Raw genomic sequence first — 57,671 nt, 5'->3', positions numbered from 1 at the left:
GGGCTGGAACACCTGGATGACGCCCTGGGCAAAGCAGAAGCCAAAAGCAGCGCGGAAGGCTATGTCAAAGACCCAAAAGACGGTGATGCAGACGGAGAAGGGGATGATGTCCTTAAAGGTCTGCGAGATGTTGGGCGGAACCTGCTCGGGCATCTTGACGGTGATGTTGCGCTTAATGAAGAACTTGTAGATGATGCCGGTCACAAACGCAGCGATAAAGGCGGTCAGCAGGCCTTTGGAACCAAGGTAGGTGGTGTTGAAGCCGCTGGCAGCGTCCGTGGCGATCGTGTCGCTCGAAAGGAGCAAGAAGCCGATGATGGCCGCGCACATGCACGAGATGAAGTTGATCTGGTTGTTCTTGGGCAGATCGCGGTTCTGAGCGTCGGCGAAGTGCTTGGCCGTGGTGGCGGCACAGGCGATGGCCAGGATGCCCATGGAGTAGTTGTAGCACTTCCATAGGGCGTTGTTGATGTCATCGGGCCAGTAGAAACCCCAGATATTGGGAACCGAGGCTACCAGGCAGAAGATGGACGAGAAGATGATGATGGGGATGACGGAGATAAAACCGTCGCGGATCGCCTTGAGGTACTTGTTGCGGGCGATCGCGTTGAAAAAGGGCTGGCCCTTTTCGATGATGGCGATGAGTTGCTCCATGCAATGCTCCTAAGAGTCGGTGGGTTAGCAACGATGGTAGCTTTTGGCGTTCAGTTGCCAAAATGTTGACGTTGCCATTTTGCGACACAAAAAAAGACGCGAACCGGTGGTTCCTGTGCCTGCGAACCGTCGATTCCCTATGCGTAAACGTTTGAGCCGCCCGGTGGCTCTGTGTTTGCGCAATGGCAACGTTAACATTTGGGCGTCAAAAGCCGTTTGGGGAAGCAAAAATGTCGGTGAACGGTAGGTTTTGGGTGGTGAGCGTATGGTGGGGGAGGCGTTGGATATACTTGAAGGCGTTAAAAATGACTGCGTAGGGTGCCACCAATGGCATCGTCTACATAGAAAGATCGACCTATGGCCGCTGTTAAAAAATCGGTTTCCGTTAAGGATGTGGCGCGTCTCGCGGGCGTCTCGGAGCAGACAGTCTCGCGTACGGTGCACGATTCGCCCAGTGTGCGCCCCGAGACCAAGGAGCGCGTGCGTGCCGCCATGCGCGAGCTGGGGTATCGCCCCAATTTTGCCGGTCGATCGTTGCGCCGCGGTAAGTTTAAGACCGTCGGCGTCGCCATGTTCAACATTACCGGCACCGGCAACCTCGACCGTATGGAGGGCTTTGCCGCCGCCGCCGACAAACACGGCTACGCCATCACCCTCACTAAAGTAGATGGACACCCCTATACCCTCGAGAGCGCATCGTCGCGTATGAGCGCACTGCCGGTGGACGGTATTGTCGTGATTATGAACCGCATGCCGGCGGACTTTGGCACTTTTGAGCCGCTGCCCGGCATGCAGACGGTGCTCGTTACGATGTTGGAGCACCCGCTCTGTTCAACGGTCGATAACGACCAGTTCGATTGTTCGCGCCAGGTGGTCGAGTACTTGCTGGGGCGGGGGCACAAAACCGTGCACTTTATCTCGTGTCCCGAGCGCTCGCTTTCGGGCATGCGGCGCGAGGAAGGCTGGCGCGAGACATTGCGTGCGCATGGCATTGAGCCCCCGCAGCTCGTGCGCGGCGATTGGACGGCACAGAGCGGGTATGCTGCCGGTCAGGCTCTGGCGGACGATCCGACCTGTACGGCCATTTATGCCTCCAACGATGCCATGGCATATGGCTGCATCCGTGGGCTCGAGTCGCGCGGGAAGCGCGTGCCCCAGGACGTGAGCGTGGTGGGTGTTGACGACAGCCTGGGCGATATCGTGCCCGACCGTCGCCTGACCACGGTGCGCTTTGACAACAAGCGCGTCGGCATGTGGGCGGTCGACAAGATTGCCGGCGCCGATGGGGGTGCGTCTGGCGTGGAGCACATGCTGATTCCCGGTGTGCTCGTAGAGGGCGATACGGTGCGCGATTTGCGTTAGGGTGCGGTCCTGTTTGGGTTGCCGCTAACTGTGTTCGATATTGTTTAAATTTGTTTAAAAACCGTTCACGGGCGAAAAGTGACCGTTCATAGCTCGAAATTACGTTTTGAGCTGTTCTATTTTGTTTGAATGTTATTGTTTCTGTCATATACAACGCAGCGCGTATGCCCGGACGCGATGCTCTCCATTGGTTCATATGTGAAAGGAACGCAACATGGCAACCAAAGAAGAAATCTCGATGGTTGGATTCGAGATTGTCGCATACGCAGGTGACGCCCAGACCGATCTGCTTGCAGCGCTCGATGCTGCTCGCGAGGGTGACTTTGAGAAGGCCGAGCAGCTGCACAAGGATGCCAGCGATGCGCTCATCGGTGCCCACGACACGCAGACCAAGCTGCTTTCGCAGGAGGCCGGCGGTGGCGAGATGGAGATGACCTTCATCATGGCTCACGCTCAGGACACTCTCATGACCACTATGATCCTGGAGAAGCAGGCCCGCTTTACCATCGATGCCTACAAGCGCATCGCTGAGCTCGAGGCCAAGCTCGCCTAACGAGCCCTCACAACCAAGTTCCCTTCCAAAAGCCCTGCCGCACCCGCGACAGGGCTTTTTCTGTCCTCCTCCAAGTTGCGGTGAAATAGGGACTGAATAGGGGCCGGCGGGCGCAAAACAATCCCTATTCCACCGCAACTCATCCCGAGATAGTCGTTGGACGTTCTTAAACGACTGGTCATTGGGGACAGTCTTGGTGCGCTCCGTTCGTCCTCCCGTTCGATTTTTGCTCGGTGGGTATACTTCCATCCGCAATACAGGCCGGAATGAGGAGGTATCCAAATGCCGGACAACGGATTGATTCAAAAGAAAGATGCGCACGAGATGGCTCATGGGCGTCCTGTCCAGATAACCGAGCACACGGCGGTAACCGAGCTGCAGCCCAGTCTGTCCGATGTCGTGTGCGCAAACAAAAAGCTGCAGATTGGCTTTATCGTTGCGCTCGTGGTCCTGGCGCTGCTGTCGGGCTTTGTAGCTCGTCCGCATTTCGCCGATACCAAAACTTGGGACTCCACCATCGAGGTCATCGACCAAAAGAAGGGTAACGTACTGGCGCTCACGACCTCGTGCGTGGCGCTATCTGCGGGCATTACCGCGCTACCTGGTGATACGGGAACGCCGGTTGCCGAACAGCTCGCGCAGCTTTCAGGCAACCTTGGTATCGTGCTTGCCGTGCTATACCTGGAGAAATATTTGCTCACGATTTTGTGGTCGGTTGGCTTGGGCATCTTAATCCCGTTTGCGTTGGTGCTCTTTGCGGTGTCGCTCGGCATTCACGGGCGCTGGAGCACGAGCGCTGTCCTGCGCCGTGTGGCGACACGCGTGCTGGTAGTTGCCGTGATCGGCATGGCGTTGGTGCCTGCAAGCGTTTGGGTGTCGCAGAAGGTCGATGAAACGTATCGCGTAAGTATTGAGCAAGCTGAGCAAAAGGCTGCGGACGCTGCGGACGCGGCCGACACCACGGACAAGTCAGCCGAGACCAGCTCAAAATCGAATAAGAAAAAATCCGAGGCCACAGAGTCCAAAAACGTGCTCGAGCAGTTGACTGATGGGGCCTCGAGCCTTGTTACGTCGGTGACCAGCGGTGCCAAGCAGATGACCGACGAGATCGTGCAGCAGGTGACCGACCTCATCGAAGGCGTCATCGTGATGATCGTGACTTCGTGCGTTATCCCGCTGCTGGTGCTCGTGGCGTTCCTGTGGCTGGGACACGTACTGCTAGGGATCGATATTTCCGGCCCGGCGAACTATTTGACGGGCCGCTTTCTGAGTGCTCCGTCCAAGCACGCCAAATAGGGTGGGCAGTCCGAGTAGCTAAAACAGCTGTATATACCGGGGAATACCGCCGAAGGGCGGCCGAGACACGTTCTTGGCCGCCCTTTTGTTTGTTGAACACGTGGTCGCTACGTCCGCGCCCGGCTCAAACGGTCAGCAATCATCCGTGAACGATATTTGTTCAAAAAAGAACAAAGATAAACAAATAGTTGTTGCAGTTACTGTTCGAATGTGTTCAAATAAACATGAACAGTGAAGAACCGCACATTCAGATGCCCGGACCTGAACGCGATTCAACACTTCCAAACAGAAACTACGCACCTGCGTATCTCTCAAGGAGGATGTCATGAGGGTTGTAATCGCTTCCGATGCCGACGGTATGTCGATGAAGGAGTCTATCAAGGAGATGCTCATCGCCGACGGTCACGAGGTCGTCGACTATTCCGAGACCCCTGCCGCGGACTTTGTCGATTCCGCGACCGCCGTTGCCAAGGACCTGCTGGAGCACAAGGATTCCCAGGGCTTCGCATTCGATAAGTACGGCGTCGGCTCCTATATGGCCGCCGTCAAGATCAAGGGCATGGTCGTCGCCAACATTTCCGACGAGCGTTCCGCTTACATGACCCGCGAGCACAACGGCTCGCGCATGGTCACCATGGGCCCGGGCGTTGTGGGCACCGAGGTCGCCAAGAAGATCGCCCGCGAGTTCCTGCGTGCACAGTACGCCGGCGGCCGTCACCAGATCCGTGTCGACATGCTCAACAAGATGGCCTAACGAGAGCCACCGAGAACTCGAACTTCTACCTCAACTTGTGAATTCAGACGAAAGGACGTTCTGATGAAGAAGACCATCGCAATCGGTTGCGACCATATCGTTACGGACGAGAAGATCTATCTGGCCGACCGCCTGGAGCAGGCTGGTTACAAGGTGCTCGACTGCGGCACCTACAGCCACACCCGTACGCACTATCCCATCTACGGTAAGGCCGTGGGCGAGGCTGTTGCCAGCGGCAAGGCCGACTTTGGCGTGGCCCTGTGCGGCACCGGCATCGGCATCACCAACGCCGTCAACAAGGTTCCCGGCGCCCGCTGCGCCCTGGTCCGCGACATGACCTCTGCCCTGTATGCCCGTCGCGAGCTCAACGCCAACATCGTGGGCTTTGGCGGCAAGATTACCGGCGAGTTCCTGATGGCCGATATCATGCTTGCCTTCCTGGGGGAGCCCTACGAGAAGACCCCCGAGCACGATGCCCTGATCGCCAAGATCGATGCCTGCAATAAGGCCGACGCCGAGGCTCAGGCTGACCCGCACTTCTTTGACGAGTTCCTCGAGAAGTGGGACCGCGGCGAATACCACGATTAGCGGGTATCCGGCGTAATTAACTAGTCCGTTGACGGCTCGCGTTTCTGTGATGGGGCGCGGGCCGGTTTGCTATCAGCCCCACTGACTTGGCGGGCTGTCGTAAGAAAGGGAAGGCTCCTATGGAGTTTGTTCTTGATAACGGCTCTGTCCGCATTGCGTTGAGCACGGCTGGCGGATCGTTCACTTCTATTGCGGCCAACGGCCGTGAGTACCTGTGGCAGGGCGACCCGGCGGTGTGGTCGGGCCAGGCACCCATTTGTTTCCCGATCTGCGGCGGCCTTCGCGACGGTCACGCAATGACCATGGGCGGCCGCGAGGTTAAGCTCGCCCGCCACGGCTTTGCGCGCAAACAGGAGTGGAAGCTCGAGGAGCAGAGCGACAACATGGTTGCGCTGAGCCTAAGCTCTGCCGACCATGCCGAGTTGCTCGAGCAGTACCCGTATCCGTTTAAGATCGTTGCTCGTTACATGATCGATTCGGAAAAGGTGGCCGTGTCGTACGAGGTGACCAATGAGGGCACCGAGGACATGCCGTTCTTTGTGGGCGGTCACCCTGGCTTTAAGTGCCCGCTTGACGAGGGCGAGTCCTATGACGACTACGAGCTCCGTTTTGAGCAGCGCGAGGCCGCCGAGCTCTGTACTGCCGTTCCCTCAACGGGCCTGATTGATGTTGAGCATCGCAGCAAGAACCCGATGGTTGGCCATGACCTGCCGCTGACCCACGAACTCTTTGACTTCGCGGAGACCATCTTTGACGTGCTCGAGAGCCGCGTGGTTACGCTGACCAAGAAGACCGAGGACAAGGGCGTGCGCCTGACGTTCCCCGATATGCCGTACCTGATTGTGTGGAGCAAGCCCGAGGGCGACTTTGTGGCCGTGGAACCGTGGGGCGGCCTCTCCACCTGTTCCGACGAGGACGATATTCTGGAGCACAAGCGCGGCTGCCTGGTGGTCAAGCCGGGGGAGACCGTTACCCGCGGCTTTGAGATCGAGATCCTTTAACGAGCTATCGTATGTTTGGGGCCGCGCGTGTCGTGCCCCGGAAACAGGAGTTCAATATGATTCTGACCGTTACCATGAACCCGTCGATTGATACGCGCTATCAGCTCGACAAGTTGATCATCGACGATGTTAACCGTGTGACGCCCGAAAAGACCGCTGGCGGCAAGGGCCTCAACGTGAGCCGCGTGCTGCTGCAGTTGGGCGACGATGTGCTCGCGACCGGTCTGCTCGGCGGCCATATGGGTGCCTATATGGCCGAGCTCATGGATGCCGATGGCGTCAAGAACGACTTTGTGCCCATTGCCGGTGAGACGCGCATTTGCCTGAATATTCTGCACGAGGGCAATCAGACCGAGCTGCTGGAGAGCGGCCCGCAGATCGCCCCGGCCGAGCTCGAGGCCTTTACGGCCAAGTTTGCCGAGCTTGCAGCGAAAGCGGACGTTGTGACGCTTTCGGGCTCGCTGCCGCGTGGTGTCGATGCCGGCTACTATGCCGAGCTCGTTAAGATCGCCGAAGAGGCGGGCGCCAAGGTGCTGCTCGACACCTCGGGTGCATCGCTGGAGGCCGCGCTGGAGTCCGACGCTAAGCCTGAGCTCGTAAAGCCCAACCTGACCGAGATTAACGGCCTGCTGGGTACGTCCTTTACGACCGATGATGTCGATGCCCTGCGCGAGGCGCTCGCCGCTGATGGCCGCTTTGCCGGTATTCCCTGGGTTGTCGTTTCGATGGGCGCTGCCGGTTCGGTGGGCTTCCATGAGGGTCGTGCGTTCCGCGCCAAGACGCCCGCGATTGCGGCCGTGAACGCGACGGGTTCCGGTGACTCGACCATCGCCGGCTTTGCGCATGCGATTGCTGCTGGTGCCGACGATGTCACGGTGCTCAAGACCGCCAATACCTGCGGCAAGCTTAACGCCATGGATCCCAAGACCGGCCACCTGGTCATGGATCGCTGGGACGAGGTCTACAACAGCGTTGAAGTAACGGAGCTTTAGGGTTACGCGGTTTTACCAAACGCCGTAACCAACCGACGCTGCGCGGGCCGCATTTGGACAATCTGACGTTCAACTTCAAGGGCGCGACCAGAAGGTCAGCGCCCTTTCGTTTCACGTCACCTTGTCTCAAATGCGGCCCGCTCGCTGCCGTTGCCAAGACATCGGCGTTGCCTTGCTTCGGGAATGTGGCAGATAGGGACGTTCCTTTTCTGCCGGCAGTTTGGGACACTCCTTACGGGACACCCCCTCCACAGCGCCTATGCCAGCTTGTCGATTTGCCCAATCTCCCAGAGCGGAATGTTGACGAGCGTGCCCTCGTCTCTATATGCCGCTAACGATGTTCTCACGCAGCGCTCGAGCTTGAACTTCTCGCAGGCAATCCTCAGGCTCTTTGCTTTGAGGTTCTCTGCCGCCTTGACCTCGAGCGGAAGCACGGTCCCCGCATGGTCGATGGCAAAGTCAGTCTCTGCATTGCCGGAGGAGGATGACCAATACGCGGGAGTTTTGCCTTGGAGCAAAAGCTCCTGTGCGACGTATTGCTCGGTCAGCGAGCCTTTGAACTCCGTAAAAACAGCGGGCCCGTTCAGAACAATGGCTGGCGAGAGGCCGGAGAGTGCTCCGAGGATGCCGGTGTCGTTGCAGAACAGCTTGAAGCCCGAGAGATCCTCGTAGCTTGTGAGCGGTGCTCTTAGGGCGGAAACACGTGGTACCTTATGAACGATTCCATAGTCCATGAGCCACTGGAGGCTTTCCTCAAAATCGCGTGCGCGCGCCCCGGGACGGAGCGCACCGTAGACGAACTTCTTGTTTTCCTTTGCGAGCTGGCCGGGAAGGGATTTCCAAACCAGCCTCATGCGCTCGACGATGCGGGCTGGCGCATGCTTGCCAAAATCGGATTCGTAAGCTTCGATGATTTGCTGCTGAAGCCTGCGGGCCTCGATGAAATCGTGGGAGGCGGCGAAAGCGGAGACAACTTCTGGCATGCCACCGACAACGAGGTATTCCTTGAGCAGGCGCTCGAGCTTTTCGGAAACGTTTGCCAGCAGGTCCATGTCTGCGGCAAGGATGGCATCTGCGAGCGGATCGCCATCGACGGCACGAACGAACTCGACAAACCCCATGGGGCGCATGGTAAGCTGGTCAATCTTGCCGACGGGGAACGACTCGTTTTCGCGTCGGAGCGCGAGCCCCATATAGGAGCCGGCTGCCACGATATGGTATTCCGGCGCCAGCTCGTTGAAGTATTTGAGCGAGGTGATGCCACGCGGTGCCTCTTGGATTTCGTCGAAGATGATGAGTGTGTCTGTCGGCGTTATGGTCTGGCCGCGCAGGAGCTCTATCTGGGAGATGATGCGTTTGGGGTCAAGGCTTCCGTCGAACAGCGAACGTGCGCCCGGTTCGAGCATAAAGTCAAAGCGGATGACGTTTTGATACTGCTGGCCTGCGAATTCGTTAAGAAGCCAGGTTTTTCCCGTCTGGCGGGCCCCCTTAAGCAGGAGGGGCTTGCGGTTTGCCCTAGATTTCCAAGCGATGAGTTCGTCCATTAGCTGTCGCTGCATACTGCCTCCTAACGATCATGGTTAGTATAAGACCGTTTTGGTCTTTCCATCGAAAAATGTGGGAGTAAACCACGTTGTTCCATCGAATAATGTGGGAGGTAACCACGTTTTTCCATCGAATAATGTGGGGTTTAGGTCGGCACTTGGGGCGCTCCTTCTCTGCCGGCAGTTTGGAACACTCCTTGTTTTGATGCAAATTAGCTACCCTTGCATCAGAAAACGGCGCCCGCCGGCGATGTTGCCGGCGGGCGCCGCGGTCGTGTAGGCGCTATTTGTTAAGTGCGTGCGTTCGAGCTCGCGTGCTACAGCGAGTCGATAAAGCGCTGCTGGGCGGCGCGGCCGGCTTCGTCCCACTTAAAGACGCCGGCGTTGTCGAGCACGTGGCCAAACACCACGCCGACCTCCTCGTGCAGGATATCGATGGCGTTGTCGGCCGTAAGCTCGTCGGCGCGGCGAGCAAAGACGTCCTCGGCCCACGCGGCATGGCTGCGGCAAAGGTCGTCGCCCTCGAGCGCGCCAGCAAGGTCGTAGCTGGCATCGGCCTTGGCCGCCAGCAAGTGCTCGCGGACAGCGCCGAGCTCGGGAACCAAGCGCGGCGGCAAAATGGCCAGGCCCATGACCTCGATCAGGCCGATGTTCTCCTTCTTAATGTGGTGGTACTCGGCATGCGGGTGGAATACGCCCAGCGGATGCTCGTCGGTCGTGATATTGCAGCGAAGCGCCAGGTAGGCCTCGTAGATCTCGCCGCCGGCATTGCCGCGGGAGTCGACGCGGCGGATGACGGGCGTCACGGTGTTGTGCGCTACGCCGTCGGCTGTGTGCGCGATGATGCCCACCGACTCATCGGTCCACTCGCGCCAGGCGAGGATAATCTTCTCGGCAGCGTCGAGCAGCTGGGCGCGGTCGTGCGAGCGCAGGCGCAGCACCGAAAGCGGCCACTGCAACACGGTACCGCTGACTTGGTCAAAGCCGGGCACGCTAAACTGCGAGACCTCGGTGGCATGCATCATGGGGAACTCGTGCGCGCCGCCCTGGAAGTGGTCGTGCGACAGAATCGAGCCGCCCACGATGGGCAGGTCGGCGTTGGAGCCAATAAAGTAGTGCGGGAACAGGTCGACAAAGTCGAGCAGGCAGGTCAGCCCCTTGCGGTCGACGTGCATCGGGCGATGCTCGGAGCTCATGGCAATGCAGTGCTCGTTAAAATACGCATACGGGCTGTATTGGAAGCCCCAGCGCTCGCCGTCGAGCTCAATGGGGATAACGCGCAGATTCTGGCGGGCGGGGTGAGCGCCGCCGTCGGCTGCGGCGGAGCGTCCGGGGTAGCCCTCGTTCTCGATGCAGAGCTGGCAGGCGGGATACTTCTCGCCCAAGTTCTTGGCTGCACCTGCCGCGGCGATATCGCGCGGGTCCTTCTCGGGTTTGGACAGGTTGATGGTGATTTCAAGATCGCCCCAGTTGGTGGGGGTGCTCCATTTGATGTTGCGCGCGATGGCGGCACGGCGCACGTAGCCGGCGTCGCAGCACAGGCCGTAGAACCAGTCGGTCGCGGCGCGGGGCTCGTTGACGCCCATACGTCCGTTGAACTCCTCGTTTACAACCGAAGGCCTCGGCATGAGCGCGCCCATGATGCGCATGGCGATGCGGTCGCGGCCCGACACCGTGTCCTCGGCGGCACCGTTGGCAACGGCAGCCTCGGCAAGCGCGGCAAGCGTGCCTTCAAGGTCAAAGTCGGGCAGGGTATCGGGGTGCAAGAGCGAGAGTTTTTCGACCTGGAGCGCCCAGGCCATGTCGAGTGCGGGGCCCGTGGCGCCGATGCACTCCAAAATGGTGTTGTATGCCCAGATGCGATCGTCCTGGCCGATCATCGATCGGTGGATAGCGTACTCGATCAGGTTCTGCGCGGCCTCGCGCACGTCAGTCATTACAGCCATGCCGCGTAAGCCCCCTTGTCAGAAATTGCGTAGTGGCGGGCAGAGCCCTCGCCCAGCCAGCCGTTCATCTTGGCAATGAAGGTGTCGACCAGATCGAGCGGCACGAAGGCCTGGATGGTACCGCCGAAGCCGCCGCCGTGGATACGGACGGCGCCGCGGCCGTCGAGCACATGCTCGGCCAGTGCCAGGGCATACATCGAGGGCTGCTCGGAGCCCAGCTTGGCAACGACATTCTGCAGGTACATGGCAGAGCTGGCGCCGGACTCGCGCGTCAGGACCAGGAACTGGTCGATGTCGCCGGCGTTCAGGGCAGCCCAGCGCTTGTCGACTAGGCCGTTTTCGTACCAGTAGTGAACGGCGCGCAGGCAGGCACGGTCGCCCAGCTTGGCGCGCAGCTCGGGGAGTTTGGCGTCAAAGTCCGCCACGTTTACCTCGCACAGACGCGCCTTGCCAAACTCGGCGGCGACGTCCTGCATCTCGCGCGGAACGGCGGCGTAGTCGTCGGTAGCTGCCACATGGTCGGCACCGACCTTAACGAGCACGAGCGCATAGCCGTGATCCTCAAAGTTGAGTTTGAGCTTCTGGGTCTTGGGCTGGGCCTGATCCTCAAAGTCCATGTAGGCGAGTCCGCCCAAGCAAACGGCGGCCTGGTCCATCAGACCGCAGGGCTTGCCGTAGTAGTTGTTCTCGGTGCGCTGGCTCATCTGGGCGAGCGTGACGGGCTCAATGGCGGGCGCGCCCCAGAGGGTTTCCATGGCACGACCGTACGCGGCTTCGACGGCGGCAGAGCTGGAAAGGCCGCCGCCCGAGGGGACGGAGCAGGTAAAGGCAAAGTCGAAGCCTTTGGGCTCAACGCCAAGGGCTGCGACCTCGTGGGCCATACCGCGCACGAGGCTTGCGGACGTGCCCTTCTCGGACTCCTGAACGTCTAGCGTGTCGAGCGCGATTTCAAACGTGGGATAGCCCTCGTCGGCTACGCGAACCTTGTTGGAATCGGTTGCCACGGCGATGCCGTCGACGGCGACATCGAGCGAGCCGGCGATAACGTGGCCACCCTCGTGGTCGGTGTGGTTGCCGCTGATCTCGGAACGGCCGGGCGCGTGCACGTAGAGCACCTGGCGGTCGCCGATGGGGCCAAACTCCTCCTCGAACAGCTTGGTGAGCGTGGCGAATGTCTTTTCGTCGGGGGTGGTCATGGGAGTCCTTTCCTTGGCGCGCACGGGTGGGTTTTGCGTCGTTATGAGTACGTTAACAACTTGAAGCGGCATGAACCAAGTGTTCACAATACCGCACGCTACGGGCTATGTTAACGTACTCATAACACATCGCTTGTCACTTTTTGAGAATCTGGTAATCGGTAGAAATTCAGCCGTGAACGGTACTGCCGTATGGACTTATAAAGCAGAAGAGATGCAGATAGAAAAAGTAGAGTACGTTAACATGCGTCCGACGATAGCGGGCCTCGGCGCGGGATGTATTTCTGCCCGGGCCGGCATTCACGCTATTCAGATCTCGCAAGGGTGAAGGTGATCCTGTGGCAAGGCGCCCGTCCAACGATACCAGTTCGCGTCCGGTCTCCATGGCCGACGTCGCCCGCGCTGCCGGCGTTTCGCAGCAGACGGTCTCGCGCGTTGCCAACGGCTTGCCCAATGTGAACGAGCAGACGCGCCAGCGCGTACAGGCCGCGATGCAAGAGCTCGGCTTTCGTCCGAGTTATGCCGGTCGCTCGCTGCGCGACGGCCGTTACCATTCGGTCGGCCTGTGCGTCAACGATGTGACCAAGTTCGGCAACCTCTCAATGATCGACGGCATCGCCAGCGCTGCTCGTGAGCATAATTGTGCCATCACGCTGGTCGAGATGTCCAAGACCGAGGAGTTTTCGCTTGCCGAGGCCACGCGTCGTATGGCCGCATTGCCGGTGGACGGCATCATCATCGGTATGAGTCGCATGGCGCCCGATTTTGAGACGTTTGATCCACTGCCGGGCATTGGCACGGTCATCGTTACCATGTACGCGCACCCGCGGGTGACCACGGTCGATTCCGACCATTACGGCTGCTCGCTATTGCTTATGGATCACCTGTTTGAGCTAGGGCACGAGCAGATTCGCTATATTGGCGGCCCGTCATTCTCGGTCGACGAGCAATTTCGTCGCGCCGGTTGGCAGGATGCACTCGAGCGTAAACACATCGAGCCGGCAGAGCCGCTCGAGGGCGACTGGTCTGCCAACAGCGGCTACGAGGCCGGCAGGTACCTGGCCGAGCACGATCGCACCATGACGGCGATTTACGCGGCAAACGACCAGATGGCAAATGGCGCGATTGCAGCGCTGCGCGATAGCGGTCTGCGCGTGCCCGAGGACGTGAGCGTGGTGGGCGTCGACGATTCGCTCGATGATTTTGTGGCACACAACGAGCTCACGACCGTGCGATTCGATCTACATCAGCGCGGACGCGAGGTGTTTGAGCATGCGGTTCCCGAGGCGGGTACGGCGGGCAAAACCGTTGCCATCCGTATTCCCGGCCAGCTCATCGTTCGACATAGTACGGCGGCACCGCGCGCATAGTTTTCGCAGGTCAACGGTGATATGTTGAACATCAATAACAATCGGTAAGGATGTCGGTAGATAGCTGTTGGGATGTAGCCGAGTGCTATGATAGACGGGCTCTTTTGTCTATCTAGGAGGCTTTGCCTGATGGAGATCACCAAGGATATCCGCTACATTGGCGTCGACGATCACGACATTGACCTGTTCGAGGGCCAGTACGACGTGTCCGAGAACGGTATGGCATATAACAGCTACGTTATCTTGGGCGACAAGATCGCTGTCGCCGATTCGGTCGACGCCGGCTTTGTCGACGAGTGGCTCGGCAACCTCGAGGCCGTGCTTGATGGCCGTACGCCCGACTACCTGGTTGTCCATCATATGGAGCCCGATCACTCCGCCGGTATCGCCGCCTTTATGGAGCGCTACCCCCAGGCGCAGATTGTGGCCAGCATGGGCGCTTTCCGCATGATGGTCAACTACTTTGGCACCGACTTCCCCGAGCGCAAGATGGTCGTCAAAGATGGCGACGTGCTCGACCTGGGCGGCCACAGCTTGACGTTTGTCGGCGCCCCCAACGTGCACTGGCCCGAGGTGCTCTTCTCCTATGAGGCCACCGACAAGGTGCTCTTTAGTGCCGACGGTTTTGGCAAGTTCGGTGCTAACGACATCGAGGATCCCGAGGGCTGGGCTTGCGAAGCGCGCCGCTACTACTTTGGCATCGTCGGTAAGTTCGGCAAGTTCGTGCAGGCCGTGCTCAAGAAGGCCGCCGATCTGGATATCCAGATCATCTGCCCGCTCCATGGTCCTGTGCTGACCGAGAACCTGGGCTACTACCTCGACACTTACAACACCTGGTCGAGCTACCAGCCCGAGGACGAGGGCATCACGATCGCCTATGCGAGTGTGTATGGCCATCTGAAGGCTGCCGTTGAGGAGCTCGCATCTGCGCTCGAGGCCCGCGGCCAGAAGGTCTCCGTCTTTGACCTGGCTCGCGACGATATGGCCGAGGCCGTTGAGGACGCGTTCCGCTATGACCGTCTGGTGCTCGCTTCCATTACCTATCAGGGCGAGATCTTCCCGTTCATGAGCACCTTTATCCATACGCTTGCCGGGCACGCCTATCAGAACCGAACGGTGGCACTCGTCGAGGCCGGCTCCTGGGCGCCCGCTGCTGCCAAAGTTATGACCAAGGAGCTCGAGGGCATGAAGGACATCACGCTGACGCAGAACAAGGTGACTGTCCTGGGTTCGCTCAACGACGCATCGCGCGCTCAGATCGAGGTTCTCGCCGACGAGCTTTCCAAGTAGCGATATTTTTCACTTTTGACGCTCAACCATCACAGCCACCACAAAGGGGACAGGCACCTTTGTGGTGGTTTTTGTTTAAGCGCCGGCGATGACGAGATTTGGGTGGTCGCTGTCGGTGGCCTCGGCGATTGAGGTGGCGACAGCATGATCGGGGTCACGGTCCATCACGATGGTGTCGACATCGGTCAGCTCGGCAAAACGGTACATGCCGCGTCCGTTGACCTTGCTGGCGTCCATGAGAGCGACGCTTTGACGGGCGGCACCGACCATAGCCGCTTTGGTCTCGGCCATCTGCGGAAAGTCGGTCGTAAAGCCGCAGCCGGGAACAAAAGCGCCAGGGCACATGACGGCAAGGTCGGCGTGGACCATTTGGAGCGCCTGCATGGTAAGTGGGCCGTACAGATAGCGATGACCTTTGCGCAGTGCCCCGCCCAGCATGACGACATCGACCGAGGGCATGCTCTCGTCGATATAATCGGCGATGGTAATGTCGGCCGTGATAACGGTGATGCCGTCGCGCTGATCGAGGAGCCGGACGAACTCGAGCGCCGTGGTGCCCGAGTCGACGAGCAGCGTATCGCCGTCATTGACGAGCTCGATGGCGCTTTGCGCGATGGCCTGCTTGGCGGCGACGTTGACATTGATGCGGCGATCCTGCGTGGAGACGGTCAGGCGCTTGTGAAGCGATACGGCACCACCATGTGTGCGGCGCAGCTTGCCTGCTTCGGCGAGCGCGTCCAGGTCGGCGCGGGCGGTGACGGAGGACACGCCAAAGGTTTGGGCGATTTCTGCTACCTGCACCGAGGCATTATGCTCGAGCATTTCCATAATGGCGGTACGGCGTTCGTCGGCAAAAGCACGGTTGGTAGCTTGGGCCATGTCTGCTCCATTCTCGGCTAAATTTGCAGGAATTGTGTTGACTCTATTTTCGTTCATTTTCTTTTTGAGTAAGAAAACACCTTTCGATTACTTATCTTTTCTATAAAAGAAAGACGCTGAACGCACAAAATTCAATATCGAACACGCCCACTCGGCTCCAATTCCTTCCGTTTACTTTTCAAAAACGACGGTATTGACCTGCATGGGCTCAATATCTCGCACGTGCAAAGCCGCTGAATTTCATACAATGAGCGCAGCAAAACGCAAGGTAAAACGCCTTGCGGACACGTACGCCCGATGTCCAGATGCGGGCGAGGGAGAGGAGCAAACGCTCATGGCACTTGTTACCACCGAAAAGATGCTCAAGGACGCTCAGGCCGGCCACTACGCCGTCGGCGCGTTCAACGTCGAGAACCTCGAGTTTGTTATGGCCGTTCTGGCCGCTGCCGAGGAGACCAAGTCCCCCGTCATCATGCAGACCACCCCGGGCACCATCAAGACCGCTGGTCTGGACTACTTCTACGGCATGGTCAAGGCTGCCGCCGAGCGCGCTTCCGTGCCCGTCGCTCTGCACCTCGATCACGGCGATGGCTATGACCGCTGCATGCAGGCTTTCCGCACGGGCTACACCTCTGTCATGATCGACGGTTCGCACGAGTCCTTCGAGGACAACATCGCCCTGACCAAGTCCGTCGCCGCCGCTGGCCGCGCCATGGGCGTGCCCGTCGAGGCTGAGCTCGGTAAGGTTGGCGGCAAGGAGGACGACGGTCCCGCGGTTGAGGGCGAGAGCCCCTACACCGATCCGGCCGAGGCCAAGGAGTTCGTCGAGCGTACCGGCTGCACCTCCCTCGCTATTGGCGTTGGCACCAGCCACGGTGTGTACACGAGCGATCCGCACATCGAGCAGTCCGTGGTCAAGGCCATTCGCGACGCCGTCGACGTGCCGCTGGTTCTGCACGGCACCTCCGGTGTGCCCGATGAGCAGGTTGCCGAGGCTGTGAAGAACGGCATCTGCAAGGTTAACTACGCCACCGAGCTGCGTCAGGCCTACACCAAGGGCTTCATGGCCTACATGGCCGAGAACCCTGCCTGCTTCGATCCCAAGAAGCCGGCCAAGGAGGGTATGCGTGAGATCACCGAGCTGGTTAAGATCCGCATGACCAACCTTAACTCTGTGGGCAAGGCAGAGTAACAGCAAGGGTACTCCGATCCCACCGGACGGCTTGGGCGGGTCCCCGTACTTAGTTTCCAAAACGTCCTCGCGCATGAAGGCCCCCGTTGCCTCGCTTCTACGAAGCGTTGGCGACGGGGGCCTTCGCGCTGCGGAATGATTTTGGAAACTAAGTACGGGGACCCGCCCAAGCCGTCCTGCTCGATTGCCCTTGTGGCGTTAGGGCAGAAATGGGTGGGGCGTTAGGGCTTCTTTGCTGATGGGGGATTGGTATGCCCGGGCTTGGTTGGGGAAGGTTTTGTCTAGGGATGCTTGGAGCTTTTCGAAGGATGCTCGCAGGTTGAGTTCCTGGTCGGTTGAGCGTTTGGTTTTTGTGGTGGGGGAGTCGAGGAGGCCGTTTCTCTGTGTCGGGGGGAAGGAGAAAAGGTCTGCATGTTTTAGGGATGGCTGCTGTGCTGCGTCATTGGAAGAATGCATGCTTATGCGGCCTCCTCGATGTCCACCAAAAGGTTGCGCACGGGGTATGCTGCTAGATCCCGTGCGTTGGCAGTATTATGCCGCGGCTGCTGCAAAGAAGCGCTAAAGAAAGGCTTAACCTGGTTTGGTGTTACGATGAAACCGCAGGTCAAAGCTATCGAGTAACACTCTTGAAAGGTTTTGGGCTTAAGGGCTTTCTAAGGTTTGTGGCGTGGATGTGGCTCGCCTGTGCGGGGCGTGTGGACGGCTCGTTCCTAGCGCTGCGGCTCTGCGGCCCGCACCTGCTCGATGACCTTTTCCATCGTGCCGTCGATGCGGTCTTTTTTGAGTTCGCATTCCCAGATGGTTATAGGCGTCCAGCCCATTTGAGTGAGTGCTGCCACGGCAGCGCGGTCGCGCTCGACGTTGCGACGGAACTTTGCCTCCCAAAACTCAACGTTGCGCTTGGGCTGGCTAGGGTTGCACTTGGGGCAGCGGTGCCAAAAGCAGCCGTTGACGAAGATGGCGATCTTGCGCCCGGGGAAGGCGATGTCGGGTTTGCCGGGAACCTTCCATTCCAAGCGATAGCCCGTAAGGCCCGCGGCGCGCAGGCGCTGTCGTACGAGCAGCTCGGGCTTGGTGTTTGCACGCTTGTTGCCCTTCATGGACTTTTTTATAGCGGCGCGACGGCGCACGAGTTCACGCTCGTCGGCGGAAAGGTCCGAGGTGTCGATGCCGTCCAACAGACCGGGCTTTGGACGCTTTTTGCTGCGGCGCTTAGGTGCGCGCTTGGGCTTGGTGGCGGGCTCGTCGGTCGCGGTGGCCTCGGCGTCGTTGGCAACGCCGTTGGCCTCAAGCCGGTCTTCCTTCAACTCAATTAGGGCATCAATGAGTCCCTTGTCGGCGGGCATCCACTCAACGGTGGCAAGCGAGGTGCGCGGAATCCAGCGGATATCGAGCTGGCGGTCGTGCTTCTGGGGCTCGCCAGACTCTTTAGCCAGCGAGCAGTAGTAGCACTCCATGGAGAGATGAAAATCGGGGTAGTCGTACTCAACGGTATAGAAATCGCGCAGATTGGTGACTTTTACCTGCAACTCTTCCATGAGCTCGCGGCGTACGGCGTCCTCGGGCGACTCGCCGCGCATGAGCTTGCCGCCCGGGAACTCCCAAAGTCCTCGCATGTCGCCGTAGCCGCGCTGCACGGCAAGCAGCTCGTCAGATCCATCCTTGCGAATGATCCCAGCGGCAACATGAATAGTCTTCAACAGGAGTCCTCTCTCAACATCAACACGTGACAGGCTAGCTACCCGTACCTTACACAACGGTAAGGCAAGCGTAAGCCATATCGATGGTAGCCGACTCGTCTTCTTGCGACTATGGATGCCGTAGACTAATCGCAAGAAAGGACTCGGTATGCAAACCACGCACATGGCGACCCCGGTACTGGAGGTCGCACATCTCGAAAAGGTATATGGAGCGCTGGGCAACGTGACCCGCGCGCTCAACGACGTCAGCTTTACCGTCAACCGCGGGGAATTCGTGGGCATCATGGGCGCTTCGGGCTCGGGCAAGTCGACGTTGCTCAACTGCGTCTCGACCATCGATAGCGCCACGAGCGGCACGATCCGCATTAACGGTCAGGACGTGACGCGCATGAAGCAGGCCAAGCTTTCGCAGTTCCGCCGCGAGGAGCTCGGCTTTATCTTCCAGGACTCCAACCTGCTCGATACGCTCACGGCACGCGAGAACATCGCCCTGCCGCTCACCATCGCCCGCACAAACTCGGCAGAGATCTCGACCCGCGTGCAGGATGTGGCAGCGCGCCTGTCCATCAGCCAGGTGCTCGACAAGTATCCCTACCAGATGTCCGGCGGTCAGCAGCAGCGCGTTGCCGCGGCTCGCGCGCTCGTCACCGACCCCACCATGATCATGGCCGACGAGCCCACCGGCGCCCTCGATTCCAAGAGCGCCCGCCTGCTGCTCGAGAGCCTGGAGTCCCTCAATCGCCGCCTGCGCGCCACCGTGCTCATGGTCACGCACGACAGCTTTGCCGCCAGCTACACGAGCCGTGTGCTGTTTATTCGCGACGGCAAGATCTTCACCGAGCTGCGCCGCGGCGACATCGACCGCCGAGAGTTCTTCGACCGCATTATGGAGGTCGTTGCCATGATGGGCGGTGAGGGCTCCGATGCTCTGTAAACTCGCTTGGGGCAACGTCCGCCGCGCCGGCCGCGACTACCTCGTCTACCTTTTGACGCTCACCCTGGGCGTCACGGTCTTCTATGCCTTTAACACCATCTCGATGCAGGTCGACATCGCCGGCATCGATGAAAAGGGCTTGGCACAGGTTATGGGCAGCATGCTCGGCGACCTGACGTACTTTTTGGCCGGTGTCATGGCCTTTTTGATGGTGTATGCCAATAACTTCATCATGAAACGCCGCAAGAAGGAGTTTGGCCTGTACCAGGTGCTCGGCATGGGGCGCGGGCGCGTCGCCACGATCATGGCGCTCGAGACGGTGATTGTCTCGGTCGTGGCCTTTGTCGCCGGCATTGTGCTGGGCGTGGGACTCTCCCAGCTCATGACGTTCTTTACGGCCTCGCTCTTTAAGACACAGATCGCCAATTTCCACTTCTTATTCTCGGTGCATGCGTTCAGCCTGACCCTTGCCTGCATGCTCGTGATGTTTGTGCTCACGCTACTGCTGAACCTTCGCGCCGTGCGTCGTACCAAACTCATCGAGCTTATGGGTGCCGAGCGTCGCAACGAGAGCATCAAGACACGCAACCCCTGGATCGCGATTGCCATTTTTGCCGTGGGCGTGGTGCTTGTGGGCGTGGCCTATTACCGTCTGCTACGTGATGGGTTCCCGCTAACCGCGACGGACAGCAAGCTGCAAGAGGCCATGAACCAGTTTGGTATTACGACCGCTATGGTTACCGTGGGCACTTTTGCCCTGTTCTGGGGACTCTCGGGCATGCTCATTAAGCTGCTGCAGAGCCTGCGCGGCGTGTATTGGCGCGGCCTCAACATGTTTACCGTGCGCCAGCTTGCGGCCAAGGTCAACACGGTGTGCTTTTCGATGGGTGTCATCGCGATGCTCCTGTTTTTGGCCATCACCTCGGTGACGTGCGGTATGTCGATTGCCAATGTGATGAACGAGAATCTGGAGCGCTATAATCCGGCCGACATGTCGCAGACGTATGTCTATTACACGCCCGATACGCTCGACTTCTACAAAGAGTCTTTCAATCCGTCTGAGGCCGATCGAATGGTGCTGGCCGATAGTACGGTCGATTTGTACTCCGCATGGCACGGCGATCGTATCGATCACGATAACGTTGCAGACGGTATTAAGGGCAAGTCGGCGGACAACAACGACGAGACCGGCAAGAAGGTCAATATCGCCGATGTTGCCGGTGAGCATGTGCAGATCGATTCGTATCTGAGTTACCCGCTTGGCGGCTCGGATCCTTCGGTGACCCCAAGTGAGATGTGCAAGATCATGGGCGAAAAGCTTCCCAAGGCGTTCGGGGGTAGCAATGCCGATACGATGGGTCTGTTTGTGACGCCGGCGAGCCAGTACAACAAACTGCGTCAGATGATGGGCGAGGAGCCGGTGCACATCGGTCACGACCAGTATCTGCTCACGTGTGATATGGGCGGCGAGCTGGTCGACCTGTACACCAAGTATATGGCTGGCGGCCATGCCCTTACCTTGGGCGGGCATACGCTCAAGCCCGCAACCGATAAGTCGGACGAAGATGCGGCGGCCATCGCCAACTCGGCGATGGGCAGTAATCCGGGTACCGTCGTCGTTGCCGACGAGCTGTTGTCCCAACTTAATCTGCAGCCGTATTCCAGTAGCCTGCTCGTTAACTACAAACAGGGGATGGATACGACCGAGGCAGACGAGAGTATTAAATACACTGTGCTCGACAATCTGCTCGTTGACGGCAAGGAGCCGGGGTCGTGGGGAACCTTCATCACACGCTCCGAGATGTACGCGCAAGCAGCGCAAATGAACGGTCTTATTAGCTACCTAGCCATCTACATCGGCTTTGTATTGGTCGTTGCATGCGCGGCGATTCTGTCGATCCAGCAACTCTCCAACGTGGCCGACGGCAGCCGCAGCTATCGTGTGCTGGCACAGATCGGCTGTGAGGACCGCCAGATTCGTCATTCGGTGATGGCGCAGCAAGCGGTATTCTTCCTGTTCCCGCTGGCAGTGGGCCTGGCGCACTCCTTTGTGGCACTTAAGGTGATCATCGAGCTGGTGAGCATTTTCGGAAATATGAGCATCGGCGGCACCGTGGGCCTCACCTGTGCAATCTTCCTGGCGGCCTACGGCGGCTACTTCCTGGTGACCTACCTCATGAGCACCGGCATGGTGCGAGCCGCCATAGCCACCCGCTACAGCGAGTAACTTGTCCAACCCAGAACCACCACAAAGGTGCCTGTCCCCTTTGTGGTGGTTTTTCTGCATAACTTCAAGTGCCAGCTCTGGCAACGACGCAGGTAGAAAAACATCAGCGAAAACCCGCCAGAGCGAGCAAGGTGCCTTGAAGCGAGGCGGCATTGACCTTCTGGTCATGCCGCCGAAGCTGAAAGGCAGATTGCCGCTCTGGCGGGCTTGCAGCGTCGAGCCGTTACGGCGTTTGGTAAAACGCCGTAACTCTAAATCCGCTCCGCGATCTCGTGGATGAGGTAGTCGGTCTTTTCCCAGCCCAGGCACGGATCGGTGATCGACTTGCCAAAGACGCCGCCGTCGACCGGCTGGTTGCCGTCCTCCAGGTAGGACTCGATCATAAAGCCCTTGACCAGCTTGGAGATGGACTCGTTGCGGCGGCAGCTGTCGAGCACCTCCTTGCAAATGCGATACTGCTCAAGCGGGCGCTTACCCGAGTTGTCGTGGTTGCAGTCGATGACCGCTGCCGGATTGGCATAGCCGGCGTGCTCGGTGTAGCGTTCGGCCAGGCGCTCCAGGTGCTCGTAGTGGTAGTTGGGGTAGGTGCGACCGTCGAGACCGATGTAGCCACGCATAACGGCGTGCGCGAGCGGATTGCCGTCGCACTCGACCTCCCAGTTGCGGAAGATGAAGCTCTGGTGCGCCTGCGCGGCGTAAATGGAGTTGAGCATAACGGTGGTAGAGCCGGCAGTGGGATTCTTCATGCCGACGGGTACCGAAATGCCGCTCGACACCAGGCGATGCTCCTGGTTCTCGACCGAGCGCGCACCCACGGCAACATAGCTCAGCAGATCAACGAGGTATTGGTAGTTGGACGGATAGAGCATCTCGTCGGCGGTGAAGAAGCCCGTTTCCTCAATAACGCGCAGGTGCATATGGCGGATGGCCTTGACGCCCTCGAGCAGGTCGTCGGGAGCCTCGGGGTTGGGGTTGTGCAGCAGGCCCTTGTAGCCGGTGCCCTTGGTGCGCGGCTTATTGGTGTAGACGCGCGGAATGATGATGAGCTTGTCCTTGACCTCCTCGGCGGTCTTGGCCAGTCGGTTCATGTACTCGAGGACCGAATCCTCGCGGTCGGCAGAGCACGGGCCGATGATGAGCACCTTGCGTGCGTCCTCGCCGGTAAAGACTTTGGCGACCTCGGCGTCAAATGCCTGCTTTTTGGCGGTAAGCTCGGCAGAAAGCGGCATTTCCTCGCGGATCTCCATGGGGATCGGCAGCCTGCGTTTGAATTCCATGGCCATAGGGGCCTCCTCAATCTAAAGAAAGAGCAATAAGCGTATTGTCGAGTGTTCGGCATTATCCGCTGTCGCACGCTAAAGTGCAAGCCCTTGTTACCCCGAAACCTGCCAAAAAGGGACAGGTTTATTTTGGCAGGTTTTATCTGGGTAAACGTCGGCGGATGTCGGGAGGGAGTGGCACCGCGCGCGACCCTAAGGCTGTTGTCGGTTCCCCAGGAAACACCCTGTGGGCAAAAAATGCCAAATATGAGTACGGTTGCTAACCTAGTATCATATCGGTCTAGCAAGATAATAGACAAAGTGAAAAATATGTTCATTAACGTTGGCACGCAGAAGCCCGCTAACGGGCGTTTTGATTAATTTGAAGGCGTATAGAGGCCGCAAGGAGGTCGTTTGAGGCTGTTTTGGCTGATACTAAAAAAGTAACAGTACTCATATTTGCCCTTTTTTGCCCACGGGGCCTCGAAGGGGCTGTCAATCAGGTCCCAGGGGAGGCGGCTCAAGGGCCGCAGAACAAAAACGGGGGCGCAGGTTGTCCTGCGCCCCCGTTCTCGGGCGTTATTCGTTCCCTGCGGCAGAATTTACGCCGCTTCGTCGAACTGCGAGTTGTACAGGTCGGCGTAGAAGCCGCCCTGGGCGAGCAACTCGTCGTGCGTGCCCTTCTCGACGATGTCGCCGTCGCGAATTACCAAGATCACGTCGGCGTTGCGGATCGTGGACAGGCGGTGCGCGATAACAAAGCTGGTACGGCCCTGCATCAGCGCATCCATGGCACGCTGAATAAGCTCCTCGGTACGGGTATCGACGTTGGAGGTCGCCTCGTCCAGAATCAGCGCCGGGCGGTCGGCCAAAATGGCACGGGCGATGGTCACGAGCTGGCGCTGACCCTGCGACAGGTTAGTGCCCTCCTCGTTGATCATAAAGTCGTAGCCGCCGGCGAGCGTATGGATAAAGTGGTCGCAGCGTGCGGCACGTGCAGCGGCTTCGACCTCGGCATCGCTCGCATCGGGGCGTCCGTAGCGGATGTTTTCGCGGATGGTGCCGTTAAACAGCCAGGTATCCTGCAGCACCATGGCAAACTCGCCGCGCAGCGCCGCGCGGTCCCAGTCGCGCACGTCGACGCCCTCGACACGCAGCGAACCGTCGTCCACATCGTAGAAGCGCTGCAGCAGCTTAATGAGCGTGGTCTTGCCGGCGCCGGTGGGGCCGACGATGGCGATGGTCTGGCCGGGCTGCGCCTCGCAGCTAAAGTCGTGGATGATGGTCTTGTCGGGCGTGTAGCCAAACTTGACATGGTCAAACTCCACGTGGCCGGGGCGCTTCTCGGGAATCTGCGCGTCGGCCTTCTGCTCCTCCTCGGGCGCGGCCAGGAACTCAAACACACGCTCGGTGGCAGCTGCCATCGACTGCATCGTGTTGCTCACGTTGCCCAGCTGCTGCACGGGTTGCGTAAAGTTGCGAACGTACTGGATAAAGCTTTGAATGTCGCCGGGCGTGGCATTGCCGGTCAGCGCGAGCTGCGCGCCCACCACGACGACGCCCACGTAGCCCATGTTGCCCACCAAGCTCATAAGCGGCATCATCAGGCCCGACAGGAACTGCGAACGCCAGCCACTAATAAACAGGCGGTCGTTTTGACGGTCGAACTCCTCGATTGAGGCCTCGGCGCGGTCGAACACCTGAATGACGTTTTGACCGGCAAAGTCCTCCTCGATAATGCCGTTGACGGCGCCCAGGACCTGCTGCTGCTCGCGGAAGTACGGCTGCGAGAAGTGAATCATCACCATCAAGATAATTGCGGCTGCCGGCAGCGTGAGCACGGTGACGCCGGTGAGCGGCAGGCTGATCGACAGCATCATGACGAGCACGCCGATAATCTGCGTCACCGACGTGATGAGCTGCGTCACGCTCTGGTTGAGCGACTGACCCAGCGTATCGACGTCGTTGGTGATGCGGCTGAGCACGTCGCCCTTGCTGTGGCCGTTGAAGTAGCTCATCGGCACGACGGCAATCTTGGCGGCAATCTCCTTGCGCATGCGGTAGCAGATCTTTTGCGTGACACCGGTCATGAGCCAGCCCTGGATCAGGCTGCAGGCAGAGCTCGCCAGATACAGGCAGAGCAAAAAGCCGAGCGTCTTGGCGATCCAGTTAAAGTCGACATCGCCGGTGCCGTTGACCTTGGCAACCAGGCCCTCGAACAGCTTGGTCGTAACCTGGCCGAGTACCTTGGGTCCCACAATGTTAAAGATGACCGAGCATACGGCAAAGGCGACGGCGACAAACACGGCAACCTTGTGCTGGCCGATATAGCCGAGCAGCTGCCTCATGGTGCCCTTAAAGTCCTTGGCCTTTTCGCCGCGACGCATGCCGCCCATGCGGCCCATGGGTCCACGCTGACGGGTGGGCTTGGGAATTTGGGTCTTGGTCTCGTCTGCCATTAGCGCTCGCCTCCTTCCATGACGGCTGCAATCTCTTCTTGGGTAAGTCCCAGCTCCTTGGCGGAAAGCTGCGACTGTGCGATTTCCAGGTACGCCGGGCAGCTGCGCAGCAGCTCCTCGTGCGTACCGGTGCCCACCACGTGGCCGTCGTCGAGCACGATGATTTGGTCGGCGTGCATGATGGTCGCGATGCGCTGGGCCACGACCACGAGCGCGGCGTCGGTGACATTTTTGGCGAGCTCCTCGCGCAGGCGCGCGTCGGTCTTGTAGTCAAGCGCGCTAAACGAGTCATCGAACACCACGACCTCGGGCTTCTTGGCCAGGGCGCGGGCGATGGCCAGACGCTGGCGCTGACCGCCCGAAACATTGGAGCCACCCTGGCTGATGGGGGAGTCGTAACCGCCCTCGCGCTCGGCGATAAAGTCCTCGGCTTGGGCGATGCGCGCGGCCTGGCGCATGTCATCATCGCTTACCATGTCGCCGGCAAACTTGAGGTTGCTCTCGACGGTACCCGAGAATAGGCGCCCCTGCTGCGGGATGTAACCAATGCGGCGGCGCAGCTCGGAAAGGGTCATGTCGCGCACATCGATGCCGTCGAGCGAAATGCTGCCGCCCGTGACGTCGTACAGGCGCGGAATCAGCTGCACGAGCGTGGACTTGCCCGAGCCCGTGGAGCCAATGATGCCGAGCATCTGACCGGCATGCGTGGTGAAGTTCACGCCGCTGATGACGTCGGCGCGGGCATCGGGATACTGGAAGCTTACGTCGCGGAAAGTGAGCTCACCGCGCGGCGCGCTGGCGGCAGGCAGTTTGGGCGAGGCGGGGTCGTTGATGCTGGTGGGGCAGGTGATGACCTCTTCCACGCGCTCGGCCGCGACCTCGGCACGGGGCAGGATGACCGAAACCATGGTGAGGATCATAAACGCCATAACGATCTGCATGGTGTAGGAGATAAACGCCATCATGTTGCCGACCTGCATCACGCCGTCGGACACGCCCTGCGCGCCAAACCAGACGATAAGCACGGTGATGCAGTTCATGACGAGCATCATGAGCGGCATCATAAAGCTCATGGCGCGGTTGGTGTAGAGCTGCGTGGTCATCAGGTCGAGCGACGCCTTGTCAAAACGCTCGAGCTCATGCTCCTCGCGGTTGAACGAGCGGATGGGCATAAGGCCGTCGAGTAGCTCGCGGGCGGTAAGGTTCACGCGGTCCACGAAGCTCTGCATCTTCTTGAACTTGGGCATGGTGAGGCCCATGAGCACGCCGACGACGGCCGAGACCGCGATGATGGCCACGGCGATGGTCCACTCCAGGCCGGTGTGGTTGGCCAGGACGCGCATGACGGCGACGATGCCCATGACGGGAGCCATCAGGCACATGCGGATAAACAGGGTTGCGGCCATCTGGATCTGCTGAATATCGTTGGTGCAGCGGGTGATGAGCGAGGCCTGGCTAAACTTGCCCACCTCGGCCGGCGAGAAGTGCATAACCTTGTTGAAGGTCTCGCGGCGCAGGTCGCGGGCGATGGAGCAGGCGGTGCGCGACGCCACGGCACCGGTCAGAATGGTGGCGACGAGCGACACCAGGCACAGCCCAAACATCGTGGTCGCCATGTGGCTCAGGTAGGCGTTCTGCACGTCGGCGGGGTCGATGCCCTGTGCCTTGTACTCGTCCTGTACATAGCTCACGGCGCGCTGGGTGACGATGGAGCCCGACATGGAGCCCATTTTGTCCGCCATTTGGTTGGCGCCCTCGACGAGCTTGCCCTGATCGATAAGACCGCCTTCAACGCCTAGGCGCAGGCTCTTCATGGTGATCTTGCCGCCGTCGGCGTCGATCTGCTTTTGCATGCTCTGCGCGGCTGCGGCCTTCTGCTGCATCTCGGCGAGCTGCTCGGGCGTCATCGCCGCCATCTGCTCGGGGGTGGGCATGGCCTGAGCGGCGCCGCCATCGCTTGCCTCGGTGGATGCGCCGGTCATGTCGCCCATGGAGTCGGCGTCGATGCCCTGGTTGAACGAAAGGACGACGGTCTCGGGCAGGCTCATGATGTCGGCAATCTTGCCGCCGTCGGCGCGCTCCTCCTCGGTGCCCTTGTACGTTCGAATGCCGTTATTGTCCGCCTTACTAAACACGGCCTCCACAGCCTTGGCGTCCTTGGCGCTCATAAAGAGTTCGAGGTCGTCGAGCGATTCGGCGCGGATGGTGTCGGGTACGGGCGAGGCGATACCGCCTTGCTGTACGCCCACGTCGACGATGTCGCTCATATAGGTAGGCAGCGCCAGATCGGCGTTGCAGCTGATTACGATAAGCACGATAGCTGCGAACAGTGCCAGGACATGCTTTTTAAAGAGCTTGAGAATCCTCACTCGGCATCTCTCCTTTCTTGATTGCGGTCGATAATTTCGTTGGCACGTCTAAGAAGGCGCACCATCTCTTGGGTATCTGTTTCGCCGAGCTGCTCGAGGAAAGCCGCAGTGCGGTCCTCGAATTCCCGGCGTTTGATTTCGAGATCCTGGAATCCCTTGTCGGTCACTATGACGTGTACGCGACGACGGTCAGTCTTTGAGTGCTCGCGCTCGACCCAGCCCTTGGCCTCGAGGGCGCGTAAGATATTGGCGATGCGGGCGCTCGAGACCCAGGCGCGATCAGCGAGTTCGCTCGGCGTGAGCGAACCGCCGGCGAGTATGAGGGCGCGCATGACGGCCATCTCGCCGCCGAGGGCTTTGTCCGCAAAACGCGAAATGCGCTGATGCATGCTGCCGAACTCGGTAAGGAGCTGACGCCCAAGTTCACGGAAATCGGTATCTTCCACCGAAAACCCCTAACACTAGAAACTATTTTCGGTGAAAGATGATACCCTTGCACGCGCACCCTATGCGGTAGATTTTGGGACATGCCTAGAAAACTACCTTTAGGCGACCTCCGTACATCGTCGGTGCCAGCAAAGTTAGGGGCAGATCGTTAGGCATGTCCTAAAGCCTACTCAGAGGTACTTTACCCTGCTAAAGCTGGCATAACAGCTAGAGTGAACGTCGTACAAAGGCAAGGAAAAAAACTAAACAAATCGGTGAACGGTAGTTGTTTGCGCTCGCATTTCCTGCGAGTTTGTAAAAAACGCTCTTATGATATAAAAAAAGAAACATATAACAGCCCAGATGGAGAGGGTGGCTATGTTATCCTTCTCAGACGGGTGAAATCTTGGGTTTTGGGTTGTAGTTCCAAGGTGGACAAACGTTTTTCCTGCACCAACGTGTGGTGAAGAACGGAAGAAGCCGGTAGTGCAAGCCGAACATTCAAGAATTCAATAAGCAGCGGTGTGAGAGAGCGCCGCATTACACGTAACTAGGAGCGTGGTTACACAATGCAGGAGGCATGGGAAGGCTTCAAGGAAGGTATCTGGACGGGAGAGGTTGACGTCCGAGACTTCATCCAGAAGAACTACACCCCCTACGAGGGCGATGAGTCGTTCCTCGTAGGTCCGACCGAGCGTACCAAGGAGCTGTGGGGCGAGGTTCTCGACCTGCTGCTTAAGGAGCGCGAGCAGGGTGGTGTCCTCGATATGGACACCAAGACCGTCACGGGTATCGTGAGCCACCCCGCTGGCTACATCGATAATGCCCATCGCGACAAGGAGACCATTGTTGGCCTCCAGACCGACAAGCCGCTCAAGCGCGCGCTGCACGTCAACGGTGGTATCCGCATCGCTTGCCAGGCTGCCAGCCAGCACGGCTACAAGGTCGACGAGAACGTTGTCGAGCGCTACACCTTCGAGCGCAAGACCCACAACGCTGGCGTCTTCGATGTTTACACCCCCGAGATGCGTGCTTGCCGCTCGGCTCACATCATCACCGGTCTGCCCGATGGCTATGGCCGCGGCCGCATCATCGGCGACTACCGTCGTGTTGCCCTGTACGGCGTCGACTACCTGATCAAGGACAAGGAGGCCCAGAAGGCTTCCACTCCGACGGTCATGACCGCCGACAACATCCGCGATCGCGAGGAGCTGCAGGAGCAGATCCGCGCCCTCGGCGAGCTCAAGATGATGGCCGAGACCTATGGTTTCGATATTTCCAACCCTGCTACCAACACGCAGGAGGCCATCCAGTGGATGTACTTCGCCTACCTTGCTGCCGTCAAGGAGCAGAACGGCGCCGCTATGTCCATCGGCCGTACCTCTACGTTCATCGACATCTATGCTGAGCGCGACCTTGCCAACGGTACCTTCACCGAGGAGCAGATCCAGGAGTTCGTGGATCACTTCATCATGAAGCTCCGCATGGTCAAGTTTGCCCGTACCCCCGAGTACCAGGCCCTGTTCACCGGCGACCCGCAGTGGGTCACCGAGTCCATCGGCGGCATGGGTGTTGACGGCCGTACGCTCGTTACCAAGATGAGCTACCGCTACCTGCACACGCTCGAGAACATGGGCACCAGCCCCGAGCCCAACATGACCGTTCTGTGGTCGACCCGTCTGCCCGAGAACTTCAAGAAGTTCTGCGCCAAGACTTCTGTCGCCAGCTCCTCGATCCAGTACGAGAACGACGACCTCATGCGCGTTTACCACGGCGACGACTATGGCATTGCCTGCTGCGTGTCCTCCATGCGCATTGGCAAGGAGATGCAGTTCTTCGGCGCCCGCGCCAACCTGGCCAAGTGCCTGCTGTACGCACTCAACGGCGGTGTTGACGAGGTCTCCAAGAAGCAGGTCGGCCCCAAGTATCGCGCCGTCGAGGGCGATACGCTCGATTACGACGACGTTGTGGCCAAGTACAACGACATGATGAAGTGGCTCGCTGGCGTGTACGTCAACTCGCTGAACATCATTCACTACATGCACGACAAGTATTGCTACGAGCGCATCCAGATGGCTCTGCACGACAAGCACGTGCACCGCTGGTTCGCTACGGGCATCGCTGGCCTTTCCGTCGTGGCTGACTCCCTGTCCGCCATCAAGTACGCTAAGGTCCACCCCGTCCGTGATGAGAACGGCATCATCGTCGACTTCGAGACCGAGGGCGAGTTCCCCAAGTACGGTAATGACGACGACCGCGTCGACCAGATCGCTCACGACGTTGTGCACCAGTTCATGGAGTACATCCGCATGAACGACACCTACCGCAATTCCGTGCCCACGACCTCGGTTCTGACCATTACCTCCAACGTCGTGTACGGTAAGAAGACCGGCTCCACGCCCGACGGCCGCAAGGCTGGCCAGCCGTTCGCCCCGGGTGCTAACCCCATGCACAAGCGCGATAGCCACGGCGCCATCGCTTCGCTGTCTTCGGTTTCCAAGCTCCCGTTCCGCGATGCTCAGGACGGCATCTCCAACACCTTCTCCATCATCCCGGGTGCGCTCGGCAAGGAGGACCAGGTGTTCTTTGGCGATATCGACCTTGATCAGCTGGGCGAGTAACTATTGTTAGTGCTATACTAACAATAACGATTACTGATTAGCGCGCCGGTTTCGGCCGGCGCCTATCGATCGAAGGAGACACATTATGAAGGTTTCTGAAGTTTCCGAGACTCAGGCCGATAACCTGGTCCACATGCTCGACGCTTACGCCGAGAAGGGTGGCCACCACCTGAACATCAACGTCTTCAACCGTGAGACGCTGCTTGACGCTCAGGCTCACCCCGAGAAGTACCCGCAGCTGACCATCCGCGTTTCCGGCTATGCCGTGAACTTCCACACGCTCACCAAGGAGCAGCAGGACGAGGTCATTTCGCGTACCTTCCACGACAAGTTCTAAAGGGGTTTAACTCCCGCAGGATCGCCGGGCCGCTTTGGGTTACTTTCCAAAACGTCCTCGGACATGCAAAGGGCTCCGCTGCGCGCTTCGCGCGGCGGAGCCCTTTGCATCCTGCGGAAATGTTTTGGAAAGTAACCCAAAGCGGCCCGGCGGGGGTCCTGTGTAGTCACCCTTTAGGCGGAACTCTCCTAATTATTTGGATGAGTCGTTTACTTACTTGTGCTGTTACCGTCTTCCCGCTGTTGTTGGGGTATGCTTTGTTCGTATGTAAACGTTTGACATGTTGATGGGGGAGGGTGCTATGGCTCGCGAGGGCGCTCGTTCTAAGGATTCTGCTAAGCCTGGCATCAAGGAAGTTGCAGCGGTGGCGGGGGTTTCGCCTACTACGGTATCTCGCGTGCTTAATAATCGCGGCTATATTAGCCAAGAGACCCGCGATAAGGTCCATGCCGCGATGGAGCGCATCAACTATACGCCCAACGATATCGCCCGTGCCATGCTCAACGGTCGCCTGAATCTTATCGGTATGATCGTTCCCTTTGTGAGCAGCCCGTTCCATGCTCAGGTTGTGCAGGCGGTCGAGCGCACGTTAGCGGAAAACGGCTTTAAGATGTTGCTGTGCAACAGCGCCAATCGACCCGATCTTGAGCGTTCCTATATTGACATGCTCCGCCGCAATATGGTCGACGGTGTCATCGTCAACTCCCTCAATATCGGTGCCGAGGCATATGCCGAGATGGGCTTGAGCCTGGTTGGCATCGACTGCGATCTCGGCGAGGGCTCTGTCCAGATTGCAAGTGACAGCTATGGCATCGGCGAGCTCGCCACGCGCCGTCTGATTGATGACGGCTGCAGGCGTATCCTGTGCCTGCGCAGCAATAGCCGCATGCGCATGCCTGCCAATAAGCGTACCGATGCCTACCTCGATGTTGTTGAGCAGGCCGGTTTGTCCGCGCTTGTCCGTGAGGTTGAGTTCGTTAAGCCCGACGACGAAAAGGGCGCGGTCGTTGCGAAGATCCTCGATGAGAACCCCGATATTGACGGCATCTTTGCGGGAGACGATACGATGGCGGCCATCTGTCTCAACGTGATGAAGCAGCGCGGCTTGAGCGCTCCAGACGATATTAAGGTCGTGGGCGCGGATGGTGCCCGCCGAACTATGACGTTTATGCCTGACTTAACAACCGTACGTCAAGATATCGATCGCATCGGAGAGCTCGCGGCGCAATCCATCATCGCTCTTATTAACGGCGATAATCCCGAATCGAATATCAAGCTCCCCGTTGAACTCATTGAGGGCAAAACCGCGTAGTTCATCCCGTGCCAAAAGAATTCCTCAAACGCCTCTGATGACCGTTCACCGGCATATGTCAACCGTTTGCCGACGACTGGAACTGCGAAAAGACGTATTGGTGTGAAAACGTTTGACATATGAAAACGATTGACATATCTTGCCATTGTACCGAGTTAGTATGTCGTGGAAAGGAAGTCTCGGATGCACAAGGTGTATTACCAGCCTGAGGGAATTTGGGTAGGCGACATCATGCCGTACGGCGAGGACGGCACGTTCTATCTCTATCATCAGCGTGACACGCGTAACCCCGAACCTTTCGGAGAGCCGTTTGGCTGGGCACTCGCTACGACCAAGGATTTCGTCAACTACAAGGACTTTGGCGAGAGCCTTGAGCGTGGCGGCGACGAGGAAGTCGACCAGTACATTTATGCCGGCACGGTGTTTAAGGTGGGCGACAAGTACCATGCGCTCTACACTGGTTGCAATCGCGATAAGGTCCGCGCACGTTTGATGAAGCAGGTTCTTCTTCACGCAACGAGCGACGACGCCGTCAAGTGGGAGAAGAACATCGCCGAGACGCTGCTTCCGCCCCAGGAGGGTTACGATGACCGCAACTGGCGCGATCCCTTTGTGCTTTGGGATGAGGAGAACGAAGAGTACATGCTCATCCTCGGCACGCGTGTGGGCGAGGACAAGCGTCTGATGACCGGCCGCCTGGTCAAGTTCACCTCCAAGGATCTGACCAACTGGGAGTTCCAGGGCGACTGGTGGAACCCGGGCCTGTACACCATGTTTGAGATGCCTGATCTCTTTAAGATGGGCGACTGGTGGTACCTCGTCTTTTCCGAGTACAGCGACGGCAACAAGACCCGTTACCGCATGTCCAAGTCCATCAACGGTCCTTGGATTACCCCCGCTGACGACTCCTTCGACGGCCGCGCGTACTACGCCGCTCGCACCGCATTCGATGGCGAGCGTCGCGTTCTCTTTGGTTGGGTTCCTACGCGTGACGAGGGCGGCGACCCCAGCTCTTACCTATGGGGTGGCACCTTTATGCCCCTCGAGATCGTTCAGCGTGCCGACGGAACGCTCGGCACCAAGCTTCCCGACAGCATGCTTGGCGCCTTTGGCGAGGCTAAGGCAGTCGAGGCCTTTGAGCTTTCGTGCGAGTCGGGCAAGGTCGAGCAGGTGCTCGCCGCGGATGCCGGTTCTACCTATATGCTCGACGCCGACATCGAGCTCGCCGGTGACGCTGCCGGCTTCTCGGTGAAGCTTGCCGAGGACGCCGAGTCCGGTCTTGCCTATGAGTTCCGCGCCAACCTGCGTGAGGGCAAACTCGAGTTTACGGCGGCCCCCCAGTATCCGTGGTTCCAGGTCAACAACATGGGCCTCGAGCGTCCGTTGTTCTTTAAGGGCGAGGGCACTCACCATGTGCGTCTGGTCGTCGACGACGACATCGCGACCATCTTTGTCGATGATGTTGCGCTCAACGCTCGCTTCTGCAACAAGCAGGGCCAGGGTGTGGCGCTTACCGTCACCGACGGTGCGCTCAAGTGCGCAAACGCAACGATCGCGTCTCTGTGGCGGCAACGAACCGTTTTATGATTTAGAAAAGGAATGGAGAGAATCATGGACTACAAGGCAGTGTCCCAGCAAGTCGTCGACAACGTCGGCGGACTGGAGAACATCGAGGGCGCCACGCATTGCGTGACCCGTCTGCGTCTGGTGCTCAAGGATACGAGCAAATACAACAAGGCCGAGCTCGAGAACATCGATGGCGTCAAGGGCGTGCTGTACAACAGCGGCCAGCTCATGATCATCTTCGGTACCGGTACCGTCAACAAGGTTTACGATGAGTTTATGGCTCTGACGGGCGTTAAGGAGATCAGTGCTTCCGAGGTCAAGGGCGCCGAGGCGGACAAGAAGGGCAAGTTCTTCTCGGTCCTCAAGGTATTCTCGGATATCTTTATCCCCATCATTCCTGCCTTCGTCGGCGCTGCAATCATCATCGGCCTTAAGTCGCTGATCGTTGCCAACGGCCTCTTTGGCATGGAAGGCAGCCTCGCCGATCACAGCGAGTTCCTCAAGAACCTCGCAAGCTTCTTTGCCATTATCGCCACCACGTTCGACTACCTGCCTGTCCTGGTTATGTACAGCGCGGTCAAGCGTTTTGGCGGTAACCCGATCCTGGGCATCCTCGTCGGTATCGTCATGGTTCACCCGAGCCTTATGAACCGCAACACGTTCGTTATGGACCCGACGGGTGCTGAGTACTGGAACTTTGGTCCGCTATCCATTCCCATGGTTGCTTTCCAGGGCGGCGTGTTCCCTGCAATCCTGACTGCCTGGTTTATGGCCAAGGTCGAAAAGATTGCCCAGAAGTACATCCCCGAGGTCGTTTCGTTCGTCTTTGTCCCGACCGTTACCCTGATTCTTGCTAACGTCGCCCTGTTCACCGTGTTCGGCCCGCTCGGCAACCTGATCGGCGACGTCCTCGGCGGCGTAATCGATATCCTGTACAACAGGATGGGCGTCTTTGGTGCCTTTGTCTTCGCCGCGTTCCTGCAGCCGCTTGTCGTTACCGGTACGCATCAGTTCATCCAGGGTATCGAGGCAAACCTCGTCGCCACGACTGGCTTCAACTACATCCAGGCCATCTGGTCGGTTTCCATTATCGCCCAGGGCGGCGGCGCCATCGGCATGTACCTCATTCATAAGAAGCATTCCAAAGAGCGCAACATCTGCATGTCGTCCTTTATCCCGACGCTGGTCGGAATCTCCGAGCCCGCTATCTTCGCTGCAAACATGCGCTACTCGATCATCCCGTTCATCTGCGCTTGCATCGGTGCAGGCTGCGGCGGTGCCTTCGTGAAGCTCTTTGAGGTGCGCGCCATCGGTCAGGGTCTGACCGGCGTGCTTGGCCTGCTCATCGTCACGCCCGAGACGCTCATGTGGTATGTGGCTGGCAATCTCATCGCCTTTATCGTGCCGATCGTCTTGATCTTTGCCTACAACAAGGCAAAGGGCGTGCCGACCACTGATGAAGAGGGCGCTGGCGCTGGCTTCGATGTCAGCTTCTAGTTGAGCCGTTCAGCGTAATCTGAGGATAAGTCCATTTGAGGAAGGGCGTTCGGCTCGTGTGAGTCGAGCGTCCTTTCCCATAGACGAGAAGGTCAATGGCGATGTTTAATCAAAAAAACAAGGTGATGCGTGCGGACTATGAGCAGTGGCGAGCTGGACAGGATGAGACGGCGGCTCGCATCGCGTCCGACCCCGATAGGCTTTTGTTCCATGTGGAGCCTGAGCTTGGCTGGCTCAACGACCCCAACGGTTTGGTTCAGATTGGTGATACGTATCACATCTATCATCAATACGATCCGTTCGATGCTGCGCATGGCGGTCCAGTGCTTTGGAACCATCTGACGACAAAGGATTTTGTGACGTACGAGAATCGCGGCCCCGTGTTGTTCCCCGATTCCGATTTGGATTCGAGTGGAGCGTATTCTGGTTCTGCCTTTGTACGTGATGGCAAGATTCACTACTTCTATACCGGCAACGTTAAGCATTTTGACCGCGATGATTACGACTACGTGTTGACGGGCCGTGAGCAAAACCAGATTCATATGGTTGCCGAGAATCCCGACGAATTGGGCGAGAAGCGCATAGCTGTTGGGCCGGTCGATTACCCCGACGATATCGGTACGCACGTGCGCGACCCCAAGATCCTTGAACACGACGGTATCTACTACATGGTTCTGGGCGCTCGTACGAAAGACGATCGCGGGTGCGTGCTTGTCTATACCTCGCGCAATCTTGAGGACTGGAGCTATGCGACGCGCATTGAGTTGGACGAGAAGTTTGGCTTTATGTGGGAGTGCCCCGATCTGTTTGAGCTCGATGGCGAGCTTATTCTCGTTTGCTGTCCGCAGGGTGTGCCTGCCGATGGTTGGCATTACCGCAATCCGCATCAGTGCGTGTGGTTCTCCATCGAGGCCGATTGGGAGGCGCCGAGCTTTAAAATCGTCGGGCAGGGCATGCCCCCGATGGTCGATGCCGGTTTTGATTTCTATGCTCCGCAGTCCTTTGAGGATACTGCAGGCCGGCGTTTGATGATCGGATGGTCGGGTTGCCCCGACGCGACGGCAGAAAACCCGACGGTGGCGCGCGGGTGGCAGTGCGCGTTGACGGTGCCGCGAGAGCTGAGCATACGCGATGGTAAGCTCTGCCAGCGGCCGGCGCACGAGATTGAGAGGATGCGCGGTGACTGCGTTCGCGCGATAGGCGGTGAAACCGTTGAGGAGCCGGGCCGCCTGTTTGATCTTGTGGTTTCCTGCGAGGGCGCCAAGATGGTCGAGCTCGAAATCCGCAAGGGTGTCTTTGTGCGCTATGCAGACGGGATGCTTACCCTCGACATGGGTGACGAAGGCTATGGGCGCGACCAGAGGTCGATTGAGCTCAGCGAGCTTCGCGACCTGCGCGTGCTTTCGGACACTACGATGGTCGAGATTTTTGCAAATGGCGGCGAGGCGGCACTTACGAGCCGTACCTATTCGCCGGCGGTTCCGGCGATGGAGCTGCACGCCGAGGGCGCGGCATCGATGAATTTCTACCGCCTCGCGCATTAACCGTGTGTGGAGCACGATTGGACTTGCTGGGCGGAATGTGTCGCAGTTGCCGCAGCGAACTACCGTTTATCGCGTATAGCGACCGTTTGCGGAGTAAGTAACACTTAGTAATAAACCGTGTAGAATCTCAGATTAGCACGGAGTTTTTCCAGGGAGACGCTGTCCTTTGTTGTGTGCAAGGGGCGGCGTCTCTTTGGCGCTCTGCCGCCGTTGTGCAACAGTGCGGCGGCGCGTGCCATGTGTTGAAAAGCCAATGTTGAGATGGGTCGTGATGATAATGGGAAAGTACGTAATCGTGGTTGAGTCTGGTTCGGATGTGACGTCGGAGCTCTGCGAACGCTACGGTATCGTGCGCGTACCTATGCATGTCACGATTGGTGACGAGACCGTCGAGGACGGCTCGATCGATCCGCTCGAGATTTATTCGCGCTGCAACGAGTTTGGCGTGATGCCCAAGACCAGCGGCTGCGCGCCGGCAGATTTTGCGCACGTGTACGATCGCATCCATGCCGAGCAGCCCGATGCGACTATTCTGCACCTTGCGTATTCCGAGGCCACGACCTGCTCACACCAGTCTTCTAAGATTGCCGCCAAGGGTCGCGACTACGTCTACTCCATGGACACGCGTTTTGTCTCGGTGGGCCAGTCGCTTGTTGCCGTCGAGACCGCCAAATACATCGAGGCTCACCCCGATGCCACCGTCGACGAAATCTTTGCATTTACGAATTCCGTCATGGACCGTGTGCTGCTGGGCTTTGTTCCTACCGACCTAGCCTTCCTTAAGGCGGGCGGTCGTCTATCCAACGTGGCATTCCTCGGTGCCCATCTGCTCAAGATTAAGCCCTGCATTGAGGTAACGGGCGGCAAGTTCGTGGCAACCAAGAAGTTCCGCGGCTCTATGCTCAAGTGCGCCCGCGCCTTTATTGACCACATGGTTGCGAAGGGCGAGATTGACTACTCGCATATTGGCCTGGCGTATTCGGTAGGCCTTTCCCAGGAGCTGCGCGACGACATGGAAGTCTATGCGCACGACCTGGGCTTTAAGGACGTTACCTGGACTCAGGTCGGCGGTGTCATCTCGAGCCATTGCGGCCCGACCGCCTTCGGTGCGGTGCTCACGCTTAAGGCGTAAGGTCTGGCGTCTATCGATTTCTATTGCCTCAGCGGCGGGCGGGTTGCGATAACCTTCCCGCCGCTCTTGCGTAGGGCCAAATAGGACAACCCAATTGACCGCTAAACCGTTTCGCCATCATGCGTATGGGCTAGAATGATTCTGGCATTTATGTAGCTAAAACCAATGAGAGGCAAGGTAGCGGGAATGGCTGAGATGACGCTCGAGGGTGTGGACGCTCGTCCCGAGGACTCTGCGTTTGCCCTGGGCCGCGTACATTCGATTGAGACGATGGGAACGGTCGATGGACCCGGCATCCGCTTTGTGGTGTTTGTTCAGGGCTGCCCCATGCGCTGTGCGTATTGCCACAACCCCGATACCTGGTCGGTTAGCGGCGGCACCATGGTGACCGTCGAGCACCTGATGGACGAGTTCCAGAGCAACCATGAGTTTTACCGCAGCGGCGGTATTACGGTGTCCGGCGGCGAGCCGCTCTTGCAGCCCGCGTTTTTAGCCGACCTGTTCCGTGCAATGCACAACAACCCCGATGGCCGCGTGCATACCTGCCTCGACAGCTGCGGCTATGCGTTTGACCCCAACCATCCCGAGAAGTTCGATACTGTTCTCAACGAGACCGACATGGTGCTGCTCGACATCAAGCATGCCGATCCCGTTGAGCATAAAAAGCTGACCGGTTGCGATCCCGCACGCATTCTGGCGTTTGGTGATGAGCTTGCCCGTCGCAAGATTAAGGTCGTTATCCGCCACGTGGTGGTGCCCGGCATTACCGATACGGTTGAGGAGTGCGAGGCGCTCGGCCGCCTCATCGCTCCATGGCACAACGTGGTGGGCCTGGAAATGCTGCCGTATCACACGATGGGTGTCGTCAAGTACGAGCAATTGGGCATTCCCTATAAGCTCGAGGGCGTTCCACAGATGGATACCGCGCGCATGCCCGAGCTGCGCAACGCCGTCATGACGGGCATGAAAAAGCGTCGCGCGGAACTCAAAAACGCTATCGGCTAGCGAGCCATTTTCGCTCCCCAAAGGCACTCATTGGGGACAGACTTAAATGAGTGCCCCTGGGCACCAAGTTGATTGCCAAAGAGCTCCGTCAAGTTGCGGTGGAATAGTTCTTGTTTTTCGGCTTATGCCGCCCAAATAGGAACTATTCCACCGCAACTGCGTTTTGGGCGGAGATGCGCAACAGAATCGCGCCATTTGGATAAATACGCTTGTGGTTTCTTTAAAGACGCCTTAAACGCCGCTGAATATCTTTGGAAAGAAATGCCTGCTCGGTATTATGCTGCTCGTATATGAACGGTAGCAGTCAGGAGACCACGTGCGAAATAACGCATCGCGGGACGAGTATATGCCGCAGCATAGCAGCAGATATGAGACGAAGGGCGATTTTCGCGTGGCCTTGCCGACGCTCGCGTCCGCGTGACGAAGATTGCCGCCATTGGGATGCTAACGTTGGCGATTATTATCCTCGGAATTACCGCCAAAACCTACGCGTCGGAGCGAATGGCACACTCAGATGCGTCAACGGTACAGACGCAAAACGAGAAGGTTTCAAAGTCCAAAGCGTCGGCAGATCTCAAGACGAGACTTTCGAAGGCGGACTTCAACGATATCCCTTCGGGTGATACCGTTCAGGCCTTCTCGTTGGTGGATAACAAGACTCCTACCTTGGAGGATGAGAGCCTTGCCTTGCTCCAGGATGCCCTGAGTCGGGCGCAGGAGCTAGGCGATGTGGGCGTGGTGTTCTACGACCTGTCAAGCGGCAAGGGCGTGACGTATAACCCCGATGTCGAGGTTTACGGCGCGAGTAGCTACAAGGCGCTCTATGCGTTGTACATCTGCGAATCTCTGGTCGAGACGGGTCAGGTTTCACTCGATGATTCCCTTGGCACCTATGGTGGCTACAACATGGGTTGGCAGACGGTGCGCGACCTGATCGATGCCGCGGTCGTTAATTCGGACAACGATTCGTTTATTGCGTTACGCGCGGCGTTTGACAGTGTCGGTTACGAGGATTGGATTGCCAGTCTTGGCATCGATTACGATACCGCACTCGATCCGATGAGTGATTTTCCCACCTATTGCCCGCGCACCTCGGCCAAATTGTGGCGCGAGATGAGCGAGTATTTGAGCCGTGATACCGAGACGTCGCAATGGCTATCGGATCTTCTGGCCTCTACGACTCGATCGTTTATTCGTAATGGCATTGCGGACGACCAAGCCTTGGTACGCAACAAGGCAGGCTGGATTAGCGAGGATGGTTGCTATTCGACATGCGATGCGTGCCTCATCGATGTCGATGGCGACACCTACATTATGAGTATCATGACATCGATGCCATGGAGCGATCGCTCGAGCGAGCTGGTGGCTGCGATTGCTAAGACATTCTTTGATACCCGAGCTGCGCTGGCCTAACGTGTTCGTTTGACGAGGTCAAACAAAATGCTGGTACCATACCGTGGTTGAGAATTTCGTATAGGTTTGGGGAATGGCATGGCTACCATCGCGATTATCGGTGCGCTCGAAAAAGAGATCATGCAGATTAAGGAAGAGTTGAGCAACGTTTGCATGGTACAGGAGGCGGGCTTGAACGTTGTGACCGGCGGGCTCGACGGCCTGTCGATTGTCGCCACGACGGCGGGTATGGGCACGGTAAACGCTGCCGCCGCAACACAGCACCTCATTAGCAAGTATGCTCCACAGGCAGTTGTGTTTTCTGGTATCGCAGGTGGCCTGAATCCCAAGCTCCATATCGACGATGTCGTCATTGGCAAATGCCTGCGCTATCTAGATACCGATACCGCGCTTATCGCCGAGTCTGCACCGGGGCTCGAGGAGTTTGTCTCGACGCCTGCGCTGGTCGATATTGCCGCCGATGTGCTTTCTGAGCGTGGCTTTGTTGATGCTTCGACAAATGCGACCGCTTCGAACGAGGGCGCAAAGCAGTTCCTGGTCGGCACGATTGCCACGGGTAACCGCTTTGTGACGGGCGCCGCTATGCGCAATGATGCCATCGAGGCGACGCATGCCGATTGTGTCGGCATGGAGGGCGCGGCAATTGCCCATGTCGCAACCAAAAATGGTGTCGATTGCCTGGTGCTGCGTGCTATCAGCGATAATTGTGACGAGGCGTATGATGCGATTTGCGACCGCGAGTTCGATCTGTTCGAGTATGCTCGTACCGCGAGTGGCATTACGCTCGATATCGTTCGCCGTATCGCTGCTACCTATTAGCGCGCTCTTTTGTAAGAACCTACGACCAAGGAGTGTCCATGGCCGATTCCATTAACTACCAGCTTGCCAAGTTCGTTGCCAGCTATGGCAAGGTTTCGCAGATTCCCGAGTCCACCTGCCCCGAGGTGAGCTTCGTCGGCCGCTCCAACGTGGGCAAGTCGTCGATCATGAACAAGCTTTTTGGCCGCAAGAATCTCGTCAAGGTTTCGAGCACGCCGGGCAAGACGAGCAACATCAACTTCTTTGAGGCCGATGACGTGCACTTCGTTGACCTGCCGGGCTATGGTTTCGCCCGTCGTTCCAAGGCCGAGCGTGACCGTTGGGCAGAACTTATCGGCGACTTCTTCGACTCGGAGCGCAGCTTTAACCTGGTCGTGTCGCTGGTGGATATTCGTCACGACCCGAGCAAACTCGACCATGACATGATCGACTACCTGCAGGGCAACGAGTTCAACTTTATTGTCTGCCTCACCAAGGCAGACAAACTCAGCCGCACCCAGCAGGCCCGCCAGGCAGCAGCCATCAAAAAGCAGCTCAACGTCCCGGCCGAGAACGTGATCATCACAAGCTCCCAGACCGGTACCGGCATCGATGAACTCAAGCGCCGCATCGCCGAGGCTTGCCTCTAATAAGGGCTCTTGGCAGGCAATAGTTTGCATCTATCTATATCACCCCAGTGATAGTTATTGCTACACTATCACTGGGGTGATATTTTTGTTTGGAGGTCGATATGGAGCTTTGGCACGGGTCGGAGGTTGTTGTCGAGCATCCGTCGTTGGATAAATGCAGACAATTCAATGACTATGGGTGTGGGTTTTATTGCACGCCACATGAGGAAATGGCAATGGAGTGGGCATGTCGGACCGAGTCCGATGGTATCGCGAATCGATATGAGCTCGATATTGATGGTCTCGCGGTCTTGGATTTGGAGTCCGGGGAGTTTTCAATCCTCAATTGGCTTGCGATTTTGGCTAACAATAGGGAGTTCAATGTTTCGACACCGCTAGCGCGCGAAGGACTTCGTTATCTGCTGGATAACTGCCTGATTGATATTTCTCCCTATGACGTTATTCGAGGCTATCGCGCCGACGATTCCTATTTCTCGTTTGCAAGACAGTTTGTCAACGGCATGATTTCGCTCAGGCAATTGCAGCGCATTATGTTTTTGGGGGATTTGGGCATTCAATATGCGCTTATGAGTGAGCGTGCGTTCTCAGCAATCAGATTCTGCGAATGGAAGCAGGCGTTGGGATCTGAGTATTATCCCAAGCGCTTTAAGCGAGAGCAGAACGCGCGGCGCAAGTACTTGGAAACTGTGAATGGATTCGACTCTGAGGGTGTCTACATTAGGGATTTAATGGCAGGGAGGGTTGATTTAAATGATCCAAGAGTTAACGGATTGTGGGCCGAGTAGAACATACCCCGTCTACTATCTCGAGGATGCAATGAACAATCTCGGCGACTGCTTTGACTATGCCGTTAACGATTATGGAGCAGAAGGATCGGAAGTTGCTGAACTCTTTTGCCTGAGCGGCGTAGCTCGCGAGTTCGAACGCGGCAACGCATGGGTAGTGTCGGGAAAATCGGGCGTTGAGCTGTTCGCGCTTATCGCCGAAAGGTCGGGCTATCAATCAAGGCCGATGCCAAATCGAACCTACCGATTCGAAAAGACACCGGAATATTGGGCAGGCTGGATATTGGCATATCTTCAGTGGCGCCTAGGAGAGTCTTTCGAAGATTTGCTGCATGTCGTTCCATTTGATGTGCTACGCAGTCTGTACTACCCCTGGCACGAAGCCTCGGAGGAACGTGTGGCTCGCCTCGTCTGCGATATGGCGAAGAAAGCGTCCAGGCAAACAAAACTTGCGTTAGCAAGAAAGAAGCTTAAGAAAACCCAACAAGACCTGGCATACGAATCAGGCGTATCGCTCCGCTCAATCCAAATGTACGAACAGCGCCAGAGAAACATCAACGAAGCCTCGGTAACAACCGTAAGAGCTATAGCAAAAGCCCTCCACTGTAACATCGAAGACCTCCTAGAACCAGTCTTCGAATACAAAGAAACAAGCGCCGCCTAAAGGGGATTCTGGCCACTGATTGCTCAACTTGTGGTTCACCAAGGGCAATTTGAGCAGCGAAGCCGGCTGTCTCGTTGGAGCGTGCAGGCCTTGTTGATATTTAAATCCGCTTTTATATTGAAATGCCCCGCCAAGCTAAAGTGCTCGGCGGGGCAATTTTCGATTGACGATGCTGCCAGGGGTTGAGTTTTAATATATCGCGAGTAAGAGGCGTCTGAATTTAGTAATCAAAGAAAATTATTCAATTCGAGCGCTTAGCCAGTACTCTCCATTCGAAGCTACGATTGCATACGTAATTCCATTTTTGACAGTTGGCGTATCTACGCAGGCAGCACCAACTTCCTTGGCGTCTGAAAACGAAAGTGTTGGATCGATTGCTTGTATAGTTGCCAATGCTGTCGCCGCGGCATAGTCGGAGTTTTCGAAGTACATGACTATGTTTTTGAAGCAGTTTTCGGATCCAAGATAGCTGAGTAGCACCGGGTTACTCGAGTCCGAAAAGAAGCCTCCAATACCGGCAATCTTTGAACCGTTTTTGATCTGAAGTTCGAGCCCCATGCCGCTATCGTCTAGTTCGTAATCCGCATTCATGCTGCTGCAATTGGGGATATCGGAGAATTCCTCGTTAAGTCGATCAATAAAGCCTTTTGGGGAAATTGAAAACTTTCCGTCGCCAAGAAAAGATGTGATTTCCTTCTCGTTGCGGGTGTCAACGACCTCTCCGCATTTTTCGCATTCTCGTATTTCCTTTGAGGTGGCGTCCACGTAGTCAACTTCGGTAGTCCACGAGCCCGGTTGATGCCCAAGGGGTTCCCCCTCGGTTTTACCGCAGCGTTGACAGGTCTTCGGAACCGTGCACGTTGCTTCTTCCCATTCGTGTCCAAGCGGTTCCCCCTCGGTTTTGCCGCAACTTTTACATGTGCGAGGGCTTGTACAGGTTGCATTGGCCCATAGCTTGTGAGTGCAAAACAACTGAGGAAACATCATGGGCAAACTGAAGATGATGACAGCTGCCACGGCAGCTGCGATTGCCGCTCGTTTTTTATTGCCTAATTTATGAATGGCCCGCGTTAGAAGTGAGTCGTTTTCTTCATTTTTGCGTGCGCCGTCATCTTCGTTTGATGGCGGAATTTCAGAGGAGGGGGTGTCGCTAGCACCATCAGAAAACTGCTCGGCTTTGAAATCTGGCTTCCGTTCGTCGGACTCACTGAGTGCCTTTTCCTCGTCGGGCTCCTTCATCTCGTCATTCATGTTTATCGAGGCTCCTTCCTAGCTATGAATCTGCAATGGGCATTTTTGATAAGCGGAATGGCTGGTGACATAAATATATCCCAGTTTGGGATATATCAAAATGGAATATAGCGTAAACGGCATGAACGTTGATGCTAACAGGACATGCGGAAAATGCCTTTCCCAGATTCGTCGGGAGCAAGGTATCACTCAGGTTGAACTCGCAAAGAAACTGGGGGTACCTCAGTCGTTCATCTCAAAGGTCGAGACCGGGGAACGCAGCCTTAGGGTTTATGAGCAGTTTGTCTATGCGGATGCACTCGGAATTACTGTTGAGACGCTAGTACGTAAACTTGGGGCTGTTTTGAGTAGCGAAGATAATTAGATGACGCCACGCATCGATCATCAATTAGAAATTAAAACAGAGCTATAGGGCGAATGAGATGCTGGGAAGTGCGCCTTTATCAAATAGAAGCTAAAAAATCAGCCCGGCGACTTTCCAGAGCGTAGGTCCCTGTGGCCGCCGCCAGTGAAGTTAACGTAGGGGAGGCCAGAGGCTTTGCCCCCAAATCTTTCCGTATCGTGAAGGCTCCTTGTCCGTTACTCCGAAGGAACGCAATATTAAAAGTGAATGCGACTATCCTGTCGAGGCTGCGCAGGTCCCCTTGGGGCTTCCCCTGAAAACAATCCGCAGATCGAATTGCCCCGTCGCGCGAAGCGCACGACGGGGCAATTCATGATCGAGGACGTTTTCAGGGGAAGCCCCAAGGGGGCCGGTGAGAGCAATGAGGCAGGGCGCTACAGGTATTCGATCTGGGCGCCTTCCGTGTCGCACGTCAGAATATACGTATCACACTTGGGGAACTGCTCACGCAGCTTGACCTGTAGGAACTTTGCCACGATGGTGTCGTCAGTCACGGCCATGAGAGTCGAGCCGGAGCCACTGATCCAGATGGTCTTAGCGCCGCCGTTAAGGCAGGTGTCGCGCACTGCGTTGTAGTCGGGGATGAGGCGGCGGCGATAGGGCTCCTGGATGCGGTCGTCGTTGGCGGCGGCAATCAGGTCAAGGTCGCCGGTCTCCAGGCCGCGCGTCATGCCCGCGATGCGGCCCATCTGCCACACGGCGGTGGAGAGCGGAATCTCCTGTGGCACGACCTTGCGCGCCTCACTCGTGTGCACCTCGTAAGGTGGAATCACGGTAATAAAACGCAAGCGATCGCTCACCTCGTAGCGCAGACACTGGGGGAGCGAATCGGTCGGCGTAAAGGAGCAGACGGCGCCGCCCAGGATAGCGGGGGCGACGTTATCGGGATGGCCCTCGACCTCGGTGGCAATGCGGACGAGCTCAGCGCGGTCGACGGTGTGGCCTGTCAGTGCGGCGGCGGCCATAATGCCGGCGACGACGCAGGTGGAGCTGGAACCCAGGCCACGGGCGACGGGCACGTCGGTCTGAATGTCGATAGCGACGGGGAAGGCCGGCTCGCCCCAGGCGGCCAGAGCATCGACAAAGCTCACATAGACCAGGTTATTCTCGTTTTGGAACTCCTCGGGGCAGCCCGTGATGGTGAGCTTGTCGGCGCGCTCGAAGGTGAAGTGCGAGTAGAGGCTAACGGCCATGCCGAGGGTGTCGTAGCCAATGCCTAGGTTGGCGCTGGTTGCTGGGACGGTGATTTTGATCATGTGGGTCCTCCTGGGCGGGTCTGGCCGTTTAGTTCGCTGCTCGGGCAGTCCTGGCTCGCTCGGAAAGCACATTAAGTGCTTTCCGGCTCGTGCGGAACTCGCGACGAACTAAACGGCCAGACCCGCTCGCATGCTCGTCATCATCCCGAAAGCTAAATAAAAAGAAGGTGCGCCGGCTTTCGCCGGCGCCTTATAAGGGGTTTTAGTTGGTAGCCATCTTTTTTGCTGCGGACTCGACGTAGCTTGCCATCTCATCGACGTCGCAGACGTCTTCGAAGCGGACGGGCTTGGATTCGAGTTCGGCGAGCTGGGTCGGGGCGACCGTGTTGGTGGCCTGCTCGAGCACACGCATAGCCTCAAAATCATCCTCGGGAACGTCGAGGCCCAGGGCGTCGCAGCAGGCGCGCGGGAACTTGTAGGGGCTGGCGGTCGAAAGCAGCACGCGGGCCTTGGCACCCTCGGCAGGAGCGACCTTTTCAAAGACGTGATAGCCGCAAGCGGTGTGCGGGTCGATCACGTAGTCGTTGGCGTCCCAGCAGCTCTTGATGGCGGTGCGGACCTCGTCCTCGCTGGCCCAGCCGCAGCCAAACACGCTCTGGATCTTGTCCAGCAGCTCGGCGGGCACCTCGTAGCGACCCGTCTGCGCCAGCTGCTCCATAAGGCCGGCAACGAGCTCGCAGTCGCCATCGGACAGGAAGTACAGCATGCGCTCCAGGTTGGAGCTGATGAGGATGTCCATCGACGGCGAGATGGTTGTGAAGAACGGGCGGTTACGGTCGTAAACGCCGGTGGTCAGGAAGTCGGCAAGCACGTTGTTCTTGTCGCTCGCCACGACGAGCTTGGCGACGGGCAGACCCATGCGCTTGGCATAGTAGCCGGCCAGGATATCGCCAAAGTTGCCGGTGGGCACACAGAACTCCACGGCGTCGCCGGCCTCGATGGCGCCGGCGCGCAACAGCTGCGCATAGGCGGCAAAGTAGTAGACGACCTGCGGTACCAGACGGCCGACATTGATGGAGTTGGCGCTCGAAAGCACCGTGCCGGCGGCCTCCAGGCGCTCGGCAAGCTCCTTATCGGCAAAGATGCGCTTAACGGCGCTCTGGGCGTCGTCAAAGTTGCCGCGGATGCCGCAGACGGCGACGTTGTCGCCCCCCTGCGTGGACATCTGCAGATTCTGCACGCGGCTGACTTTGCCCTCGGGATAAAAGACGGTGATGCCCGTGCCCGGCGCGTCGGCAAAACCGGCGAGCGCGGCCTTGCCGGTGTCGCCCGACGTGGCGGTGACGATCATGATGCGCTCGGCGCCGCCGTCCTTGGCGGAAGTGCGGGCCATCAGACGGGGGAGCATCTGCAGGGCGACGTCCTTGAAGGCGCTTGTGGGGCCGCCAAAGAGCTCCATCACATAGGTCTGAGGGGCGTCAGCGCCCGGCGCAGCGTCGAGTTTGACGAGCGGCGTAACCTCCTCACTCGCGAACGTGCCGCGGTATGCCTCGTCGACACACGCCGAAATTTCTTCGGCCGTGTAATCATTCAGTAACATTCCCAACACATCTTGAGCGATTTCAAAGTACGATTTATCTGCAAGCGAGCTGATATCGACCTGCTGGGTGCCGAGCTCGTCCGAGACAAACAAACCCCCGTCGGGAGCGATGCCGGTGCGGATTGCCACCTTACTTGAGCACGATAAAGTGCGTCCTCGTGTACTATGATAAGTTCCCATATAACACTGCTCCTCGGATGCCTTGGACCCAATCGGTGAAACCATGGTATCAGAGCGCGCAAAACAGGTTTGCAGAGGCTTTTAGAAAGGTAACCTCAAGCCCATGATTAAGATTGCCAAGTTTGGCGGCTCGTCGGTCGCCGACGCCGAACACTTCAAGAAGATCAAGGCCATCGTCGATGCCGACCCTGCCCGCCGTTTTGTGGTGGTTTCCGCCTGCGGCCGCCGCTTTAAGGGCGACACCAAGGTGACCGACCTGCTCTACCTGGTTAACGCGCACGTTAAGTATCACGTGTCGTGCGAGGAACTGCTCGAGGACATTGGCCAGCGCTATTTTGATATCGCTGACGAGCTGGAGCTCACCTATCCCATCCGCGAGGAGTTCGCGGCCTTTGCCGAGCGCGCCCGCTCGGGCGGTTACTCTACCGAGGAGCTCGTGAGCCGCGGCGAGTACTTCACCGCTCGCTTGATGGCCGAGTACCTGGGCCTGCCGTTCCTGGACGCCGCGACGGTTGTGGCGTTCCATCACGACGGTACGCTCAGCATGAATCGCACCTCCGAGCTGGTGCAGGAGTACGGCCAGCAGGGCGGCTTTGTTATGCCCGGTTTCTACGGCGCGACGCGAGAGGGCCAGATCAAGCTGCTCGACCGTGGCGGCGGCGATATCTCGGGCTCGATCCTGGCCAAGTGCCTGGGCGCCGACCTGTACGAGAACTGGACCGACGTCTCGGGCTTCTATTCTGCCGATCCGCGTATTGTTCCCGAGGCTCAGCCCATTGCGCGCGTTACCTACGAGGAGCTGCGCGAGCTTTCGTACATGGGTGCGAGCGTCCTGCACGAGGAGGCCGTGTTCCCCGTGCGCGAGGCTGGTATTCCGCTGGTCATCAAGAACACCAATGCGCCGCAGGACCCCGGCACCATCATTAGCGAGACGGCTGACGAGGGCGAGGCAGAGCCCATCATTACCGGCGTGACCGGCAAGCGCGGTTTTGTCGCCATCAACGTCGCCCGCGACCGCACCAAGCCCCGTGTCGGCTTTATGCGCCGCGCGCTTTCGGTCTTTGAGCGCTATGACGTTTCCGTCGAGCACATGCCCACCGGCGTCGACCGCTTTGGCGCCGTGGTGCAGGAGCAGGACGTTCACGATTCGCTGTACTCACTCGTGGGCGACATCCAGCAGGAGGTCGAGCCGCTCGAGATCGAGGTTGTCGAGGGCCTGGCGCTCATCGCTACCGTCGGCCGTAACCTGCGCGGCCGCGCAGGTATCTCGGGCCATCTGTTTGGTATGCTTGGCCAGGCCGGCGTGAGCGTGCGTATGATTTCGCAGAGCTGCGACGAGATCAACATCATTATCGGTGTCGAGGAGAAGGACTTCGACCTGGCGATTCGGACCATTTACCGTGCCTTCTCCGACGAAAACGGCATTGTGAAGGTCTCCGATCTGGAGGCTCCTGCGCCGGTCGATCCCGCTCTGGCTGCGCTCAAAAAGTAGCGACTGCTCGGTAGATTTTTGGGTCATGTTTCAAAAATCTACGGCGGGGCGTTTCGTTTCGGTTTCGTTTCGACGGGGCGGGTTTCGTGCCCGCCCCGTTCTTGTATACACTGGCAACAATAATTGGCCTGCTCGGCGTGCGGGCAAAAGCCACAACCTTTAAAGGGGGAAGCATGAAACAGTACACGGTTGCTATTTTGGGCGCGACGGGAGCCGTGGGCACCCAGATGCTCGAGTGCCTCAACGAGCAGGAGTTCCCGGTCGGTAAGCTCAAGCTGCTGGCGAGTGCACGCTCCGCGGGCAAGACCGTTGAGTTCCGCGGCGAGCAGGTTGTGATTGAAGAGGCTTGCCCCGAGGCCTTTGAGGGCTGCGACATCGTACTCGGCGCTGCCGGCGACGATATCGCCAAGGAGCTGCTGCCCGAGGCCGTCAAGCGCGGCGCCGTCGTGGTCGACAACAGCCATGCCTTCCGCATGGATCCCGAGGTGCCGCTGGTCGTGCCCGAGATCAATGCCGACGACATCAAGTGGCATCACGGCCTTATCGCCAACCCCAACTGCGCGACCATCATCGGCCTGGTTCCCACGTGGCCGCTGCATCAGCTTGCCGGCGTGAAGCGCATGATCGTCTCGACGTATCAGGCGGCTTCTGGTGCCGGTGCTCCCGGTATGGCCGAGCTCGAAGCGCAGCTTGCTGCCCTGGGCCGTGGCGAGGAGATTCCCGAGCCGCGCGCATTTGCCGCCCAGCTGGCGAGCAACCTGATTCCGCAGATTGGCGGCGTCAAGGAGGAGGGCTTTACCTCTGAGGAGATGAAGCTACAAAACGAGGGCCGTAAGATCATGCACCTGCCCGAGCTGCGCGTGAACTGCACCTGCGTGCGCGTGCCTGTGCTGCGCTCGCACTCCGAGAGCATTACGCTCGAGTTCGAGCGCGATATAACGGTTGAGGAGGCTCGTGCTGCGCTGGCTGCTGCTCCCGGCGTCAAGCTGGTTGACGATATGGCTGCCGAGGATGCACACGACCGCTTCCCCATGCCGATGGACACCTCCGACCAGGACCTGATTTGGGTCGGCCGCGTGCGCCGCGACATCTCGAACCCCGAGGCTGCGCGCGGCATCACCTTCTGGTGCTGCGGCGACCAAATCCGTAAGGGCGCGGCAACCAACGCCGTCCAGATCGCTAAGCTGCTCTGCGAGTAGTGTGACCTGTCCGGCGGTGGCCGGGCTTGGTTTTCAGAACGTCCTCGACCATGTGTGGCGCCTTGTCCTGCTCCTTCGGAGCCGCGGACAAGGCGCCACACTGGTCTGCGGAGTGTTCTGAAAACTAAGCCCGGCCCCTGCCTGCGGTGACGCTGCTGTGAGCGGTCTGCGATGGGGCCGTTGTTGGTCGGGGCCGCTGGGCTGATGTGGGGGCGCGTGGTTGTTGCGGGCCCTGGTCCCGGCGGCGGCCTCGGCGCTTCGCGCCTGCCGCCTTGGGGGACTGTGGGGCGCGGCCGGCAGCTGCGGCGCGTTGCGCCTGCTGCCTGGGGTGGCTGCGGGGCCGTGACGGCAGCCGCGGCGCTGTCGCGCCTGCTGCCTGGGGCGACTTTGGGGTTGGGGTGAATCGGGGTCTAATACTTTGCCGAGAAGTGAACGACCTTATTTGGACCCCCGCAGCATTGGCATTTTTTGACCGCTATTTCCTGCGGTTTTGCTGCGCGAATCCTGCGGTTTTATGGTTTAAAGGTGTGGATGCTCCGGGGCTTCGTTTTTACTCGTTCACTTCTCGGGAAAGTATTAGAGCTCAGCTGATAGAGGTACCGCTCTGGCGTCGAAGCCCTGCGTCTTCTTCGTTTGATTGGGGAAAGCGGCCTCGCTTAAATAATCACGAGCCTGCCCAGGTGTATCTGACAGGTTGTCTGCACAATTCGCGGTATTATGGTGCGGAGTTTTGAAAGGAGCCGCTGGTGGTCACGACGACGTTTGCTTCGCCTTTGGGCGAAATCTTGCTTGCCGCTGATGGCCGCGGTTTGACGGGGCTTTGGTTTGAGGGTCAGGAGCACTTTGGCTCTACGCTGCTCAAAGAGGATGCGGAGTATGTCGTAGGTGCCGATGCGGTTTCTGGTACCGGTGGGATGTCGTCGGTGAGTCCGGCAAATGGCGCGGCTTCTTCGGTGCTTGAGCGTTCTTGGGCTTGGCTGAATGCTTATTTTGCAGGGCAGGAACCTCGGTTTACGCCTCCGTTGCATATGATTGGTACGGCGTTTCAGCGCGAGGTTTGGTTTGAGCTACTTTCTATCCCGCATGGCGAGGTCGCTACGTATGGTAAGATCGCCCAGCGTGTTGCGGCTCGACATCGTGTACCGGGAAACGAAGCACCTGTTGTGTCTCCCCGTGCCGTGGGGGCCGCGGTCGCGCGGAATCCTATTTCGATCATTGTGCCGTGCCATCGCGTGGTTGCCGCCGACGGCTCGCTTAACGGATATGCCGGCGGGCTTGACCGCAAGGAGTGGCTGCTTCGGCTCGAGGGCGCGTACGAGGAATAACGTTCGAGCACTTTGCATAGCCAAGACGCCGTGAAAGAACGGGATGCGCTTTCCGAATGGCGTCCCAAACGGAAACCGTGTCCCGGAATACAGCCTTAGAGTGGGATGCCGTTTCCGGTTGAGACCACTTGCTTGGACATCTTTCTACGCCCGCTTCTGCAGGGCATAGATCGACTTATCCATGTTGAACAGGTAAGCCGCGACGCAGACGATGAAGAATGCCGGCAGATTACCGAAACCGAAGACTTCGCAGCCAATCAGGATGGGTGCGAGCAGCGTATTGGTGGCGCTGCCAAAGACGGCTGCGTAGCCCAGCGCGGCGCAAAGCGCGATGGACATGCCGAGTTGAGCCTCGTTATGGCGACATCTGGGTAACAGAAAGGCCCGCGTTCCTCAGAGGCAAGATAGGCAATTCTGCTTCTGAGGTAGATCTCAATTCTGCCGACCGCATCAAACATTAACTGCCGGAGGGCTCGGTCAAATTCATACGTGTAGATGATGGTTTCGAATGTTGTGCCTTCGCGAAAGATGGTAATCCCGGACTTGCATTTGGTTTTGTAGGGAAACCAGTAGGCCGACAGTCTGTAGTGGCCGACTTCGACCAAAGCTCGCTCGAGTTCGCTTTGATCAGAGCACTTAAGACCCCTGTATTCTGTCAATAGTGCTATTTGTTCGTTGATGGATATCCGCGACTTCCGGTATTTCATTTAAGCCTCTTGATAGAAAAAGAGCTGGAGTTGCGCATCGTTGAGAGGCTTTCCAGCTTTAGCAAAACAAACTTATAAGATGCGACGGGCCGCGTCAAGATAATTACCGGACGGCCTAGGAGGCGGCTGGTTGGCTGGCTTAAAACCTAGCGCGTGAGATGACGCTCCACGCTATTCAGCGCGCTTGATAGGATGACGAACCACAGTCTTAAGTTTCTCCGGTGCACATTTGCGTGGATCGGAGAGATAGATTTCGTGATGGAAACGGGTGTCTGAGAAGTCGGGGACATAGCCCTGCTCGGTCGTGTATTCATTCATAGCGCCTACGGTCGCCGGTTCGTTGTCGTAGGGCCCGGTGTGCATGCATTGAACGCAGAGGCCCTCGTCAACTTTAAGCAGCTCGACGGCAGAAAAGTTAAGTTTCTTTTTGGTCGTGGCTTCCGCGACTGCCCAGTCAAAGTCATCTCGGGTGACGAAATCGGGCAGGCGAATGCACGAGATAAAGTTGAAATCGTCCTTGCGTACATAATCGATGTCGCCGCTCGGGGAGTCTTGCCACCAGAAACCCTCGAGCGGCGGTACCACAAAGTCGAAATAGCCCTTGATACTCCTTGAGCCTTTCTTCGACATCTTGACGGTATAGGCGATGCCGTAAAGCAGCGGCAGGGCGTTTTGATACTCGCCACCTTCGGTATTTGGGTCGCCCTTTCCGCGAACGGCAACGTAGCTCATAGGCGGAACAGTTACGATACTCGGCTTGCTTGCAGGTTTGTAGAGCTCCTTGCATTCCTTCTTAAAGTCGAACGCCATGTTGGCCGCCTTTCTGCGTATTGGCCTGCGTAGATAACGGAATCATATCATAGAAACGAACAGCTGTTCGAATGATTTTGCTGACAGATAGAGATGCGTGCGTTGTGTTTGGCGGTCGGCCTGACCCCGTCGATGATTTCTCTGCCTTCCCGGCGCTTGCCTGCGCTCCCCGTTTCCCCATATAAAACCTGCCAAAATGAACCTGTCCCTTTTTGGTCGGCGTGAAATGGGTAATACTAAAGAGTTATCCGACCAGATGGGAATTAATCGATGGCTTATATCGAATTCAAAGACGTCATCAAGGCGTACGGCGAGGGCGATGCCCGCATTCACGCGCTCGACGGCGCGAGCTTTACCGTTGAGCGCGGTGAGCTCGCCATTATCCTGGGCGCCTCGGGTGCCGGCAAGACCACGGCGCTCAACATCCTGGGCGGCATGGATACGGTAACCTCCGGCACCGTGACGGTGGACGGGCGCGACGTGAGCTCCGCCAACGAGGCGCAGCTCGTGGAATACCGCCGCGCCGACGTCGGCTTTGTCTTCCAGTTCTACAATCTGGTCCCCAACCTGACGGCGCTCGAAAACGTCGAGCTCGCGGCGCAAATCTGCCCCGATTCACTCGATGCCGAGCAAACGCTTTGCCAGGTTGGCCTGGGCGAGCGCCTCGCCAACTTCCCCGCGCAGCTATCGGGCGGCGAGCAGCAGCGCGTGTCCATTGCCCGCGCGCTGGCCAAGAACCCCAAGCTGCTTTTATGCGACGAGCCCACGGGTGCACTCGACTACAAAACCGGCAAGCAGATTTTGCAGTTGCTGCAGGACACCTGCCGCAAGCAGGGCATCACGGTCATTATCATCACCCATAACTCCGCGCTGGCGCCCATGGCCGATCGCCTGATCCGCTTTAAGAGCGGCCGCGTGGAGAGCGAGACGGTCCAGCAAAATCCCGTGCCGGTCGAGACGATCGAGTGGTAGCGCCCATGGACCAAGATCGCCAAAACAGCCAAAACCACGATACGGAGCACGCGGGCCGCGACCGGGAGTTCGCGACCTACCGCACTGCCCAAAGCTCAAACGACATGGTGCCGACGGTGTTTCGCCGCGGTGTCTACCGCACGATTCGCGGCAGCCTCAAACGCTTCTTGTCTATCGTCGTGATCACCGCGCTCGGCGTGAGCGTGATGTGCGGTCTTAAGGCGGGCTGCGAGGATTTGTGCGATTCGGTCGACGCCTATTTTGACCAGCAGAATGTCTATGACATTAACGTGCAGTCGACCTATGGCCTTACGCGCGACGATCTTGCGGCTATCCAAGAGGTCGACGGCGTCGAGACGGCCGAGGGCATCTACACCGAGACCGCCTATACCGCCGTGGGCACAACGCGCGAGCGCGTGGTCGTGCAAAGTCTCTCCAAGGAGAATATCGATCAACCGGTGCTGGTGAGCGGCGATTTGCCCGAGAGCGCCGATGAGGTCGCGGTGACTTCGAAGTTCCTGAAGGCTTCGGGCAAAAAGCTCGGCGATACGGTGAGTTTTGCCGCCAATGACGCGAGCTCGTCGAACCAAAGTGCCAAGGACCAGTTTGCCGCGGGCGATTACACCATTACGGCCGAGGTCCTCGATCCCACCGACGTGAGCTCCGACTCGACAGTCAACGCCTTTCGCGCTGCTTCGGCTGCGGACTATAAGTTCTATGTGAGCGAGGATGCCGCGACATCTTCTTCCTATTCCGCAGTCCACGTGATCGTCGAGGGAGCCAAGAGCCTCAACTCCTATTCGGATGCCTACACGGCAAAGATCAATGAGGTCAAGGGCAATATCGAGAAGATCCGCGAGGAGCGTGAAAAGGCGCGCGTCCAGGAGCTGACGGTTGACACGCCGGCAAGCTTGGATGCGGCTGAGCGCCAGGCCGCCATGCTCTTTGGGATTGAGCAGGATAGCATCAACCGCATGGCCGAGGGCAGCGAGGAGCGCGTCCAAGCTCAGGCCGAGTTGGACCAGCGCCGCGCCGCCGCCGATCAGCAATTCGCCGATGCCCGCGCCGAGCTTTCCAATCTGGGTGAATGCACTTGGTACATTCAGGACCGCGGTAACATCGCAAGCTACTCGAGCGTGGAAAGCGATAGCTCGTCAATTGAGGCCATCGCCACGGTGTTCCCGTTTATCTTCTTTATCGTCGCCGTGCTCATCAGCCTCACCACCGCCACGCGCATGGTCGAGGAGGAGCGCACGCTTATTGGCCTGTACAAGGCGCTTGGCTATTCACGCGAGCGCATCCTGTCCAAATACGTGGACTATGCGCTGCGGGCATGTCTGATCGGCGGCGTGCTCGGCAACATCATCGGCTTTGTGGGCCTGCCACTGTTCTTGTTTACGGTGTTCGACGACATGTACTCGCTGCCCCAGATGCTGCTTTCGTACGATATCTTGTCTTCACTCGTGTCGGTGGCGCTGTTTGCCGTGGGCGTGGTGGGCGCTACGATTATCGCCTGCCGCCACGAGATGGCCGAGACCCCAGCCTCGCTCATGCGTCCCAAGGCCCCGCGCGCCGGCTCGCGCATTCTGCTCGAGCATATCGGCTTTATCTGGCGCCGCATGGGCTTCTTAAACAAGGTCGCTGCACGCAACCTATTCCGCTACAAAAAGCGCGCCTTTATGACCATCTTCGGTATCGCGGGCTGTACGGCGCTTGTGATCTGCGGTATGGGCATCCGCGATACGTCGGTGGCACTTTCGCCCAAGCAGTACGGGCATATCACGCGCTACGACCTGCTGGCGGTCGCCAATCCCGACGATTTTTCACAGACGTGCGCGGCATTGGATGGGCGCAGCGCGTCCAATGATTCCAACGTGACCGTGACTTCGACGCTGCCGATTATGACCGACAACGTCACCTTTACATTTGGCGGCAAGAGCGAGACTGTGCAGCTGATCGTGGTGCCCGATGACCGCACGAGTGACTTGGGCGATTACGTGCGTCTGGAGGATGAGTCCAAAGAACCGCTGCCTTTGCGTGACGGAGACGTGTATCTGAGCAAAAGTTCACAGCTGGTGCTGGGGATTCAGCCGGGCGATACGGCTCACGTCCAGGATTCGTCGCTCAACGTCGCCAAGGTCAAAGTCAACGACATTTCGCTCAATTATCTGGGCAACACGCTTTACATGACGCAGGGCACCTATGAGCGCACGTTCGGCCGAAGCGCGCGTCTTAACGGCATCTTTGCACTGCTCAAGGGTTCGTCGGCCGACCAGATTGCGTTTAGCAAGAATCTTAAGAGTGACGGTTGGCTTACGATTTCGAGTACGGCCGAGCATTGGGAAAACTATGAGGCGAACTTTACGATTATCAATTCTGTCGTGGTGCTCGTGACCTTTATGGCGGCGTGCCTGTCGTTTGTGGTGGTGTTTACGCTGTCCAACACGAATATCTCCGAGCGCGAGCGCGAGCTGGCGACCATTAAGGTGTTGGGCTTCCGTCGCGGCGAGGTGCACCACTACGTCAACAAGGAGACGTTGATCCTCACGGCGATTGGCGCCGCACTGGGCGTACCGCTAGGCGGCTTGCTGGCCGAGAGTTTTACGTACATCCTGCAGATGCCGTCGCTGTATTTTGATGTTGAGGTCGAGCCGCTGAGCTACGTGCTATCCGTGTTGCTGGCCTTTGCCTTTACGTTTATCGTCAACCTTGCCACCAATCGAACGCTCAACAAGATCGACATGGTCGGCGCCCTCAAGAGCGCCGAGTAGCCTGTCCTGGGATTCAAGTTATAGAGAGCTGCCGACGCGCTCGCAACAGCATTTTTGCATAAACCGCCCCGTCAAATGCATACTTTGACGGGGCGGTTGCTTTTTGCCCACAGGTACCCCAGGGGGCGCCGTGCAAATTCCGGAGTATTCAGCATCCCGGAGTCCGCAGGTGCGGGAACGGGTACACAAAACCGCGCTGAATGCCCTGGTCCTGGACCCCCAATGCCTCAAGAGCTGGTCATTTTTTACAGAACGCGGCCTATGGTGCCTGCCTTTCGCCCAAAATCCAGTATGCAGGCACCCTCGGCTGCTGAATACTCCCAAAAATGCACGCCGCATCCTACCCCAGGCACCCGCAGCAAGAAGGCGAATAGCCTCGGCCTCCCTAGTTGCCGCAGGAGGCCCCAGGGCTTGCCTCCCAAATCTTTCCGCAGGACGGAAGGACCCCGC

At 58.2% G+C, this 57,671-nt stretch carries 47 protein-coding genes (1 of these 47 running past the window's edge); 31 read left to right on the top strand and 16 right to left on the bottom strand.

What is annotated here, in order from left to right; translation table 11 throughout:
* Positions 1–654: the start of a lactose/cellobiose PTS transporter subunit IIB gene (locus AB5Z20_RS05605; RefSeq protein ID WP_368129814.1), read on the bottom strand. 1,122 nt of this gene lie to the left of the window's left edge; only the first 654 of its 1,776 coding nucleotides appear in the window; its start codon is at positions 652–654; its stop codon lies beyond the left edge, outside the window.
* 357 nt (positions 655–1,011) lie between these two features.
* Between AB5Z20_RS05605 and AB5Z20_RS05600 the strand changes: the two genes are divergently transcribed.
* The 7 genes from AB5Z20_RS05600 to AB5Z20_RS05570 all read left to right on the top strand — a co-directional run bounded on the left by AB5Z20_RS05600 (position 1,012) and on the right by AB5Z20_RS05570 (position 7,200).
* The gene (locus AB5Z20_RS05600; protein ID WP_368129815.1) at positions 1,012–2,016 is read left to right on the top strand and encodes a LacI family DNA-binding transcriptional regulator; all 1,005 of its coding nucleotides are present in this window, start codon (positions 1,012–1,014) and stop codon (positions 2,014–2,016) included.
* 214 nt (positions 2,017–2,230) lie between these two features.
* Positions 2,231–2,569 (top strand): PTS lactose/cellobiose transporter subunit IIA, encoded by a 339-nt coding sequence (locus tag AB5Z20_RS05595; protein WP_055252615.1) that lies wholly within the window; start codon positions 2,231–2,233, stop codon positions 2,567–2,569.
* Between the two features lie 282 nt (positions 2,570–2,851).
* Positions 2,852–3,865, top strand: coding sequence for a hypothetical protein (locus AB5Z20_RS05590; protein ID WP_055252625.1), 1,014 nt, complete (start codon positions 2,852–2,854; stop codon positions 3,863–3,865).
* A 325-nt stretch (positions 3,866–4,190) separates the two neighbouring features.
* On the top strand, positions 4,191–4,619 hold the full coding sequence (gene lacA / locus AB5Z20_RS05585; protein WP_006234830.1) for a galactose-6-phosphate isomerase subunit LacA: 429 nt from the start codon (positions 4,191–4,193) through the stop codon (positions 4,617–4,619).
* 63 nt (positions 4,620–4,682) lie between these two features.
* On the top strand, positions 4,683–5,207 hold the full coding sequence (gene lacB / locus AB5Z20_RS05580) for a galactose-6-phosphate isomerase subunit LacB (protein WP_368156630.1): 525 nt from the start codon (positions 4,683–4,685) through the stop codon (positions 5,205–5,207).
* Positions 5,208–5,326: 119 nt separating this feature from the next.
* A complete protein-coding gene (locus AB5Z20_RS05575; RefSeq protein WP_368129816.1) occupies positions 5,327–6,208 on the top strand; it encodes an aldose 1-epimerase family protein in 882 nt (293 codons plus the stop codon).
* A gap of 56 nt (positions 6,209–6,264) precedes the next feature.
* A complete protein-coding gene (locus tag AB5Z20_RS05570; protein WP_055285435.1) occupies positions 6,265–7,200 on the top strand; it encodes a hexose kinase in 936 nt (311 codons plus the stop codon).
* Between the two features lie 257 nt (positions 7,201–7,457).
* Here AB5Z20_RS05570 and AB5Z20_RS05565 read toward each other — a convergent pair whose 3' ends face one another.
* The 3 genes from AB5Z20_RS05565 to AB5Z20_RS05555 form a co-directional block, all read right to left on the bottom strand.
* A complete protein-coding gene (locus AB5Z20_RS05565; RefSeq protein ID WP_368156628.1) occupies positions 7,458–8,759 on the bottom strand; it encodes an ATP-binding protein in 1,302 nt (433 codons plus the stop codon).
* A gap of 302 nt (positions 8,760–9,061) precedes the next feature.
* On the bottom strand, positions 9,062–10,690 hold the full coding sequence (locus AB5Z20_RS05560) for a UDP-glucose--hexose-1-phosphate uridylyltransferase (protein WP_368156626.1): 1,629 nt from the start codon (positions 10,688–10,690) through the stop codon (positions 9,062–9,064).
* Positions 10,681–11,886 (bottom strand): galactokinase, encoded by a 1,206-nt coding sequence (locus tag AB5Z20_RS05555; RefSeq protein ID WP_368156624.1) that lies wholly within the window; start codon positions 11,884–11,886, stop codon positions 10,681–10,683. Before AB5Z20_RS05555 ends, AB5Z20_RS05560 begins: the two co-directional genes overlap by 10 nt.
* 383 nt (positions 11,887–12,269) lie before the next feature.
* On the opposite strand from AB5Z20_RS05555, the gene AB5Z20_RS05550 reads away from it, so the two are divergent.
* Complete coding sequence (locus AB5Z20_RS05550; protein WP_368156636.1) at positions 12,270–13,256, top strand: LacI family DNA-binding transcriptional regulator; 987 nt, start codon at positions 12,270–12,272, stop codon at positions 13,254–13,256.
* A 129-nt stretch (positions 13,257–13,385) separates the two neighbouring features.
* On the top strand, positions 13,386–14,546 hold the full coding sequence (locus AB5Z20_RS05545) for an FprA family A-type flavoprotein (RefSeq protein ID WP_368156623.1): 1,161 nt from the start codon (positions 13,386–13,388) through the stop codon (positions 14,544–14,546).
* Positions 14,547–14,621: 75 nt separating this feature from the next.
* Here AB5Z20_RS05545 and AB5Z20_RS05540 read toward each other — a convergent pair whose 3' ends face one another.
* The gene (locus AB5Z20_RS05540) at positions 14,622–15,425 is read right to left on the bottom strand and encodes a DeoR/GlpR family DNA-binding transcription regulator (RefSeq protein WP_368156621.1); all 804 of its coding nucleotides are present in this window, start codon (positions 15,423–15,425) and stop codon (positions 14,622–14,624) included.
* Positions 15,426–15,759: 334 nt separating this feature from the next.
* Here AB5Z20_RS05540 and AB5Z20_RS05535 point away from each other — a divergent pair, with 334 nt between their 5' ends.
* Positions 15,760–16,617 (top strand): class II fructose-bisphosphate aldolase, encoded by an 858-nt coding sequence (locus AB5Z20_RS05535; RefSeq protein ID WP_368156619.1) that lies wholly within the window; start codon positions 15,760–15,762, stop codon positions 16,615–16,617.
* Positions 16,618–17,327: 710 nt separating this feature from the next.
* Here the strand turns inward: AB5Z20_RS05535 and vsr are convergent.
* Positions 17,328–18,317: a DNA mismatch endonuclease Vsr gene (gene vsr / locus AB5Z20_RS05530; protein WP_368156617.1), complete on the bottom strand. Its 990-nt coding sequence runs from the start codon at positions 18,315–18,317 to the stop codon at positions 17,328–17,330.
* 148 nt (positions 18,318–18,465) lie between these two features.
* On the opposite strand from vsr, the gene AB5Z20_RS05525 reads away from it, so the two are divergent.
* Both AB5Z20_RS05525 and AB5Z20_RS05520 read left to right on the top strand, forming a co-directional pair.
* Complete coding sequence (locus AB5Z20_RS05525) at positions 18,466–19,251, top strand: ABC transporter ATP-binding protein (protein ID WP_368156615.1); 786 nt, start codon at positions 18,466–18,468, stop codon at positions 19,249–19,251.
* Positions 19,241–21,478: an ABC transporter permease gene (locus tag AB5Z20_RS05520; RefSeq protein WP_368156613.1), complete on the top strand. Its 2,238-nt coding sequence runs from the start codon at positions 19,241–19,243 to the stop codon at positions 21,476–21,478. The genes AB5Z20_RS05525 and AB5Z20_RS05520 overlap by 11 nt, the downstream gene beginning before the upstream one ends.
* A 251-nt stretch (positions 21,479–21,729) precedes the next feature.
* On the opposite strand, the gene AB5Z20_RS05515 is transcribed toward AB5Z20_RS05520, so the two are convergent.
* The 4 genes from AB5Z20_RS05515 to AB5Z20_RS05500 all read right to left on the bottom strand — a co-directional run bounded on the left by AB5Z20_RS05515 (position 21,730) and on the right by AB5Z20_RS05500 (position 28,011).
* The gene (locus AB5Z20_RS05515; protein ID WP_006234851.1) at positions 21,730–22,761 is read right to left on the bottom strand and encodes a 3-deoxy-7-phosphoheptulonate synthase; all 1,032 of its coding nucleotides are present in this window, start codon (positions 22,759–22,761) and stop codon (positions 21,730–21,732) included.
* 578 nt (positions 22,762–23,339) lie between these two features.
* Positions 23,340–25,196: an ABC transporter ATP-binding protein gene (locus tag AB5Z20_RS05510; RefSeq protein ID WP_368156611.1), complete on the bottom strand. Its 1,857-nt coding sequence runs from the start codon at positions 25,194–25,196 to the stop codon at positions 23,340–23,342.
* Positions 25,196–27,565 carry an ABC transporter ATP-binding protein gene (locus AB5Z20_RS05505; protein WP_368156609.1) on the bottom strand — a complete coding sequence of 790 codons (2,370 nt, stop codon included), beginning with the start codon at positions 27,563–27,565 and terminating at the stop codon, positions 25,196–25,198. The genes AB5Z20_RS05510 and AB5Z20_RS05505 overlap by 1 nt, the downstream gene beginning before the upstream one ends.
* Positions 27,562–28,011: a MarR family winged helix-turn-helix transcriptional regulator gene (locus AB5Z20_RS05500; RefSeq protein WP_343007717.1), complete on the bottom strand. Its 450-nt coding sequence runs from the start codon at positions 28,009–28,011 to the stop codon at positions 27,562–27,564. Before AB5Z20_RS05500 ends, AB5Z20_RS05505 begins: the two co-directional genes overlap by 4 nt.
* 549 nt (positions 28,012–28,560) lie before the next feature.
* Here AB5Z20_RS05500 and pflB point away from each other — a divergent pair.
* The 13 genes from pflB (at position 28,561) to AB5Z20_RS05435 (ending at position 43,315) form a co-directional block, all read left to right on the top strand.
* Positions 28,561–30,612: a formate C-acetyltransferase gene (pflB, locus tag AB5Z20_RS05495; protein WP_346982191.1), complete on the top strand. Its 2,052-nt coding sequence runs from the start codon at positions 28,561–28,563 to the stop codon at positions 30,610–30,612.
* Between the two features lie 85 nt (positions 30,613–30,697).
* A complete protein-coding gene (gene grcA3 / locus AB5Z20_RS05490) occupies positions 30,698–30,949 on the top strand; it encodes an autonomous glycyl radical cofactor GrcA3 (RefSeq protein WP_117583521.1) in 252 nt (83 codons plus the stop codon).
* A gap of 301 nt (positions 30,950–31,250) precedes the next feature.
* Positions 31,251–32,261, top strand: coding sequence for a LacI family DNA-binding transcriptional regulator (locus AB5Z20_RS05485; RefSeq protein ID WP_022094949.1), 1,011 nt, complete (start codon positions 31,251–31,253; stop codon positions 32,259–32,261).
* Positions 32,262–32,444: 183 nt separating this feature from the next.
* On the top strand, positions 32,445–33,848 hold the full coding sequence (locus AB5Z20_RS05480; protein WP_368156606.1) for a family 43 glycosylhydrolase: 1,404 nt from the start codon (positions 32,445–32,447) through the stop codon (positions 33,846–33,848).
* Positions 33,849–33,872: 24 nt separating this feature from the next.
* Positions 33,873–35,324 (top strand): PTS transporter subunit EIIC, encoded by a 1,452-nt coding sequence (locus AB5Z20_RS05475; RefSeq protein WP_118081156.1) that lies wholly within the window; start codon positions 33,873–33,875, stop codon positions 35,322–35,324.
* 101 nt (positions 35,325–35,425) lie between these two features.
* Complete coding sequence (locus AB5Z20_RS05470; protein WP_158567281.1) at positions 35,426–36,868, top strand: glycoside hydrolase family 32 protein; 1,443 nt, start codon at positions 35,426–35,428, stop codon at positions 36,866–36,868.
* 277 nt (positions 36,869–37,145) lie between these two features.
* Positions 37,146–38,000: a DegV family protein gene (locus AB5Z20_RS05465; protein ID WP_368156604.1), complete on the top strand. Its 855-nt coding sequence runs from the start codon at positions 37,146–37,148 to the stop codon at positions 37,998–38,000.
* 186 nt (positions 38,001–38,186) lie between these two features.
* On the top strand, positions 38,187–39,005 hold the full coding sequence (gene pflA / locus AB5Z20_RS05460) for a pyruvate formate-lyase-activating protein (protein ID WP_117821045.1): 819 nt from the start codon (positions 38,187–38,189) through the stop codon (positions 39,003–39,005).
* 501 nt (positions 39,006–39,506) lie between these two features.
* On the top strand, positions 39,507–40,418 hold the full coding sequence (locus AB5Z20_RS05455; protein ID WP_368156602.1) for a serine hydrolase: 912 nt from the start codon (positions 39,507–39,509) through the stop codon (positions 40,416–40,418).
* Positions 40,419–40,496: 78 nt separating this feature from the next.
* Positions 40,497–41,237 carry a 5'-methylthioadenosine/S-adenosylhomocysteine nucleosidase gene (gene mtnN, locus AB5Z20_RS05450; RefSeq protein WP_368156600.1) on the top strand — a complete coding sequence of 247 codons (741 nt, stop codon included), beginning with the start codon at positions 40,497–40,499 and terminating at the stop codon, positions 41,235–41,237.
* Positions 41,238–41,275: 38 nt separating this feature from the next.
* Complete coding sequence (yihA, locus tag AB5Z20_RS05445; RefSeq protein ID WP_055252447.1) at positions 41,276–41,866, top strand: ribosome biogenesis GTP-binding protein YihA/YsxC; 591 nt, start codon at positions 41,276–41,278, stop codon at positions 41,864–41,866.
* 101 nt (positions 41,867–41,967) lie between these two features.
* A complete protein-coding gene (locus AB5Z20_RS05440; RefSeq protein ID WP_148346454.1) occupies positions 41,968–42,651 on the top strand; it encodes a DUF3990 domain-containing protein in 684 nt (227 codons plus the stop codon).
* A gap of 31 nt (positions 42,652–42,682) precedes the next feature.
* Complete coding sequence (locus AB5Z20_RS05435; RefSeq protein ID WP_368156598.1) at positions 42,683–43,315, top strand: helix-turn-helix transcriptional regulator; 633 nt, start codon at positions 42,683–42,685, stop codon at positions 43,313–43,315.
* Between the two features lie 237 nt (positions 43,316–43,552).
* Here the strand turns inward: AB5Z20_RS05435 and AB5Z20_RS05430 are convergent, their stop codons facing one another.
* Positions 43,553–44,566: a hypothetical protein gene (locus AB5Z20_RS05430; RefSeq protein WP_368156596.1), complete on the bottom strand. Its 1,014-nt coding sequence runs from the start codon at positions 44,564–44,566 to the stop codon at positions 43,553–43,555.
* Positions 44,567–44,666: 100 nt separating this feature from the next.
* On the opposite strand from AB5Z20_RS05430, the gene AB5Z20_RS05425 reads away from it, so the two are divergent.
* Complete coding sequence (locus AB5Z20_RS05425; protein ID WP_368156594.1) at positions 44,667–44,930, top strand: helix-turn-helix domain-containing protein; 264 nt, start codon at positions 44,667–44,669, stop codon at positions 44,928–44,930.
* 413 nt (positions 44,931–45,343) lie between these two features.
* Here the strand turns inward: AB5Z20_RS05425 and thrB are convergent, their stop codons facing one another.
* Together thrB and thrC are read right to left on the bottom strand one after the other, a co-directional pair.
* The gene (thrB, locus tag AB5Z20_RS05420; protein ID WP_368156592.1) at positions 45,344–46,225 is read right to left on the bottom strand and encodes a homoserine kinase; all 882 of its coding nucleotides are present in this window, start codon (positions 46,223–46,225) and stop codon (positions 45,344–45,346) included.
* Positions 46,226–46,427: 202 nt separating this feature from the next.
* Positions 46,428–47,945, bottom strand: coding sequence for a threonine synthase (thrC, locus tag AB5Z20_RS05415; protein WP_368156590.1), 1,518 nt, complete (start codon positions 47,943–47,945; stop codon positions 46,428–46,430).
* A 103-nt stretch (positions 47,946–48,048) separates the two neighbouring features.
* Here thrC and AB5Z20_RS05410 point away from each other — a divergent pair, with 103 nt between their 5' ends.
* The 3 genes from AB5Z20_RS05410 (at position 48,049) to AB5Z20_RS05400 (ending at position 51,961) form a co-directional block, all read left to right on the top strand.
* Positions 48,049–49,437, top strand: a complete 1,389-nt coding sequence (locus AB5Z20_RS05410; protein ID WP_117798250.1) for an aspartate kinase — start codon at positions 48,049–48,051, stop codon at positions 49,435–49,437.
* A 173-nt stretch (positions 49,438–49,610) separates the two neighbouring features.
* Positions 49,611–50,636 (top strand): aspartate-semialdehyde dehydrogenase, encoded by a 1,026-nt coding sequence (locus tag AB5Z20_RS05405; RefSeq protein WP_035137626.1) that lies wholly within the window; start codon positions 49,611–49,613, stop codon positions 50,634–50,636.
* A 746-nt stretch (positions 50,637–51,382) separates the two neighbouring features.
* Complete coding sequence (locus tag AB5Z20_RS05400; protein ID WP_368156588.1) at positions 51,383–51,961, top strand: methylated-DNA--[protein]-cysteine S-methyltransferase; 579 nt, start codon at positions 51,383–51,385, stop codon at positions 51,959–51,961.
* Positions 51,962–52,105: 144 nt separating this feature from the next.
* On the opposite strand, the gene AB5Z20_RS05395 is transcribed toward AB5Z20_RS05400, so the two are convergent.
* From AB5Z20_RS05395 to AB5Z20_RS05385, 3 genes are all read right to left on the bottom strand, one after another.
* Positions 52,106–52,300 (bottom strand): chloride channel protein, encoded by a 195-nt coding sequence (locus tag AB5Z20_RS05395; protein ID WP_195520693.1) that lies wholly within the window; start codon positions 52,298–52,300, stop codon positions 52,106–52,108.
* Positions 52,219–52,668 (bottom strand): Abi family protein, encoded by a 450-nt coding sequence (locus AB5Z20_RS05390; RefSeq protein ID WP_368146056.1) that lies wholly within the window; start codon positions 52,666–52,668, stop codon positions 52,219–52,221. Before AB5Z20_RS05390 ends, AB5Z20_RS05395 begins: the two co-directional genes overlap by 82 nt.
* A 171-nt stretch (positions 52,669–52,839) precedes the next feature.
* A complete protein-coding gene (locus AB5Z20_RS05385; RefSeq protein WP_368156586.1) occupies positions 52,840–53,478 on the bottom strand; it encodes a GyrI-like domain-containing protein in 639 nt (212 codons plus the stop codon).
* A 270-nt stretch (positions 53,479–53,748) separates the two neighbouring features.
* Here AB5Z20_RS05385 and AB5Z20_RS05380 point away from each other — a divergent pair, with 270 nt between their 5' ends.
* Both AB5Z20_RS05380 and AB5Z20_RS05375 read left to right on the top strand, forming a co-directional pair.
* Positions 53,749–54,450, top strand: coding sequence for an ABC transporter ATP-binding protein (locus tag AB5Z20_RS05380; RefSeq protein WP_368156584.1), 702 nt, complete (start codon positions 53,749–53,751; stop codon positions 54,448–54,450).
* Between the two features lie 5 nt (positions 54,451–54,455).
* On the top strand, positions 54,456–57,221 hold the full coding sequence (locus AB5Z20_RS05375) for an FtsX-like permease family protein (RefSeq protein ID WP_368156582.1): 2,766 nt from the start codon (positions 54,456–54,458) through the stop codon (positions 57,219–57,221).
* The last annotated feature ends 450 nt before the right edge of the window (positions 57,222–57,671 follow it).

The sequence above is a fragment of the Collinsella aerofaciens genome, from assembly GCF_040910245.1.
In the GTDB taxonomy this organism is placed as follows: Bacteria; Actinomycetota; Coriobacteriia; order Coriobacteriales; family Coriobacteriaceae; genus Collinsella.
This window is presented reverse-complemented; position numbering and strand designations above follow the sequence as displayed.

Coding starts and splice junctions, on each gene's coding strand:
- AB5Z20_RS05600 (WP_368129815.1), top strand. CDS start 1,012: ATGGCCGCTGTTAAAAAATCGGTTTCCGTTAAGGATGTGGCGCGTCTC.
- AB5Z20_RS05595 (WP_055252615.1), top strand. CDS start 2,231: ATGGCAACCAAAGAAGAAATCTCGATGGTTGGATTCGAGATTGTCGCA.
- AB5Z20_RS05590 (WP_055252625.1), top strand. CDS start 2,852: ATGCCGGACAACGGATTGATTCAAAAGAAAGATGCGCACGAGATGGCT.
- lacA (WP_006234830.1), top strand. CDS start 4,191: ATGAGGGTTGTAATCGCTTCCGATGCCGACGGTATGTCGATGAAGGAG.
- lacB (WP_368156630.1), top strand. CDS start 4,683: ATGAAGAAGACCATCGCAATCGGTTGCGACCATATCGTTACGGACGAG.
- AB5Z20_RS05575 (WP_368129816.1), top strand. CDS start 5,327: ATGGAGTTTGTTCTTGATAACGGCTCTGTCCGCATTGCGTTGAGCACG.
- AB5Z20_RS05570 (WP_055285435.1), top strand. CDS start 6,265: ATGATTCTGACCGTTACCATGAACCCGTCGATTGATACGCGCTATCAG.
- AB5Z20_RS05565 (WP_368156628.1), bottom strand. CDS start 8,759: ATGCAGCGACAGCTAATGGACGAACTCATCGCTTGGAAATCTAGGGCA.
- AB5Z20_RS05560 (WP_368156626.1), bottom strand. CDS start 10,690: ATGGCTGTAATGACTGACGTGCGCGAGGCCGCGCAGAACCTGATCGAG.
- AB5Z20_RS05555 (WP_368156624.1), bottom strand. CDS start 11,886: ATGACCACCCCCGACGAAAAGACATTCGCCACGCTCACCAAGCTGTTC.
- AB5Z20_RS05550 (WP_368156636.1), top strand. CDS start 12,270: ATGGCCGACGTCGCCCGCGCTGCCGGCGTTTCGCAGCAGACGGTCTCG.
- AB5Z20_RS05545 (WP_368156623.1), top strand. CDS start 13,386: ATGGAGATCACCAAGGATATCCGCTACATTGGCGTCGACGATCACGAC.
- AB5Z20_RS05540 (WP_368156621.1), bottom strand. CDS start 15,425: ATGGCCCAAGCTACCAACCGTGCTTTTGCCGACGAACGCCGTACCGCC.
- AB5Z20_RS05535 (WP_368156619.1), top strand. CDS start 15,760: ATGGCACTTGTTACCACCGAAAAGATGCTCAAGGACGCTCAGGCCGGC.
- AB5Z20_RS05525 (WP_368156615.1), top strand. CDS start 18,466: ATGCAAACCACGCACATGGCGACCCCGGTACTGGAGGTCGCACATCTC.
- AB5Z20_RS05520 (WP_368156613.1), top strand. CDS start 19,241: ATGCTCTGTAAACTCGCTTGGGGCAACGTCCGCCGCGCCGGCCGCGAC.
- AB5Z20_RS05515 (WP_006234851.1), bottom strand. CDS start 22,761: ATGGCCATGGAATTCAAACGCAGGCTGCCGATCCCCATGGAGATCCGC.
- AB5Z20_RS05510 (WP_368156611.1), bottom strand. CDS start 25,196: ATGGCAGACGAGACCAAGACCCAAATTCCCAAGCCCACCCGTCAGCGT.
- pflB (WP_346982191.1), top strand. CDS start 28,561: ATGCAGGAGGCATGGGAAGGCTTCAAGGAAGGTATCTGGACGGGAGAG.
- grcA3 (WP_117583521.1), top strand. CDS start 30,698: ATGAAGGTTTCTGAAGTTTCCGAGACTCAGGCCGATAACCTGGTCCAC.
- AB5Z20_RS05485 (WP_022094949.1), top strand. CDS start 31,251: ATGGCTCGCGAGGGCGCTCGTTCTAAGGATTCTGCTAAGCCTGGCATC.
- AB5Z20_RS05480 (WP_368156606.1), top strand. CDS start 32,445: ATGCACAAGGTGTATTACCAGCCTGAGGGAATTTGGGTAGGCGACATC.
- AB5Z20_RS05475 (WP_118081156.1), top strand. CDS start 33,873: ATGGACTACAAGGCAGTGTCCCAGCAAGTCGTCGACAACGTCGGCGGA.
- AB5Z20_RS05470 (WP_158567281.1), top strand. CDS start 35,426: ATGTTTAATCAAAAAAACAAGGTGATGCGTGCGGACTATGAGCAGTGG.
- AB5Z20_RS05465 (WP_368156604.1), top strand. CDS start 37,146: ATGGGAAAGTACGTAATCGTGGTTGAGTCTGGTTCGGATGTGACGTCG.
- pflA (WP_117821045.1), top strand. CDS start 38,187: ATGGCTGAGATGACGCTCGAGGGTGTGGACGCTCGTCCCGAGGACTCT.
- AB5Z20_RS05455 (WP_368156602.1), top strand. CDS start 39,507: ATGGCACACTCAGATGCGTCAACGGTACAGACGCAAAACGAGAAGGTT.
- mtnN (WP_368156600.1), top strand. CDS start 40,497: ATGGCTACCATCGCGATTATCGGTGCGCTCGAAAAAGAGATCATGCAG.
- yihA (WP_055252447.1), top strand. CDS start 41,276: ATGGCCGATTCCATTAACTACCAGCTTGCCAAGTTCGTTGCCAGCTAT.
- AB5Z20_RS05440 (WP_148346454.1), top strand. CDS start 41,968: ATGGAGCTTTGGCACGGGTCGGAGGTTGTTGTCGAGCATCCGTCGTTG.
- AB5Z20_RS05435 (WP_368156598.1), top strand. CDS start 42,683: ATGAACAATCTCGGCGACTGCTTTGACTATGCCGTTAACGATTATGGA.
- AB5Z20_RS05430 (WP_368156596.1), bottom strand. CDS start 44,566: ATGAATGACGAGATGAAGGAGCCCGACGAGGAAAAGGCACTCAGTGAG.
- AB5Z20_RS05425 (WP_368156594.1), top strand. CDS start 44,667: ATGGAATATAGCGTAAACGGCATGAACGTTGATGCTAACAGGACATGC.
- thrB (WP_368156592.1), bottom strand. CDS start 46,225: ATGATCAAAATCACCGTCCCAGCAACCAGCGCCAACCTAGGCATTGGC.
- thrC (WP_368156590.1), bottom strand. CDS start 47,945: ATGGGAACTTATCATAGTACACGAGGACGCACTTTATCGTGCTCAAGT.
- AB5Z20_RS05410 (WP_117798250.1), top strand. CDS start 48,049: ATGATTAAGATTGCCAAGTTTGGCGGCTCGTCGGTCGCCGACGCCGAA.
- AB5Z20_RS05405 (WP_035137626.1), top strand. CDS start 49,611: ATGAAACAGTACACGGTTGCTATTTTGGGCGCGACGGGAGCCGTGGGC.
- AB5Z20_RS05395 (WP_195520693.1), bottom strand. CDS start 52,300: ATGTCCATCGCGCTTTGCGCCGCGCTGGGCTACGCAGCCGTCTTTGGC.
- AB5Z20_RS05390 (WP_368146056.1), bottom strand. CDS start 52,668: ATGAAATACCGGAAGTCGCGGATATCCATCAACGAACAAATAGCACTA.
- AB5Z20_RS05385 (WP_368156586.1), bottom strand. CDS start 53,478: ATGGCGTTCGACTTTAAGAAGGAATGCAAGGAGCTCTACAAACCTGCA.
- AB5Z20_RS05380 (WP_368156584.1), top strand. CDS start 53,749: ATGGCTTATATCGAATTCAAAGACGTCATCAAGGCGTACGGCGAGGGC.
- AB5Z20_RS05375 (WP_368156582.1), top strand. CDS start 54,456: ATGGACCAAGATCGCCAAAACAGCCAAAACCACGATACGGAGCACGCG.